This is a genomic window from Agrobacterium sp. lyk4-40-TYG-31, assembly GCF_030209855.1.
GTDB classification, from domain to species: domain Bacteria; phylum Pseudomonadota; class Alphaproteobacteria; order Rhizobiales; family Rhizobiaceae; genus Agrobacterium; species Agrobacterium vaccinii.
Genome location: NZ_JARVRE010000012.1, coordinates 1 through 56,622, shown reverse-complemented (window position 1 = coordinate 56,622; position 56,622 = coordinate 1). Strand labels below are relative to the sequence as shown.

The 56,622-nt window shown below is 57.7% G+C and carries 52 protein-coding genes and 3 pseudogenes (1 of these 55 only partly in view); 16 read left to right on the top strand and 39 right to left on the bottom strand.

What is annotated here, in order from left to right; all coding sequences use genetic code 11:
- The 10 genes from QRN55_RS20790 to pcaD form a co-directional block, all read right to left on the bottom strand.
- Nucleotides 1-1,109 carry the 5' portion of an O-antigen ligase family protein gene (locus tag QRN55_RS20790; RefSeq protein ID WP_284778140.1) on the bottom strand. 163 nt of this gene lie to the left of the window's left edge, so 1,109 of the gene's 1,272 nt are visible here — the first part of the coding sequence; the start codon lies at nt 1,107-1,109; the stop codon falls past the left edge of the window.
- A 7-nt stretch (nt 1,110-1,116) separates the two neighbouring features.
- Nucleotides 1,117-2,388, bottom strand: coding sequence for a polysaccharide biosynthesis/export family protein (locus QRN55_RS20785; RefSeq protein ID WP_284778139.1), 1,272 nt, complete (start codon nt 2,386-2,388; stop codon nt 1,117-1,119).
- A gap of 128 nt (nt 2,389-2,516) precedes the next feature.
- Nucleotides 2,517-3,197: a sugar transferase gene (locus tag QRN55_RS20780; RefSeq protein ID WP_111841418.1), complete on the bottom strand. Its 681-nt coding sequence runs from the start codon at nt 3,195-3,197 to the stop codon at nt 2,517-2,519.
- Between the two features lie 907 nt (nt 3,198-4,104).
- Nucleotides 4,105-4,665 (bottom strand): DJ-1/PfpI/YhbO family deglycase/protease, encoded by a 561-nt coding sequence (locus QRN55_RS20775; protein WP_112501530.1) that lies wholly within the window; start codon nt 4,663-4,665, stop codon nt 4,105-4,107.
- A gap of 37 nt (nt 4,666-4,702) precedes the next feature.
- Nucleotides 4,703-4,924 (bottom strand): hypothetical protein, encoded by a 222-nt coding sequence (locus tag QRN55_RS20770; RefSeq protein WP_111841420.1) that lies wholly within the window; start codon nt 4,922-4,924, stop codon nt 4,703-4,705.
- A gap of 213 nt (nt 4,925-5,137) precedes the next feature.
- Complete coding sequence (locus tag QRN55_RS20765) at nt 5,138-6,190, bottom strand: 3-carboxy-cis,cis-muconate cycloisomerase (RefSeq protein ID WP_284778138.1); 1,053 nt, start codon at nt 6,188-6,190, stop codon at nt 5,138-5,140.
- A 9-nt stretch (nt 6,191-6,199) separates the two neighbouring features.
- A complete protein-coding gene (gene pcaG / locus QRN55_RS20760; RefSeq protein WP_284778137.1) occupies nt 6,200-6,820 on the bottom strand; it encodes a protocatechuate 3,4-dioxygenase subunit alpha in 621 nt (206 codons plus the stop codon).
- Nucleotide 6,821: 1 nt separating this feature from the next.
- Entirely contained in the window at nt 6,822-7,562 is a 741-nt protein-coding gene (pcaH, locus tag QRN55_RS20755; RefSeq protein ID WP_112501533.1) for a protocatechuate 3,4-dioxygenase subunit beta, read from the bottom strand.
- Complete coding sequence (gene pcaC / locus QRN55_RS20750; protein ID WP_284778136.1) at nt 7,559-7,975, bottom strand: 4-carboxymuconolactone decarboxylase; 417 nt, start codon at nt 7,973-7,975, stop codon at nt 7,559-7,561. Before pcaC ends, pcaH begins: the two co-directional genes overlap by 4 nt.
- 2 nt (nt 7,976-7,977) lie before the next feature.
- Nucleotides 7,978-8,775, bottom strand: a complete 798-nt coding sequence (pcaD, locus tag QRN55_RS20745) for a 3-oxoadipate enol-lactonase (protein WP_284778135.1) — start codon at nt 8,773-8,775, stop codon at nt 7,978-7,980.
- A 94-nt stretch (nt 8,776-8,869) separates the two neighbouring features.
- On the opposite strand from pcaD, the gene pcaQ reads away from it, so the two are divergent.
- On the top strand, nt 8,870-9,799 hold the full coding sequence (pcaQ, locus tag QRN55_RS20740) for a pca operon transcription factor PcaQ (RefSeq protein WP_284778134.1): 930 nt from the start codon (nt 8,870-8,872) through the stop codon (nt 9,797-9,799).
- Nucleotides 9,800-9,813: 14 nt separating this feature from the next.
- Here the strand turns inward: pcaQ and pobA are convergent, their stop codons facing one another.
- Nucleotides 9,814-10,986: a 4-hydroxybenzoate 3-monooxygenase gene (pobA, locus tag QRN55_RS20735; protein WP_284778133.1), complete on the bottom strand. Its 1,173-nt coding sequence runs from the start codon at nt 10,984-10,986 to the stop codon at nt 9,814-9,816.
- A 117-nt stretch (nt 10,987-11,103) separates the two neighbouring features.
- On the opposite strand from pobA, the gene QRN55_RS20730 reads away from it, so the two are divergent.
- Entirely contained in the window at nt 11,104-11,985 is an 882-nt protein-coding gene (locus QRN55_RS20730; protein ID WP_284778132.1) for a helix-turn-helix domain-containing protein, read from the top strand.
- Here QRN55_RS20730 and QRN55_RS20725 read toward each other — a convergent pair.
- Nucleotides 11,982-12,719, bottom strand: a complete 738-nt coding sequence (locus tag QRN55_RS20725) for an IclR family transcriptional regulator domain-containing protein (RefSeq protein ID WP_233125004.1) — start codon at nt 12,717-12,719, stop codon at nt 11,982-11,984. The two genes, QRN55_RS20730 and QRN55_RS20725, sit on opposite strands and share 4 nt — an antisense overlap.
- Before the next feature lie 152 nt (nt 12,720-12,871).
- On the opposite strand from QRN55_RS20725, the gene QRN55_RS20720 reads away from it, so the two are divergent.
- The 3 genes from QRN55_RS20720 to pcaF are packed head-to-tail and all read left to right on the top strand — an operon-like array spanning nt 12,872 to nt 15,493.
- Nucleotides 12,872-13,579: a 3-oxoacid CoA-transferase subunit A gene (locus QRN55_RS20720; protein WP_284778131.1), complete on the top strand. Its 708-nt coding sequence runs from the start codon at nt 12,872-12,874 to the stop codon at nt 13,577-13,579.
- Nucleotides 13,576-14,277 carry a CoA transferase subunit B gene (locus QRN55_RS20715; RefSeq protein WP_111841431.1) on the top strand — a complete coding sequence of 234 codons (702 nt, stop codon included), beginning with the start codon at nt 13,576-13,578 and terminating at the stop codon, nt 14,275-14,277. The genes QRN55_RS20720 and QRN55_RS20715 overlap by 4 nt, the downstream gene beginning before the upstream one ends.
- Nucleotides 14,278-14,287: 10 nt before the next feature.
- The gene (gene pcaF / locus QRN55_RS20710; RefSeq protein WP_284778130.1) at nt 14,288-15,493 is read left to right on the top strand and encodes a 3-oxoadipyl-CoA thiolase; all 1,206 of its coding nucleotides are present in this window, start codon (nt 14,288-14,290) and stop codon (nt 15,491-15,493) included.
- Between the two features lie 38 nt (nt 15,494-15,531).
- On the opposite strand, the gene QRN55_RS20705 is transcribed toward pcaF, so the two are convergent.
- The 5 genes and pseudogenes from QRN55_RS20705 to QRN55_RS20685 all read right to left on the bottom strand — a co-directional run bounded on the left by QRN55_RS20705 (nt 15,532) and on the right by QRN55_RS20685 (nt 22,075).
- Entirely contained in the window at nt 15,532-16,431 is a 900-nt protein-coding gene (locus QRN55_RS20705; RefSeq protein ID WP_284778129.1) for an amino acid ABC transporter substrate-binding protein, read from the bottom strand.
- Nucleotides 16,428-17,369 carry an amino acid ABC transporter substrate-binding protein gene (locus QRN55_RS20700; protein WP_284778128.1) on the bottom strand — a complete coding sequence of 314 codons (942 nt, stop codon included), beginning with the start codon at nt 17,367-17,369 and terminating at the stop codon, nt 16,428-16,430. The genes QRN55_RS20705 and QRN55_RS20700 overlap by 4 nt, the downstream gene beginning before the upstream one ends.
- 4 nt (nt 17,370-17,373) lie before the next feature.
- Nucleotides 17,374-19,515, bottom strand: coding sequence for an EAL domain-containing protein (locus QRN55_RS20695; protein WP_284778127.1), 2,142 nt, complete (start codon nt 19,513-19,515; stop codon nt 17,374-17,376).
- A gap of 317 nt (nt 19,516-19,832) precedes the next feature.
- Nucleotides 19,833-21,250, bottom strand: a pseudogene (gene ligM / locus QRN55_RS20690) (vanillate/3-O-methylgallate O-demethylase).
- Nucleotides 21,251-21,340: 90 nt separating this feature from the next.
- Complete coding sequence (locus QRN55_RS20685; protein ID WP_284778126.1) at nt 21,341-22,075, bottom strand: GntR family transcriptional regulator; 735 nt, start codon at nt 22,073-22,075, stop codon at nt 21,341-21,343.
- A 174-nt stretch (nt 22,076-22,249) separates the two neighbouring features.
- Here QRN55_RS20685 and QRN55_RS20680 point away from each other — a divergent pair, with 174 nt between their 5' ends.
- Complete coding sequence (locus tag QRN55_RS20680) at nt 22,250-23,176, top strand: methylenetetrahydrofolate reductase (protein WP_284778125.1); 927 nt, start codon at nt 22,250-22,252, stop codon at nt 23,174-23,176.
- An 11-nt stretch (nt 23,177-23,187) separates the two neighbouring features.
- Here the strand turns inward: QRN55_RS20680 and QRN55_RS20675 are convergent, their stop codons facing one another.
- The 7 genes from QRN55_RS20675 to QRN55_RS20645 all read right to left on the bottom strand — a co-directional run bounded on the left by QRN55_RS20675 (nt 23,188) and on the right by QRN55_RS20645 (nt 32,199).
- Nucleotides 23,188-23,904, bottom strand: coding sequence for an ABC transporter ATP-binding protein (locus QRN55_RS20675; protein WP_284778124.1), 717 nt, complete (start codon nt 23,902-23,904; stop codon nt 23,188-23,190).
- Complete coding sequence (locus tag QRN55_RS20670; protein WP_284778123.1) at nt 23,901-25,679, bottom strand: branched-chain amino acid ABC transporter ATP-binding protein/permease; 1,779 nt, start codon at nt 25,677-25,679, stop codon at nt 23,901-23,903. Before QRN55_RS20670 ends, QRN55_RS20675 begins: the two co-directional genes overlap by 4 nt.
- Before the next feature lie 2 nt (nt 25,680-25,681).
- Complete coding sequence (locus QRN55_RS20665) at nt 25,682-26,716, bottom strand: branched-chain amino acid ABC transporter permease (RefSeq protein ID WP_284778122.1); 1,035 nt, start codon at nt 26,714-26,716, stop codon at nt 25,682-25,684.
- Between the two features lie 96 nt (nt 26,717-26,812).
- Nucleotides 26,813-27,955: an ABC transporter substrate-binding protein gene (locus tag QRN55_RS20660; RefSeq protein WP_284778121.1), complete on the bottom strand. Its 1,143-nt coding sequence runs from the start codon at nt 27,953-27,955 to the stop codon at nt 26,813-26,815.
- A 13-nt stretch (nt 27,956-27,968) separates the two neighbouring features.
- Nucleotides 27,969-29,579: an acyl-CoA dehydrogenase family protein gene (locus QRN55_RS20655; protein ID WP_284778120.1), complete on the bottom strand. Its 1,611-nt coding sequence runs from the start codon at nt 29,577-29,579 to the stop codon at nt 27,969-27,971.
- Nucleotides 29,580-29,584: 5 nt separating this feature from the next.
- Nucleotides 29,585-30,346: an SDR family NAD(P)-dependent oxidoreductase gene (locus QRN55_RS20650; protein ID WP_284778119.1), complete on the bottom strand. Its 762-nt coding sequence runs from the start codon at nt 30,344-30,346 to the stop codon at nt 29,585-29,587.
- A complete protein-coding gene (locus QRN55_RS20645) occupies nt 30,343-32,199 on the bottom strand; it encodes a feruloyl-CoA synthase (RefSeq protein WP_284778118.1) in 1,857 nt (618 codons plus the stop codon). The genes QRN55_RS20650 and QRN55_RS20645 overlap by 4 nt, the downstream gene beginning before the upstream one ends.
- A gap of 143 nt (nt 32,200-32,342) precedes the next feature.
- Here QRN55_RS20645 and QRN55_RS20640 point away from each other — a divergent pair, with 143 nt between their 5' ends.
- From QRN55_RS20640 to QRN55_RS20630, 3 genes are read left to right on the top strand one after another with little or no spacing between them, the layout of a single operon-like run.
- Nucleotides 32,343-33,137, top strand: a complete 795-nt coding sequence (locus QRN55_RS20640; RefSeq protein WP_284778117.1) for a crotonase/enoyl-CoA hydratase family protein — start codon at nt 32,343-32,345, stop codon at nt 33,135-33,137.
- Nucleotides 33,138-33,167: 30 nt separating this feature from the next.
- Complete coding sequence (locus QRN55_RS20635) at nt 33,168-33,620, top strand: MarR family winged helix-turn-helix transcriptional regulator (RefSeq protein WP_284778116.1); 453 nt, start codon at nt 33,168-33,170, stop codon at nt 33,618-33,620.
- A gap of 25 nt (nt 33,621-33,645) precedes the next feature.
- A complete protein-coding gene (locus tag QRN55_RS20630; RefSeq protein ID WP_112501553.1) occupies nt 33,646-34,521 on the top strand; it encodes an amidohydrolase family protein in 876 nt (291 codons plus the stop codon).
- On the opposite strand, the pseudogene QRN55_RS20625 reads toward QRN55_RS20630, so the two are convergent.
- A pseudogene (locus QRN55_RS20625) lies at nt 34,518-34,859 on the bottom strand (citrate/2-methylcitrate synthase); the annotation flags it as partial. The gene QRN55_RS20630 and the pseudogene QRN55_RS20625 overlap by 4 nt on opposite strands.
- Between QRN55_RS20625 and QRN55_RS20620 the strand changes: the two are divergent.
- The 5 genes and pseudogenes from QRN55_RS20620 to QRN55_RS20600 form a co-directional block, all read left to right on the top strand.
- A pseudogene (locus tag QRN55_RS20620) lies at nt 34,849-35,073 on the top strand (nitrile hydratase subunit alpha); the annotation flags it as partial. The pseudogenes QRN55_RS20625 and QRN55_RS20620 sit on opposite strands and share 11 nt — an antisense overlap.
- A complete protein-coding gene (locus QRN55_RS20615) occupies nt 35,070-35,402 on the top strand; it encodes an SH3-like domain-containing protein (protein WP_284778115.1) in 333 nt (110 codons plus the stop codon). The pseudogene QRN55_RS20620 and the gene QRN55_RS20615, both read left to right, overlap by 4 nt.
- Nucleotides 35,384-36,175 (top strand): aquaporin, encoded by a 792-nt coding sequence (locus QRN55_RS20610; protein WP_284778114.1) that lies wholly within the window; start codon nt 35,384-35,386, stop codon nt 36,173-36,175. The genes QRN55_RS20615 and QRN55_RS20610 overlap by 19 nt, the downstream gene beginning before the upstream one ends.
- On the top strand, nt 36,088-36,948 hold the full coding sequence (locus QRN55_RS20605) for a DNA polymerase III subunit epsilon (protein ID WP_284778113.1): 861 nt from the start codon (nt 36,088-36,090) through the stop codon (nt 36,946-36,948). Before QRN55_RS20610 ends, QRN55_RS20605 begins: the two co-directional genes overlap by 88 nt.
- Nucleotides 36,945-37,265 carry a hypothetical protein gene (locus QRN55_RS20600; RefSeq protein WP_284778112.1) on the top strand — a complete coding sequence of 107 codons (321 nt, stop codon included), beginning with the start codon at nt 36,945-36,947 and terminating at the stop codon, nt 37,263-37,265. The genes QRN55_RS20605 and QRN55_RS20600 overlap by 4 nt, the downstream gene beginning before the upstream one ends.
- A 64-nt stretch (nt 37,266-37,329) precedes the next feature.
- Here QRN55_RS20600 and QRN55_RS20595 read toward each other — a convergent pair whose 3' ends face one another.
- From QRN55_RS20595 to QRN55_RS20535, 13 genes are all read right to left on the bottom strand, one after another.
- Nucleotides 37,330-39,402, bottom strand: a complete 2,073-nt coding sequence (locus QRN55_RS20595; RefSeq protein WP_284778200.1) for an FAD-dependent oxidoreductase — start codon at nt 39,400-39,402, stop codon at nt 37,330-37,332.
- A gap of 72 nt (nt 39,403-39,474) precedes the next feature.
- Nucleotides 39,475-40,644: a Gfo/Idh/MocA family protein gene (locus QRN55_RS20590; RefSeq protein ID WP_284778111.1), complete on the bottom strand. Its 1,170-nt coding sequence runs from the start codon at nt 40,642-40,644 to the stop codon at nt 39,475-39,477.
- An 80-nt stretch (nt 40,645-40,724) separates the two neighbouring features.
- Entirely contained in the window at nt 40,725-42,380 is a 1,656-nt protein-coding gene (locus tag QRN55_RS20585) for a GMC family oxidoreductase (protein WP_112499782.1), read from the bottom strand.
- A 110-nt stretch (nt 42,381-42,490) separates the two neighbouring features.
- Nucleotides 42,491-43,996 carry a GMC oxidoreductase gene (locus QRN55_RS20580; protein ID WP_284778110.1) on the bottom strand — a complete coding sequence of 502 codons (1,506 nt, stop codon included), beginning with the start codon at nt 43,994-43,996 and terminating at the stop codon, nt 42,491-42,493.
- 16 nt (nt 43,997-44,012) lie between these two features.
- Entirely contained in the window at nt 44,013-45,128 is a 1,116-nt protein-coding gene (locus QRN55_RS20575; protein ID WP_284778109.1) for an ABC transporter ATP-binding protein, read from the bottom strand.
- Between the two features lie 4 nt (nt 45,129-45,132).
- A complete protein-coding gene (locus QRN55_RS20570; RefSeq protein WP_284778108.1) occupies nt 45,133-46,077 on the bottom strand; it encodes a carbohydrate ABC transporter permease in 945 nt (314 codons plus the stop codon).
- Nucleotides 46,074-47,027 (bottom strand): carbohydrate ABC transporter permease, encoded by a 954-nt coding sequence (locus tag QRN55_RS20565; RefSeq protein ID WP_284778107.1) that lies wholly within the window; start codon nt 47,025-47,027, stop codon nt 46,074-46,076. The genes QRN55_RS20570 and QRN55_RS20565 overlap by 4 nt, the downstream gene beginning before the upstream one ends.
- Before the next feature lie 74 nt (nt 47,028-47,101).
- Nucleotides 47,102-48,364: an ABC transporter substrate-binding protein gene (locus QRN55_RS20560; RefSeq protein WP_284778106.1), complete on the bottom strand. Its 1,263-nt coding sequence runs from the start codon at nt 48,362-48,364 to the stop codon at nt 47,102-47,104.
- Nucleotides 48,365-48,447: 83 nt separating this feature from the next.
- Nucleotides 48,448-49,968 carry an aldehyde dehydrogenase family protein gene (locus tag QRN55_RS20555; RefSeq protein ID WP_284778105.1) on the bottom strand — a complete coding sequence of 507 codons (1,521 nt, stop codon included), beginning with the start codon at nt 49,966-49,968 and terminating at the stop codon, nt 48,448-48,450.
- Nucleotides 49,968-50,747: an enoyl-CoA hydratase/isomerase family protein gene (locus QRN55_RS20550; protein WP_284778104.1), complete on the bottom strand. Its 780-nt coding sequence runs from the start codon at nt 50,745-50,747 to the stop codon at nt 49,968-49,970. Before QRN55_RS20550 ends, QRN55_RS20555 begins: the two co-directional genes overlap by 1 nt.
- A complete protein-coding gene (locus tag QRN55_RS20545; protein ID WP_284778103.1) occupies nt 50,740-52,353 on the bottom strand; it encodes an acyl CoA:acetate/3-ketoacid CoA transferase in 1,614 nt (537 codons plus the stop codon). Before QRN55_RS20545 ends, QRN55_RS20550 begins: the two co-directional genes overlap by 8 nt.
- 5 nt (nt 52,354-52,358) lie before the next feature.
- A complete protein-coding gene (locus tag QRN55_RS20540) occupies nt 52,359-53,363 on the bottom strand; it encodes a Gfo/Idh/MocA family protein (RefSeq protein ID WP_284778102.1) in 1,005 nt (334 codons plus the stop codon).
- Nucleotides 53,360-54,406, bottom strand: coding sequence for a LacI family DNA-binding transcriptional regulator (locus QRN55_RS20535; protein ID WP_112499773.1), 1,047 nt, complete (start codon nt 54,404-54,406; stop codon nt 53,360-53,362). The genes QRN55_RS20540 and QRN55_RS20535 overlap by 4 nt, the downstream gene beginning before the upstream one ends.
- Before the next feature lie 508 nt (nt 54,407-54,914).
- Here QRN55_RS20535 and QRN55_RS24530 point away from each other — a divergent pair.
- Both QRN55_RS24530 and QRN55_RS20530 read left to right on the top strand, forming a co-directional pair.
- On the top strand, nt 54,915-55,244 hold the full coding sequence (locus QRN55_RS24530; RefSeq protein ID WP_112499772.1) for a GCG_CRPN prefix-to-repeats domain-containing protein: 330 nt from the start codon (nt 54,915-54,917) through the stop codon (nt 55,242-55,244).
- A gap of 144 nt (nt 55,245-55,388) precedes the next feature.
- Entirely contained in the window at nt 55,389-55,682 is a 294-nt protein-coding gene (locus QRN55_RS20530) for a PRC-barrel domain-containing protein (RefSeq protein ID WP_112499771.1), read from the top strand.
- A 101-nt stretch (nt 55,683-55,783) separates the two neighbouring features.
- Here QRN55_RS20530 and QRN55_RS20525 read toward each other — a convergent pair.
- Nucleotides 55,784-56,622, bottom strand: an 839-nt coding sequence (locus tag QRN55_RS20525; protein WP_284778101.1) for an alpha/beta hydrolase, incomplete at its 5' end; no start/stop codon positions are given.

Here is a 56,622-nt window from a genome sequence, read left to right as displayed (position 1 = left end):
AGCGCGCAGAGCGCAAAGAGAATAAGACCTTGCGGATCGTGCTTGCGCACCAGAACAGACCGCAGATGCCCCAGCAGCGTGCCATAGAGAACGATGACCAGCAGCAAAAGTCCGACAAAGCCGTTCTCCACCACAGTCTCGATATAGGTGTTATGGAAGTGGAAGCCGGTTCGGGTGGTGATGAAGAAGTCGTTCCACAGGCGCTCCGCATCGAAAAAGCCCATGACCCAGAAGCCTTGATAGCCAACACCCAGAATGGGTGCTGCCTTGGCCGCTTCTATGCCTTGCTGCCACAGATAGGTACGGCCCGTCAGCGTCGAATCCTTGCCGAAAATGCCAAGGATGGCATCGAGCAGACCGAATTGAAGAGCGGCGACGATAACCAGACCGCCCATTCCTACCAGCGCGAGGAAAATCATCTTGCGGTTGGCGGGAGACAGCATGCCCATTGGCAAGAAGCCGATGACGAGTGCAACAACTGCAGCAGCTGTGATGACCGAGGTCGCCGATTGCGATGCAAGCAGGCAATAGGCGGAAATAAGACCTGCAAAACCCGCAATGCCGAGCCAGACAATATCGCGCTGCCGCAGCACGAGCACGGAGCAAGCGGCAAAGATGACGCCGAGCGAGGCATAGAAACCCAGCTGGTTTTTGGAGGAGAAAGCGCCAACGAAGCTGAAGGTGCCGTCCAGCGCATCGAAAAGATAGATGCCGAACAACACCGAATAGAGCAGCACGACGATGATGCCGACCAGAGCGCCGCGTGTCAGCGTCGTTATGGAGATGACGCGCATGGCGATAAGCGCGCAAACGATGTGCGTCATATATTGAATGGAGGCGCGCAGCGTGACGGACATGGCATCCGACCAGAAGCTGGAAAGGATGGTCAGAATTCCAAACCCGAATATCCAGAGATAGCGGGTATAGTTGCCCAGGACGCGGCGGTAATCCACCACTACCAGAGGCAACCACACACCGTAGTAGGCAAGCACCGAGATCATGCCGAATTTGGACGAATAGGCAAAAACGAAGAACGACAGCGCCACCGCCGCCGTTCCGTAAAGTCCGTTTTTATCCGGGTCGATCAGAGCCGATTTGGCAATCCGCATGCGGACCTCACTGCATCAGAACTTCTGATGACACCTTTATCACATCACCCGGCTCGATGGTCGCGTTTTCATCGACCTTGATCTCCTTGGGCTGGCCATTGTCCTCACGCACGATGACGTAGGTAATGGATGCGGACTTGCCCGACGGATCGAACTTGATAGCCTCGGCAGACTGCGCCAGGGCCTCGGACATGAGCTGGTTGCTGGTGCCCAGTTGTAGGTTGAGCTTCTGGAGTTCGGCTTCCGTATCCTGCAATTCCTTGGAGCGCTGGGCCACCCAGTCATTGCGCAGGTTGATCTCGTCCTGCATTGCCTTGTTGATATCCTGCTTCGCGCGCAGCGAAGAGGTGTCGATGTCGAGAAGCGTGGATTCCACTTCGGCAGCACGCTCTTCAGCGGAGATGCGCCGCTGGGCAAGAGCCAGCCCCTGCTCGTTCAGGCGGTTGACCTTTTCCTTGTCCTCGTTGGCCAATTGTAGCTGACGATTCTGGGTTTCGGATTTCTTTTGCAAGGATTCCACCTCGGTTTCCAGAAGCTGCCGCAGATCGGTCAGCGCTTTCAACTGAAGCGTATAACGCTCGCTGCGAGATTTCATCAGAGCGTTTTCGCTCTCCAGCAGGGCGTCGATGTTGAGAATTTTCTCAAGCTCAGGTGTCTTGGCGATTTCCGCATCGCCCCTCACCTCTGCCTGAAGCCGTGCCTGGCGCGCCAACAGACGACCACGCTGGTCGTTGTAGACGGCGGCATCGCCCCGGGCATTGATGAAGTCACGCGCAAAACGCTGACCGGCATCCGAACGACGCAAGCCACCCGACAGGCTGACAGCCTTCAGGACGGTGAGGTTGGGAGCGTAAGGATATTCGCCGGGTGTCTGCACATCGCCGGTCAGGAAGACAGGACGGAACTGGGAGACCTCGACAGACGCAGATGGAAGATTGCGGAGCGCGAACTTGCTCTGCAATTGCGCGCCGATTTCCTCACCCACTTCGCCGGTGGTTTTACCGGCAACGTCAAGCTGGCCGATGAACGGCAGAGACAGAGAGCCGGAAGCACCGACGGAATAATCACCGTTGATGACTTCCCAATTGCGGATGGTACCATCGGCAGGCTGCCATTCGGCAACGCGAATGCGCAACTTGTCGGCGGTGCCAAGGCGATATTGATTGTCTTTCGCATCGGCGTGAAGCGGGCCTGCTGCAAGAAGCGAACCCGCAAGAAGAAGCGCAGGAACCCTGCGCCAGACAACATTCAAAGAAAATCCGGTGGCAGGGCCAACCATATGCAACTCCATAATTACGACCGCCGGGAGGCAGTCGGATTACGACCAGCGATTAAGCTGGCCGCAACTGCCACGTTTGAGTGGCCGCAATATTTTAATGCTGCAAAACGCCAGAGAACGAAATTGGTTCAATAGCTGCCGCGTGACATGCACACAGCGGGAATGGTTTTGAAGATAATGGAAACATCCTGCATCATCGACCAAGTGCGCACATACTGCGTGTCGTAATCAACGCGTTCCTTGTAGGACACGTCGTTGCGACCACTGATCTGCCACAGGCCAGTCAGACCTGGACGTGTGCTGAGATAATAGGAAGCTGCGCTTTCGTAGTAGTTCAGCTCCTCATCGACCACCGGACGGGGGCCAACGACACTCATCTCACCACGAATGATGTTGATCAGCTGTGGAAGCTCGTCGAGGCTGAGCTTGCGCAGAACGTTGCCGATCGCAGTGACGCGAGGGTCGTTCTTCAGCTTGCGTGTTGCTTTCCATTCCTCGGCAGCTTCAGGATTGGCAGCGAGGTACTGTCGCAGCACCTCATCACCATTCGTCACCATCGTGCGGAACTTCAGGCAATGGAACATACGTCCATTATGACCGACGCGGCGATGCCCGTAAAAGGCAGGGCCGCGGTCAGTAAATTTCACCAAAGCCATGATCATGAGAAAGATCGGGCTGAGGATGAGGATTGCTAGCAGGGCTGACGAAACGTCAAAGCTGCGTTTAGCGATTCCTCCGATCGGAAAACTCAAATCGGATTCATTTGAGCTACTAAGCGGCGAAACAGCCGATCGAGTCGCGGACTTCATAGAGAGGACTCCATTTATGTTTTGCGATGGTCGGTACCCGTTGGGCGCGTCAATTCGAGTTAGATCATTCCGTAAGGCTGTGACCAGAATTGGGTGCTTTTAGATTTTTTATGAGGCAGCGCGCCTTAGTCTTGCACTTCAGCAATCCCGAAAATACTCACAAAAGAACTGCGATGAATATTAAAGGGCTAATAAACAGCAAACCTACCCCCCGATATCAGCGGTATGCATGAAGGGGTGGTGTTTAGACATGTATTGAAGGCCGTAATACATTTGGTTTATTCTTATAGCTTGCTCAAATCCGGCAAATTTCAAGAACGAACCGTATTGAATACAAAGCTTAAAAAGCAAAAAAACCTATTGTGCAGCGCAATAAAATTGCGGCGGCGCACACTCAAAAAGACAAGGATTGTCTCAAAATTTGTGAAGAAAAATTCATCTCGTTTGCAAATGATCGTGATTCAAGCGTGAAAATGGACGCAATCATGACGCAAAAAAGGCAACATTGTGGCGATATGCGTTTGCATAGCTCTAATTTATGTTTGGCGAGTTCTCATAGGAATATATAATCGATTGAGCTAGTGACATTTGCGTGATTCTCTTCGGCATCATGCGGATTGATATTTGACGTTCAAGATTTCGGGCCGGTCTGCCGCAGCGCGACTTCACTCAAAGAGAAGAGTGGTGAGCGTCACGGCCCCCTACAGGCGGATGACTTGATAGTCCCGCCTCGGCGCCATCAATGAGCATCTCAAGCAAGCCAGATGCGGAGTGACCACACCTAATGCTGCGGGCATGAAAAAGCCCCGCCGCAAGGATGCGACGGGGCCAATGAGGGTGTTCGATATCCCCCAAATAAGAAAGCCGCCACTCACGTGACGGCCTTACTCATTATATATAGTGGAAATCAGGCTGCGCGGCGCTCGTGGCGGCCTTCTTCTACCTCCTCGACAATCTTGGCAACGAAGGCCTCAAGGTCGTCAGGCGAACGTGATGTAATGATACCCTTGTCAGTGACCACCTTCTCATCCTTCCAAATGCCACCGGCGTTCTTAACGTCAGTTTTAATCGAGGCATAGGACGTCACTTCCAGCCCCTTGACCGCATCTGCTTCCACCAGCAGCCACGGCGCGTGGCAGATGGCGGCAACGACCTTGCCGGATTTCACGAAGTCACGCACGACACGCATCGCGTCTTCATCGGCACGCAGGACATCCGGGTTGATCTGGCCGCCTGGCAGGACCAGCGCATCGAAATCATCGACGCGGACATTCTTGGCCAGTAGGTCGACGGCGATTGCGTCTCCCCAATTCTTCTCATCCCAGCTTTTGATCTCGCCTTCTTCCAGCGATGCGATCTTCACATCCGCGCCGTGGCGCTTCAGTTCTTCATAGGGAACCCGCAACTCTGAGCGCTCGTATCCGTCTGTTGCAAGAATAACGATTTTCGCAGCGTTGATAGCTGTCATGGCTTTCTCCTTTGATTGATGGTTTTGAGTCCGGAACTCAATCTTCCACGTCGGAATTGACCGAGGGCAGAAAGAATTCGACATCGTCACGACGTGCCTGTTCCAGCACTTCGATTTTCTCCTGCCAGAAGCGTTCTGCTTCCTCAGGTTCGTTGTCGTATTGACGGACGAAGGTCTTGTTATCGTCGATCATGACCTGGCGAGTACCGCCGAGAAGCATGTATTCTTCCGCAAGCTTTCGCGTTTCGGTCTTTTCCATATAACTTCTCCATCGGCGGGAGTTTCAAATGTCGGAGAGCACCGGATGGGTGAGAAGCTCGTCTGCCATTTCGTTGGCCACCAGAAGAAAACGGAAAAATCCTGGCGTTCTTCGGCACCATCATGTCCGTTTGACACGGTGGCTCTCCTGCCAAGTGAACGTGACCCCTGGACAATGGTTCCTGAAAAATAGATTTACGCGGACTTGGAACGATTACGTACCAAGAGACTGAATCTGGCCGATCAGCCGATGCGTCGAAGCGAGTGCGTTACCGGTCGCGGCAACCATTTGTGGCAGCACCAGCCACTCCAGCATCCAGGCCGCACCAGAGCGTTCTTGCTCATGCACCATGGATTGGTGGAGTGCTGAGACTTGAACCGCATTAAAGCGGGCAAGCGTCACCAGCGTTTCTGCCACCACGGGGTTTTGCTTGTGCGGCATCGCCGACGAACCGCCGCCGCCGGAAAGCCTGATCTCTTGGCCGCCTTGCGCCATAAGCGCGATATCCTGCCCGATTTTGCCGAGCGACCCGGTAATAAGCGCCAGTATATTGCCGAACTCGGCGATACCGTCTCTCTGGCTGTGCCACTGCGGCATGTCGCTCAGCCCCAGCCGCTTTGCCAGTTCAGCGCGCAACGCTGCACCCTTCTCGCCAAATTTCTCCAGGGAACCAGCCGCGCCACCGAATTGTAGAGCAAAACCATGAATGCCGAAATCTGCCAGTCGCTGGCTGTGCCTGACCAGCGGTTGCTGCCAGCTCGCCAGCCGGTCGGCAACCGTAATGGGGATGGCCGCCTGCATGCGGGTGTGGCCCATCAGTTGTCGTGCGCCGTCCCGCAGGGCGATATCCTCCAGCGCCGCCAGCGTGGCTGACAGGCGAGTGTCGAGAATATCAGCCGCAGCCTTCAGTCGCAGCATCAGGCTCGTATCGATGACGTCCTGGCTGGTCGCGCCGAAATGCACCTTGGCGGCGGCTTCTCCGCCGACAGCCGCGCGCAACTGCCTGATCAATTCGGGAATGACCACGCCATCCTTCGCCACACCCTGCCGCAAAGCTTCCATATCGACCTCAGCAGCTGCTATGCCTGCGGTGATACTGGTGGCAGCGTCGTTAGAGATCACGCCCGTTGCGGCTTGCGCCTCGGCCAGCGCCACTTCGAACCGCAGCATAGCTGCGACATCCGCCTGTGCGCTGAAAAGCACCGCGATATCGGCGTCCCCAAAGAGACCGCCGAGATAAGGATGTTCGAAGGGCGTCAGGCTCATGGTCTCATCTCAGATATCGAAGAAGACGGTTTCGCTTTCACCCTGAAGATGGATGTCGAAACGATAGGTGTTTCCCTCCTCCTTCTTGGCGATCAGCGTTGCCAGACGCGGCTTGTGTTCCACGCGGGCAAGGACCGGGTCTGCGGAATTCGCCGCTTCTTCCTCGGGAAAATACATGCGCGTGTGCAAACCGATATTGATGCCACGCGCGACGATCCAGAAGGTAATGTGCGGCGCCATGGGGCGGCCATCGTTGAACGGCACTTTGCCGGGCTTGATGGTTTCGAAGACGAACTCGCCGCTATCCATATCGCCGGGAGAACGGCCCCAGCCGGAAAAATTAGGGTCTGCCGTGCCACGGGTTTCGCTGGGGCTATTATAAAGTCCCTGCGCGTCCGCCTGCCATATCTCGATCAACGCATCCTTCAACGGATTGCCACCGCCATCATAGACCGTGCCACGAATGGTAATGCGCTCGCCCTGTGCGCGCTCATTATAAAGAGCGCCGGAGCCGAGATCTTCGGAGAAGACACCCTTGATGCCAACAAAATTGGGCGTGCAGCCGATATGGACGTAGGGGCCTGCGGTCTGCGAGGCGCTTTCCTTGAAGTAAAACAGCGGCTGAACCATCTCAATTGCCCTCCATGCGGTTTTCGAACAGAGTGGAACGCCGACCGCGCAACACGATATCGAACTTGTAGGCCCGCATGTCCATGGGGATTGCGGAGGTCATATCGAGTGCGGCCACCAACTGTTCGATGGCGGCTTTGTCCGGGATGGTCTTGACGATGGGACATTGCCAGATCATCGGGTCACCTTCGAAATACATCTGCGTGATCAAACGCTGCGAAAAGCCATGACCGAAAATGGAGAAGTGGATGTGCGCCGGGCGCCAGTCATTGACGCCGTTCGGCCATGGATAGGCACCGGGCTGGATGGTCTTGAACCAGTAATAGCCATCAGCATCGGTAATCGTGCGTCCAACACCTCCGAAATTCGGATCGATCGGCGCAAGGTAGGTTTCTTTCTTGTGAAGATAGCGACCACCGGCATTGGCCTGCCAGAACTCTACCAAAGCGCCTTCCACACCGCGACCACGCTCATCGAGAACACGGCCATGCACCAGAATGCGTGGCCCGATGGGCATTTCGCCCGGGCGCGCATAGTTGAGAATGAGGTCGTTATCGAGCGGGTTAAGCATGCCGTGGCCGAAGACGGGGCCAGTGATCTCGCTTCTGGTGCCATCCAGCGATATCAGGGCGCGCTGAGGCGAGCGCAGAACCGATGTCTTATACCCCGGCGCATAGGCAGGCGGATGAATACTGCGGTCTCTGGCAAAAAACGGTCCGGTTTCTGGCGGTGTGTTGGTCATTTCTGGTCCTCCTCACGCAAAGACGCAGCCTGCATATCGGCAAGCGTGGTCTTGGCAATCTTGAAAGCATGGTTGGCGGCAGGTACGCCAGCGTAAACAGCGACATGCATCAGCGCTTCGCGAATATCCTCCTGCGTCGCGCCTGTATTGGCTGTGGCCCGCACATGCATGGCAACCTCGTCATCGTGCCCGAGCGCCGCCAGCAACGCAATCGTCACCATGGACCGCTCCCGCTTGGTCCAGTGAGAACCCGACCAAACGGTACCCCAGGCTGATTCCGTGATCAGCCGCTGAAACGGTTCGTCGAGTGGCGTGGCCGCTGCACTTGCGCGGTCCACATGGGCATCGCCCAACACATTGCGGCGGGTTTTCATGCCGTCTTCGAACCGGCTAGTCTTGTCTATATCGGCCATGGTCAAAACTCCGGCAGGGATGTGAGAAAATCACCGACAGTCCGAGCATAGGCCGCCGGTTGTTCAAGGCACGGTATGTGCCCGCAGTTTTCGATGACTGCCAAACGGCTGCCCCCAATAAGCGCCGAGAGAGAGCCGACCAGGTCCGGCGGCGTGGACGCATCGCCATCACCCGCAACGCACAGCGTTGGCACAGCAATCGCGTTTGCTGCCTCGGTAAAATCCGCATCGCGAATGGCGGCGCAGGTTGCGGCGTAGCCGTGCCTGTCCTGACGCGCCAGCATGGTGCGCGCACCGAGATAGGCGGCATTGTCGGGCTTTCGGAATGCGGGCGTGAACCAGCGCTCCATCACACCATCCACGAGCGGTTCGATTCCATCCCGCTCGATCTGCGCGATACGGTCGTTCCACATCTCGGCGTTGCCGATTTTGTGGGCGGTGTTGCTGAGAACAAGCACCTGAACCAAATCCGGGCGGCGGCGATAAAGCCCCTGCGCAATTAGCCCACCAACGGACAGGCCCCAGATAATGGCCTTCTCAACCGACAGATGATCGAGCAGTGCTATGAGGTCATCAACATGATCATCGATGGAATAGGGTGTGGAGCCGACATCAGATAGTCCGTGCCCACGCTTGTCATGCAGCACATAGGCGTAGCGGTCACCAAGCGCGACCATCACCTCGTCCCAGATACGGAAATCGGTGCCGAGCGAGTTGATAAAGACGATGACGGGCTTTGACGCCTTGATACCCTCTGCGCGGTAATGGATCGCCGACTGGCCTGACAACAAAAACTGCATGGCGCATTTCCTCCTGCCCTGGATATTGCAAGATCGGAATGGTTAAGTAAAATAAGTTTATTGGCAGTAATTCATAACCTATAGATTATTCATCATGGTAGACGCCCGCATCAAATTCCGGCACATCCAGACCTTCGTGGAAATCGCACGCCAGAAAAGCGTGGTTCGGGCGGCCGCGACTTTGCGGATCAGCCAGCCAGCCGTCACGAAAACCGTCCGTGAACTGGAAGAGGTGCTTGGTGTGACCCTGTTCGAGCGTGACGGACGTGGCATAAAGCTCAGCCGCTCCGGCGAGATTTTCCTCAAACATGCGGGTGCGACCATGACGGCGCTGCGGCAGGCAGTGGATTCCGTTTCGCCGGATGCGGCCAGAATAGGCACGCCCCTGCGCATAGGCGCCCTGCCCACGGTGTCCGTCAGCATCATGCCGCAGGCGATGGTCAGCTTTCTGGCGGAAGATACCGGCAGCACAGTAAAAATCGTGACGGGTGAAAACGCCGTTCTCCTGGAGCAGTTGCGGGTCGGAGACCTCGACCTCGTTGTGGGGCGGCTTGCGACGCCGGATAAGATGACGGGGTTTTCGTTCGAACACCTCTACTCGGAAAAAGTTCGCTTTGTCGTTCAGGCCGGTCATCCACTGCTTGCAGAGAACATCAGCATTTTCGAGCGGCTGCACGAGTTTCCCGTTCTGACACCAACGCGCAATTCCGTCATCGGCCCCGTGGTCGATCAGTTCCTACTGGCCCACGGCGTTGCGCCATTGCCCACCCGCATCGAGACGGTCTCGGATGCTTTCGGGCGTGCATTTCTGCGCAAAAGCGATGCCGTATGGATCATCTCCGAAGGCGTTGTCGCTGCCGATATCGCTGACGGGACGCTTGTGGTTCTTCCACTCGATACCACAGATACGAGCGGCCCGGTGGGGCTGACCATGCGTGCCGATACGCAGCCATCGCTACCGCTTTCGCTGCTGATGCAGACAATCCGCGAGACGGCAGCGGCGCTATCATCTTCTCGCGGCTGAAACCCGCCAAGGCCTCAGTAAGGTAGGCCGACGTAATTTTCTGCGAGCGCCGTGGATGCCGCGCGGGACTGGACGAGGTAGTCCAGTTCCGCCTCCTGAATTTTCTGGCCGAAATCACCGGTGTCTGGAAAGCGGTGCATCATGGTGGTCATCCACCACGAGAAGCGAACGGCCTTCCAGACCCTTGCAAGCGCCCGCGCTGAATATCCATCCAGACCAGCCTGCGAATGCTCATTGTAATATTCGATCAGGGCTTCGCTGAGGTAACAGACATCGCTTGCTGCGAGGTTGAGCCCCTTTGCGCCCGTTGGCGGTACGATGTGAGCAGCATCTCCGGCTAGGAACAGCCGACCGAAACGCATCGGCTCGGCAACGAAAGACCGCAGCGGCGCAATCGATTTCTCGAAGGAAGGACCCGTCACCATCGCCTCCGCATGGTGCGCTGGAAGACGGCGTCTAAGTTCGTCCCAGAAGCGGTCGTCGCTCCACGCCTCGACCTTTTCGTCCAAGCCGCATTGAACGTAATAACGGCTGCGTGTGGCAGACCGCATGGAGCAAAGTGCAAAGCCCCGGGGATGGTTTGCGTAGATCAACTCATGATCAACAGGCGGCACGTCGGCCAGAATGCCGAGCCAGCCGAAGGGATAGACGCGTTCGAATTCCTTGATCGCACCCTGTGGCACGGCCTTTCGGCTGGCGCCATGGAAGCCATCGCAACCGGCAATAAAATCACAGTCGATCCGGTGGCTTGCGTCGTCTTTCTCATAGGTCACGTACGGCGTGGCGCTGTCGAAGGCATGCGGCTGGACGTTATGCGCGTCGTATATCGTGAGCGCGCCGATCTTCTCGCGGGCATCCATCAGGTCATGCGTGACTTCTGTCTGGCCATAGACCATGACCCGCTTGCCGCCCGTCAAGTCATGCAGGTCTACACGGTGGTCGCGGCCATCGAAAGCGAGCGAGAAGCCATCATGCGGCAATCCTTCCCGATGCAGCCTGCTGGCAACGCGCACCTGTTCCAGAAGGTTTACCGTGCCCTCTTCCAGCACACCGGCGCGCACGCGACCCAGAATGTAATCCTTGCCGACGCGGTCGAGGATGATGTTGTCGATACCGGCATTGGACAATATCTGCCCGAGCAAGAGCCCAGCTGGACCTGAACCGATGATGACGACCTGCGTGCGCATTGTGTTCTCCCGAATGCTTTCTCCCATGTCGAAACTGACGCTTCGCAGGTTTGCGTTCAATGGACTTTTCGAGAGAGATATTGCACTATCCGACCATCACGACTGCGGATGATCTCTATGACAGTACCGGCAAAAGACCAGCTCTATGGCGAAGGTGCGCCAGCGCAGACACCGTTCCGCTTCCACTGCGAAACTCTTTTTTCGCGCAGCAGTCTTCACCGGTTTGAAATAAACCTGCACCGGCACGAGAGTTTTCTGCAAATCCTCTTCTTCACCGGCGGTGAAGGCGACACGACCCTGGAAAGTGAAGTTATGGCGATCAGGCCACCCGCCGTGGTGATTGCGCCGCCGGGTTTCGAACATGGGTTTCGCTTCTCCCGGGACATTGCCGGGATGATCCTGACACTGATCCCCGCAGCCTTGTCCCCGGCAGCGCAGGCCGTGGCACGGCAGCATCTGAAACGCCCTATGTTGCTCTCTCTCGAGGAAGAACCGGCCCGGCAGAACATCATGGAATGCTTCACGGCGATCTGGAATGAGTATTCTAGCAGCCATTCCGGTCGGGACGCGATGATGGAGGGGCAGATCACGACGCTGATCGTCCAACTATCACGCATCGTGCAACAGACCGTGCCCGACAAAAGCAGCGGTCGATTTGACCTTTTGCTAGGGCTCATCGCCCGGCATCTTCGCGACAACAGAACTGCAGAATTCTACGCGGATCAGCTTGGGATATCGCAGACCCACTTGAACCGTCTGGTACGCCAGCAATGCGGCACCAGCCTTCAGCGGCTGATCGCACAACGGCAATTGGAGATCGCCAAACAGGAGCTCCTGTTTACATCATCGACGGTGCAGATGGTCGCGAGCGGACTGGGCTTTAGCGATCCCGCTTACTTCTCCCGATTTTTTACGCGAGAAACCGGCACGACGCCAAGGACGTGGCGAGTGGCGGAACAGCAAAGGCTGGCTACCGCGTCATCCCAAGACACCGTTTAGACAAGCATTCTGCGAAGCTCTAATTGAACGGCGAGAAGCGGTGACAGGTAGCGCGCCACGAGATCGTCCATGGACGCTGCCGAGGCGGGCAGCCCGACATTCAACGCCGCGACCGTCTGCCCACGCATATTGACCAGCGGCACAGCGATGGAGCGCAGGCCCATCTCCACTTCCTGATCGATCAGCGCGTAACCACGCTCGCTGGTCGCGGCCAGTTCCGCCATCAATGACGTGATATCGACCATAGTGAGCGGCGTTCTGGGCCTTCGGTCGGACATCTCAAGGGCGGATTGCCTGGCCGAAATATCCAGCGCCGCCAGAAGGACACGTCCCATGGAGGTGCAATAGGCAGGCAGGCGGGAGCCCGGCATCAGCGATATGGACATGACGCGACGCTGCGCCGCCCGCGCGACGTAGACGATTTCCGTGTCATCCAGAATGGAAACCGATGTGCTCTGACCGATCTTTTCGGACAACGTGTCCAGCACCGGCTGCACGATGCGCGGCAGCGGCATGGCGGCGAGACAACCGGTGCCAAGACGCAGCACCTTGGGCGTTACCGTGAAATATTTGCCGTCATAGGCGGCATAGCCCAACTCGGCCAGCGTCAACAGGCATCGGCGCGTCGTGGCGCGGTCGAGACCGGCGATCTCGGCCGCTTGCGATATCGACAGACGCGGATGCTCGGCGCTGAAAGCCTCAATGACCCTTAGCCCCTTGGCAAGCCCGCCCATCAGGTCCCTTTCATTCGCCAAGCTGCAAACCTCATCTGTGCGATATACGAACAAAAATCATATAACGCACAAATCAGTTGCAGTCGAGCGTGGTTCGGTTTTACCTCACACCACGGTTTGAACGATGTCATTGCCGTCGAGGAGGTATCTGCATGGACAAGACGATCAACAGCGCAGCCGAAGCGGTTTCCGGTATCGGGGACGGTGCGACGGTTATGATTGGCGGATTTGGCGGCTCCGGTGCGCCGATCGAACTGATCCATGCCTTGATCGACAAAGGCTCGAAGAACCTCACCGTTATCAACAACAATGCCGGGAACGGTCGTATCGGCATCGCAGCGATGATCGACGCGGGCCTGGTGCGCAAGATGATCTGCTCATTTCCCCGTTCGTCGGACCCGCGCGCATTCACCGACCGATATCTGGCTGGCGAAATCGAGCTTGAACTCGTGCCGCAGGGAACGCTGGCAGAGCGTATCCGCGCAGGCGGCGCGGGCATTCCGGCTTTCTATACGCCGACCGCCTATGGCACCGAGCTTGCCGATGGCAAGCCAATCGCGGAATTCGATGGACGCCCCTATGTGCAGGAGCGCTGGCTGAAGGCGGATTTCGCTATCGTCAAAGCGCATCTGGGCGATACCCATGGCAACCTGACCTACAGCAAGGCCGGTCGCAACTTTAATCCAATGATGTGCATGGCAGCGACGCGGACGATTGCACAAGTTTCCAGCCTTGTGCCTGCCGGTCAGATCGACCCGGAACAGGTGGTAACGCCCGGCATATTCGTCGACGGCGTCGTCCAGATCGACAATCCACAACAGGAAGAAATCCTGATCCGCGCAGGAGTGGCATACGCATGACCGAAGCTCACGCTCTGAACACCTTCGAAGACATCAAGCTTTCCAACGCACAGATCGCGTGGCGGGCCGCGCAGGACATCGTCGATGGCGCCTATGTCAATCTCGGCATCGGCTTTCCCGAAATGGTCGCGCGCTACCAGCCACCGGGCCGCGAGGCAATTTTCCATACCGAGAACGGCATTCTGAATTTCGGCGAAGCGCCTGCCGAAGGTGAGGAGGACTGGGACCTGATCAATGCTGGCAAGAAAGCGGTAACGCTTAAGCCGGGCGCAGCGTTCTTTCACCATGCGGACAGCTTTGCCATGGTGCGCGGGGGGCATCTGGATGTGGCCATTCTCGGCGCCTACCAAGTTGCGCAGAATGGTGACCTCGCTAACTGGCGCGTTGGTTCCAAGGGCGTGCCTGCCGTTGGTGGCGCGATGGATCTCGTGCATGGTGCAAAGCAGGTTTTCGTCATCACCGAGCATGTGACCAAGAAGGGCGAACCCAAGCTCGTTGAAAAATGCGCCTTCCCACTGACCGGAGTTGGCTGCATTACCCGCATCTATACCAGCCACGCCGTGGTGGACGTGAAAGATGGCCACTTCGTTCTGCGCGAAAAGCTTGATGGTATGAGTTTCGACGATTTGCAGGCCATGACCGGCGCAAAATTGCACACAGACGGCCCCGTTGCCGATCTTGTTGCTCCCGAACTGTGAGGCACCAGACATGACCGACGTTTTTATCTGCGATTATATCCGTACCCCCATTGGCCGTTTCGGCGGGGCACTTTCCTCCGTCCGCGCCGATGACCTTGGCGCAGTGCCACTGAAAGCGCTTATGGAACGCAACCCGAAGGTGGATTGGGAAGCCGTCGAGGACGTGATTTTCGGCTGCGCCAACCAGGCCGGTGAAGACAACCGCAACGTAGCCCGCATGTCCCTGCTGCTGGCAGGGCTTCCCGTTTCCGTGACGGGCACGACGATGAACCGCCTGTGCGGTTCGGGCATGGATGCGGTCATCACAGCGGCGCGCGCCATCAAATCCGGCGAAGCTGAGTTGATGATTGCTGGCGGCGTGGAAAGCATGAGCCGTGCGCCCTTCGTTATGCCAAAGGCCGAGACAGCCTTTTCCCGCAATGCCGAAATCTACGATACGACTATTGGCTGGCGCTTCGTCAACCCGGTGATGAAATCACTCTATGGCGTTGATTCCATGCCTGAAACCGGCGACAATGTTGCAATCGACTACAAGGTTGAGCGCGAAGCGCAGGACGCATTTGCAGTCCGCAGCCAGCAAAAGGCGGCACAGGCGCAGTCCAGTGGCAGACTTGGCAAGGAAATCACACCTGTCACCATTCCCCAGCGCAAGGGCGATCCTGTCTTGGTTGCCCGAGACGAGCATCCGCGCGAAACGAGCCTTGAGGCCTTGGCCAAGTTGAAGCCTGTTAACCGCATGGAAGGTGCCACCGTCACGGCTGGAAACGCTTCTGGCGTCAACGATGGTGCCGCTGCCCTCATCATCGCATCAGAAGAAGCGGTGAAGAAATACGGACTGACGCCGCTCGCCCGCATTTGCGGCGGGGCAACAGCTGGCGTTCCACCGCGCGTGATGGGGATTGGCCCGGCACCGGCATCGCAGAAACTGTTGGCTCGACTGGGCTGGACGCAGGAGATGCTCGATGTGATCGAGCTCAACGAAGCCTTTGCATCGCAGGGATTGGCAACGTTGCGCCAGCTTGGCATCGCCGATGACGATCCGCGTGCCAACATCAATGGCGGCGCGATTGCGCTGGGTCATCCGTTGGGTATGAGCGGCGCACGCATTGCAGGAACGGCGGCTTTGGAGCTTTCAATGACCTCCAAGAGCAAGGCGCTTGCAACGATGTGCATAGGTGTTGGCCAAGGCATCGCGATTGGGCTGGAACGGGTCTGAAAGAAACAGGGCCCGCACAAGGGCCCTGCCACTGCCGGTTATTCGACCGGCACGGGGTTGGCCAAGGCTTGCCGCAAGAGATCGCTCATCGGCAGATTGACGGTGATACCAATCTCGGGAATGGGGCTCTCGAACCAGCGGCTGTAGAGCGCTGGCATTTCGGGGCTTTTGTAGATCTGCGCCAACTCCTCGTTGACGGCAGTGGCAAACGCCCTGTCGTCCAGCCGCATCATGAAGCCGAACGGTTGCGGATCGGTCAGCTTTTCGGTGGAAATGCTGTATTCAGCTGGGTCTTTTGACCGCGCAATCATGGTGCCGAGCAACACCTCATCCATGGCGAAGGCCGAGACGCGCCCATCGGTCACCATATCGAACGCGGCCTGCAACGTATCGACGGGCACGACGGAAACATTGAGTTTCTTCGTACGGTTGGCCTCATTGATGTCGTTGACATTCACGGTGCCCAGCGCGACGCTGACGGAACGTCCCTTCAGGTCAGAGACAGTGTGGAGACTGTTTTTCGCGAGCGACACATAGCGCGTTGCCCCGTAGAAATGGCTGATGGCGAACCTGACGCTTTTCCGGCGCTCTGCCGTGTTCGTGCTGGCATTGCACTCGATATCCATGTCGCCATTGTTGAGCAACTGCACCCGGTTGCTGGGCGTTCGCGGCACCAGTACCACCTCGATTGCAGGCATCTGGAGCCGTTCCTTGAGCCTGTCCGCAAGGCGACGACAGATATCTATGGAGTAACCGATGACTTTGCCGTCCGGTGTCGTAAACGAAAAAGGTGCCGTCACACCGTATCCGACACGGATTTTGCCCGTCTCTTTGATGCGCTCAAGCGTGGGCTGCGTGAAATCATGAGCTGCGACGCTGGATACTGTCAAAAGCAGTGCGGCAGGTAGCGCAAAAAGGGCTTTAATCGCGCGTCTCATTGCAGGTACTCCTGCGGATCGCGAAACGCGGCCTGTAATTCCGGCGACATCGGCAGATTGAAATTCCGGCCATCCGGCGGCAGCGGTGACATGAACCATTTGTCATAGATACGGTTGATATCTCCGCTGACGAAAACCTGACGCAGCGCGTCGTTCACGACTTTGCGGAAAGGCTCATCGCCCTTGCGCATCAAAATGCCATAGGGCTCAGGCGGACCGAAGGTTTCGGTCGACACCATATAATCTTCAGGTGACTTGGAAAACGCGACGTGGGCGGCCAGCAGGACGCCATCCATAACGAAGGCTGTCGCCTTGTTGTTTTCCACGAAGGAAAAACCATCGGAGTTCTGGCGCGCCAACATCACGGAGATATTAAGATTATTGGCGCGGTTCATGGTCTGCAACTGCTCTATATTGACCGTACCGGTAGTGGAAGCAACGGTCCTTCCGGCGAGATCCTTGATGTGTTTCACATCGCTGGATTTCTTCGCCACGAAGCGTGTCGCGGTAATGAAGTGCGGATAGGAGAAAGAGACCTGCTCACGCCGCTCTGCGTTGTTGGTCGTGGCGCTGCATTCCAGATCGATCTTGCCTGACTTGACGAGGAGAAACCGCGAAGCAGGCGTGGCGATGACGTAATTTATATTGATCGTATCGAGCTTGAGTACCTGGCGGACATGTTCGGCGATGTCGTTGCACAGTTCCACCGTGTAGCCTGTCGCCGTGCCATCGGTCGCTTTGTAGGCGAAGGGAACCTCATCCTCGCGGTAGCCGATCGATATGGTCTTGGTGCGCGCAATCGTGTCGAGCGTACCGGCATCCTGCGCCTGCGCTACTCCATGACACGCGAGCGGAGCCGTGATGGCAACATACATAACACTGCGGCGCAGAGCCTTTGAAAATGTCTTATTCACATAATTGCACTGGGAATATCGCATTTCTTCACGCTCCTAGCGATGACACCTTCCGGGGGTACACATTGTAATGATTGCGTTGAATGTCTTCGATGCGCGCCGGGCGCCCGAGGTGGTAACCCTGACTGAGCGTGCAGCCAGCCAGGCGCACGAACTCCATCTGGTATTCGTTCTCGATGCCCTCGGCTGTCGTTTCCAGTTGCAAGCTCTTGGCCATTTGCAGCAGGCTGGTGACCACGGCGCGGCTATCGGCGCGGTCCTGAACATGCATGATGAAGCTGCGGTCGATCTTGATCTTGGTGATCGGCAACGTCAGCAGGTAGCTGATGCCGGAGTAACCGGTGCCGAAATCATCAAGCGCGATGCTGATGCCCAGAGCGCGCAGCTCTTCCAGCATTTCCCGACATTCGAGCGAGCATATCTGGGCGCTTTCCGTCAATTCGATCTCCAGCCGTCGGGCTGGCAGACCATGATTGAACAGGGCGGACTTGACCTTGTCGGCGAAATTTCCCTGAAGCAATTGCAGAGGTGAAACGTTGACGGCGATGAAGGTGTCTTCCGGCAGGGTCGCGGCCCCTGCGCAGGCGGTTTTCATCACCCAATCGCCGATGGCAACGATCTGCCCCGTCTTTTCCGCAACCGGAATGAAGTCCGCTGGCGATACCCAGCCAAGCCTTGGATGCTTCCACCGCAGCAGCGCCTCGAAACCGACAGGTTCGGAACCGTGGACAGAGAAAATCGGCTGATAATGAAGCTCGAATTCATTGTTGCGGAGCGCGGCGTCAAGATCGTGCTGAAGCACATGCCCCCGGTCACCAGACATTTCCATGCCCTGTTTAAAGAAACGGAAGGTGCCACGCCCTTCGGATTTGGCAGCGTAAAGCGCAATATCTGCCTTCTTCAAAAGCTCCGAAATCTCCGTACCAGCCGAAGTCTCGGTACAGATGCCGATACTGGTGCCGACGGTAACCTCTTTACCCAACAGAATGAATGGACGGGCCAGTGAGCGGATGATGTTGGACGAAAGCTTGCTGGCTTCACCCAGAGCATTCTTGCGCACGACCTGCAAAATGGCGAATTCATCTCCACCGAACCGCGCGGCGATATCACCCGGTCGCATGAGGAGCTGCAAGCGCTCGGCAAAAGACGTCAACAGCGCATCGCCGCTGGCGTGGCCAAGGCCATCATTGATGGATTTGAAGCGATCCAGGTCCAACAGCATGATGTTGAAGCGAGCACCGCCCTCGCCTAACCCTGCGATCATTTCTTCGAGCTTTTTGCCGAAGAATGTGCGGTTGGGCAGGCCCGTCAACGAATCGTGGTGGGCAAGATGCTCCATGTGTTTCGCCACATCGCGCACCTGGCGCAGATGCTCGCGCTCGACGACGGCCTCGCGCAGGGTTTCGATGGCGGTAGCCAGACGACCGATCTCATCGTGGCGATCCTGAAACGGGGTGACGGAACGCGTATCGTCGCGGGCAATACGGCTGAGGGCGCTGACGAGGTCAGGCACAGGCTTGAAAACCTTGCGCATGATCAACGTCACGGCAGCGCCGGTCAAAACCAAGATGGTCACCAGCAGCAGGAAAGAGTTCCGCAAAAGCCGGTTCTGGCTTTCCTGCAAGGCATCGGCTTCGCCTATGGTGGTGACCAGAGCACCCTGAAGCTCACCCTTCAGATCGACAATCGGAACATAGGCAACGAAGTGTTTGATATCGCCGATATCTGCAAAGCCGACGAAAAACTTGCTGGCATTGCCGTAATCCGGCAGCGTGAGGCCAATGCCATCGTCTGAACCAAACGCTTCGGCGGAACTGGCGAAGGGCTTTTCTCCCGGCGTTTTCTGAAAAAGCCAGATGTTGTTCTTCGTCTGCGCGGCGGCAAGGCCCAGCACATCGGCGGGATTGAAGCCCGTATCGAGGATCGACGCATCGTCGCCCAAGGGACGTTCGCTGATGATCTTGGTAATCTGGCCGTCATCGCTGCTCTCGATCGCGACGAAGGTGTAGATGCTGCGGATGACGGAGCTGGTCACCTGCGCATTCAACTCTGCCTGACGCCGCCACTGTTCCAGCGAATCCCGCTCGACCATGACCCAGCCGATGGCCGCGCCCATGACGTAGGCCAGCACGACGCTGGATACGAGAAAGACGTTTATTTTCCAGAACATGGAATGATACCATACAAGCCGCGTCTGGCCTGTCTGCGTATCGCCAACCTCCCGTTCAGCTTTATTCACGTAATCGACCATTCTGGCCTTGAGACCTTTTCCCCGAAGCTTCCGACCTTAGGGGAAGATGCCTTAACTCATGCTTTAATAGCGCCAGATAAATTGATGTTGATCACAACCATTCCGAGACATGGCAAACAAAACCTAAAAATCACCCTGTTGTTTTTATGGCTCCACAAGATTGAAAGCGATGGACGGCCTGAACACAAAAAACCCGCCAGGCATAAGCCAGGCGGGTTGGGCAAACATCGGTCTGCTCAGCTACGTTTGGAGCGCCAGCTGTCCGCGTAATTCTCACGCGCCTCACGTGCATAAGGTGTCGGTGAAACGCGAACGCGGATCTTGGCCTGTTTGTGAGGCGTTTCGATCGAAGTCTTTCCAGACCCGCCATCCGGCTCGCCCCAGACCAGAGTCAGGATATCACCCACCTCGACATCGGCATTGACGACGCCGAGAGACAGCATGCAGCGCTCGTTATAGGAATAGCCGTTGAACATCGACATGCCCACATGCTTACCAGACTCATCCAGAACAAGGTCTGCGCTGGTGGAGGCATAATTGGCGACGGGAAAATCGATCCACTTGTAATTGTCCTCGCCGGGACGGAAAGCGGAAGCGATGACGTCGATCACGTCCTCCGCATTCCATTCGAACGTCACCTTCTTGCGGTGTGGCTGCCCCCTTTGTTTTTCCAGCGCGGCCTTGCCGATGAAATCGTCCTTCTTCCAGCCGATATAGAAGTCATAACCGAGTTCGAACGGGGTGAGATAATAATCCTCGATATTGTCCGACACGAAGCTGCCGCCGATGGCGCCATTCGCCTCATAGGAATCGACGCCCAGCCACTCGCGATAGGCCTGCAACATGCCGTCGCCCGTATAGATTCCCGGCAGTGGCGAGGGAATCCAGCCGGATTCCAGCGTGTTGGTGGAATAGGCGCGGCTACCGCAGCGGACGAGGTCGACCTCAGCTTCCTTTGCCGCATCAAGTATGCAGGCCAGAACGTAACTCTTGTCCTCATAGGGACCCCAGATTTCCAGACCCGGCGCGCCCGACATGCCATGACGCAGAGCCTTGACCTTTTTGGAGCCGACATTGATCCAGTCAACATGGAAGAACTTGATATCCGGCACGGGACCACGGTTCAGCTTCTCGAAAATCTTCGGCGCATCGGGCCCCTGTATCTGGTAGCGATAATGCGTGCGCAGCACCCGTTCGCCTTCCGGGCGCGATGTCGAGCGCGGATCGTGCTTGAGGCGGACATTCCATTTTCCATAGGCAGCACAAAACATCAGCCAGTTGGATGTCGGTGCGCGCCCGACGAGATGAACTTGTCCTGCCGTTCACGAAAGATGATGTGATCGCCGATGACGTGCCCGTTCGGTGTGACCGGCACGAAATGCTTGGCGCGATTGAGATCGAAATTCGAGAAAGAGTTGATACCGTGGTGGCTCAGAAATTTCTCGGCATCCGGCCCTTCGACCGTCAGTTCATCCATGTGATGCGACTGATCGAACAACACCGCAGAGTGACGCCACGCCGCCTGCTCCGTTCGCCAGTTGCTGAATTCAGGGGTGACGACGGGGTATACATATATCCCGCTTTGGGAATTTCTCAAACGTCCGACGATATCGGGATTGTCGTTCAAGATATCATTCAGGCTGGTGTTGGGCATATCCTGTCCTCCTCAAGACATCAACGAGATGTATACATTAAGGACGATGAAGCGGCTGGATGCAAGCGCCGATTTGGCACCAGCAACGTATTAGCGATGGATGATGGCAAGGCCTGGAATTTTTGCGAGAAGGTCCGGCTCTTCATCGAAGATGTAGTCGAGATTGGAACGGGCGGTGCGGGCATGCTCACGCGCGATCGCTTCGGCGCGCGCCCCTTCTCGTGCCGCAATGGCGCGGACGAGTTCATGATGCTGCGACTGCGCAAACCGCAGGGAGCGCCAGAATGCGGAAATCCTCGAGCGGTTTGGCACGAAAGCCGAGGGTGAGGCAAAGGGGAGCGAGCTTGCCCGCTCAACCTCGCGACGGATGACATCGCTCGCTGCAAGGCCTGCAAGCTGCTGGTGAAACAGGGCGTTGAGTTCGGCGTAGGCATCGAAATCAACGTCCTCCTGCTCCTCTCCGAAGCAGGCATCAAGCTTTACGAGCGTAGCTTTGATGTGGTCGAGCGCCGCAGCCTCCACGCCCCGCTCCGCAGCCAACCGCACGGCGGTGCCTTCCATCACGCCACGCAACTCTATGGAGTCGATAACGTCGGCATAGACAAAGCGGCGCACCACGAAGCCACCATTCGGCAGGCGGTCCAGCAGGCCCTCCTCACAGAGCCGCGACAGGGCGTCTCGGATCGGGGTGCGGGAGATGTCGAGCTTTTCCGCAAGGGACACTTCGAACAACCGCATACCCCCGTGAAGCTCACCGCTGAAGATTTTCTCACGCAGTTCGATGACAGCCCGCCGCCCATGCGTTGCAGTATCGCTCGTTTTCATGTTGTAACCGCCTACACCCGGAATTGCTGCAAAAAGAATATCAGCAGGACCGGGAATATGCATGTCGAAATGTATTCATGGCAACGTCAAATTCCGGCTGCTCGCCAAACTGAAACTTCACTTGTGAGATATCGCGTTCATGTATACATTTTCAACATTCTTGGAGGAGCATCGATGGCCTTGCTGAGTTTTGGGAAGAAGGCGAGTGACCTGCCGGATCAAACGCGGTCTGGCACGGATTGTCCCTTTAACGCATGGTCCATCGAGGTCATGCCTCGAACGGCGGCCAAGATCGATGACTTCAAAGCGCTGCTTCCTGTGGGCACGCGCGTCTACATCGCCCACATCGCAGGAACAGCCATTGATGACATGGTGAAGACGGCACGACGCGTACAGGCCGATGGCTTCACGGCGATGCCGCATTTTCCCGCGCGCAGCATTCCCGATCTTGCCACGCTGGAAAACTGGATCAGGCGTTACCGCGACGAAGCGGGAGTGACGGAAGCGCTGCTTCTGGGCGGTGGCGAGGCCAGGCCTGCCGGTAATATGAGCAGTTCGATCGACCTTATCGAAAGCGGCCTGTTCGACCGGCACGGCTTCAAGCGTCTGCATGTGGCAGGTCACCCAGAGGGCAGCCGGGATATCGACAAGGACGGCACGACGACAGAGGTGGATGCCGCGCTGGCCTGGAAAAACGCGTTCTCCGAGCGGACCGATGCCAAGATGGCCATCGTCACGCAATTCGGATTCGACGCGAAAATCGTGACCGATTGGGCGGAGCGCATTCAACGTGCCGGGATAACCCTGCCGATCCATGTCGGCATTGCCGGTCCGGCCAAGTTGCAGACGCTGATCAAATTTGCGATCTCCTGCGGTGTTGGGCCATCTCTCAAAGTTTTGCAAAAACGCGCGATGGACATCAGCCGCCTGCTGACGCCGTACGAGCCGACGGAATTCGTTTCAGCACTGTCGCACTACAAGATGCAAAACCCTGGCACGCTGATCGAGCAACTGCATCTCTTTCCGCTCGGTGGGATCGCCACCGGGGCGGACTGGATGACCCGCAACCTCGGCAACCAGACCCAAAAACGTACGGGCTGACCACGCATCCGTCAGGCTGGCGCGGTGCCCAGATAGCTCTCCATCAGTGCCGGATTGTGCGCAAGTTCCGAGGCCGGGCCGGAGAGCTTCACCTCACCCAGCTCCATCAGGTAACCGAAATCGGCAATGTCTAGAGCGGCGCGTGCATTCTGCTCTACCAGCAGAACGGACACACCGCTGTCGCGCAGTTCCGAAACGATCTTCAAGATGTCCGCGACAATGCGCGGCGCAAGGCCAAGGCTTGGCTCATCCAGCAGCAGCAAGCGTGGCCTGCTCATCAGTGCGCGCGCCAAGGCCAGCATCTGACGCTCACCGCCGGATAGCGTTCCAGCCAGTTGCTTGCGGCGCTCGGCAAGCCGAGGGAATCGGTCGTAGAGTTGTGCACTGGTTTCAGCCCGCTCCTGACGTGACCGCAAGAAGCCGCCAAGCTCGATATTGTCTTCGACCGACATGGTGGAAAACAGTTCGCGACGTTCCGGCACGAGGCAAAAGCCAGCCGCGACCCGTGCTTCGACAGAGGGAGGCACTGGCTTACCATCGTAAAGCACCGTGCCTGTACTTGGAATGATGCCCATGGCCGCGTTGAGAAGTGTCGTCTTTCCTGCGCCATTGGCGCCGATGACCGTGACGATGCTGCCCGCCTGCATGGCCAGCGACACGCCCTGCACCACTTCCGCATGACCATAGGAGACGCGCAGATCTTTGATTTCCAGCAGATGTCCGCTCATGCTGTCCCTCCCAGATAGGCTGCGATGACAGCTGGATGATTGCGCACCTCCTGCGGCTTGCCATCGGCGATCAGCGTGCCGAAATCCAGAACGACCAATTGATCGACAAGCCCCATGACGAAGCCCATGTCGTGCTCGACAAGCAACACGCTGACGCCCTCTTCGCGCAATTTTTTCAGCAGTGCGGCCAGCTCCTGCTTTTCGGCATGGCGAAGCCCTGCCGCGGGTTCATCCAGCAAGAGAAGCGCTGGATCTGCCGCAAGCGCACGGGCGATTTCGAGAATGCGGATCTGACCGAGTGCCAGATCGCCCGCCGGGCGGTGCATGAGGCTGGCAAGGCCAACGCGCTCGACTTGCCGTGCGGCCTCAGCCAGCAATGTCGCCTCTTGCGCCCGTTCTGCCCGCAGGAAGCTGCGCAGCACGCCTGCCGATCCGCGCAGATGCGCGCCGAGCGCGACATTTTCCAACACCGACATATCTGGCAGCACCTTGGCATGCTGGAAGGTGCGGGCTATGCCGAAGCGAGCGATCTTGCGCGGGTTAAGGCCAGAGATGGACTGTCCGCGATAAGTGACAGTGCCCGACGTCAGACCCAAAATGCCGGTGATAAGGTTGAAAGTCGTGCTTTTACCCGCGCCGTTGGGACCGATCAGGCCGACGATTTCGCCCGCATTGATGCGGAAGCTGACATCATTGACGGCGACCAGGCCACCGAACTGCTTGCGCGCCTTCTCAACGCTCAGAAGCGGCGCTCCACGCTCTGGCATGGGGCGGCGATCAAGCTCGGTATCGGCCTGCGGCAGACGCCGCTCCCGTTTGCGCGAAGACGTCGCCCATTTGGACACGAGCGGCCAGAGCCCCTCGCGGGCGACCTGCAGGATGGCAACCAGCAGCAGGCCGAAGACCACCATTTCCACGTTGGTCGCAGTGCCGACGAGCCCAGGGAGAATCCGTTGCAAGACCTCTTTCAACACAAGGATCAGGGCCGAGCCGAAGATTGCGCCCCATACATGTCCGGCACCGCCGACAACGGCCATCAGCAGATATTCGATACCCATATTAAGGCCGAATGGTGTGGGGTTAACCGAGCGCTGCATGTGCGCGTAGAGCCAGCCGGAGAGAGCGGCCAGTACGCCCGCAAAGACGAACACCGTCAGCTTAGCGCGCACGATATTGACCCCAAAGGCTTCCGCCGCCTGCGCGCCCCCACGCAACGCTCGGATGCCACGACCGACACGGGAATCCAGCAGATTGACAGCCCCGATGGAGACGAGAATGACGAAGGTCCAGATGACGTAATAGATCGACTGACTGCTGAGAAAAGCATAACCGCCGACGGAAAGAGGCGGAATGGCCGTGATGCCGTCATAGCTTCCCAGCACTTCCATTTTGCCGAAGAGATAATAGAGCGCCAGCCCCCAGGCGATTGTGCCGAGCGGCAGAAAATGGCCGGAAAGGCGCACTGTGATGAAGCCTAGCAGGAGCGCCATAGCCGCACCCATCAACAGCGATAGCGGCAATGTCAGCCAAGGGGAAATGCCATAGGCCGTGGTCAGCACAGCCGTGGTATAGGCCCCAAAGCCGCAGAATGCCGCTTGTCCGAAGGACGTCAATCCGCCGACGCCAGTGAGGAGAACCAGACCGATGGCGACAAGCGATGCAAGGCCGATATTGTTCATCAGTGTCAGCCAAAACGGCGGCACCGGAAGCAGCGGAAACACGGCGAGAACGAGCAGGCCAATGAGCGGAAGTGCCGTTAGAGCGCGACGGTTCATCATCAATCCTCCTCATGGTGTCCGGCACCGAAGGACAGCCAGACCAGCACGGGTATGATCAGACCGAACACGATGACTTCCTTGTAGGCGCTGGCAAAAAACGAGGAGAAGGCCTCGACCAGCCCAACGCCGAGCGCGGCGATGGCCGTCAGCGGGAAATTACCGAGCCCGCCGAGAATGGCCGCCACGAAGCCCTTGAGGCCGATGAGGAAGCCGGTGTCGTAATAAATGGTGGTGACGGGCGCGATCAGCACGCCGGAGACCGCGCCGATAATAGCGGCCAGCACCAGCGCCGTGACCCCGGTCAACTGTGTCCTGACGCCCACGAGCCTTGCGCCCAGCCGGTTGACGGCGGTTGCGCGTAGGGCCTTTCCCAGCAGTGTTTTTTCGAAGAACAAATAGAGCCCGACGATGATCAGGATCGTGATGCCGTAAATCCACAGGCTCTGCGTGGTTATAACCAGCGACCCCAGCAGAAAACTGCCCTCTGCCAGCGGCTTGGCGCGCAACCCTTCAGGGCCGAAGAAGATCAGCCCGAGGCCCATCATAAACAGATGCACGCCAAGCGACGCGATCAGCAGCAGCAGCACCGATGCATCGACAAGCGGACGGTAGACGATACGATAGATATAATAGCCCATGGGCGCGATGATGATGACTGCGAGAGCAGCCCTTAGTATCGCGGGCAGCTGAAGCGGCGCCACCAGCGCAACGAGGCCATAGATGGCGACCGGCAGGGCGATATTGATGAGCAGCGCCTGCACGAGAGATGTCAGACGCATGGCGTGGCGCAGATCCCAAAGATCAAGCACCATGGCGGCAACGCCAAAGGCGATCAGCATGGGGGCGGTGCCAGGTATCTGGCCGTTATCGAGAAGTGCGAGAGACAGTGCGCCATAGGCCACGAACTCACCCTGCGGAATGAAGATGATGCGCGTCACCGCAAAGACCAGAACCAGCGCCAGCCCCAACAGCGCATAAATTGCGCCATTGGTGATGCCATCCTGAATCAGAAAGGTTGCAATCGTGGCGTCCACGGCATTTCCCCATTCCATTGATATTGACGGTCTGCCTGCGGCTTCCAGAGCGCTACGATCCCTGGTTGGGTCGCAGCACTCTGATATTCGGAAGCACTATTTCAGCAGGTTGAACTTGCCGTCCTTGACTGTCAGCAACACCACACCCCGATCATCGAGGCCGTAGTGATCGGTTGCCGAGAACTGAAAGACGCCGTGCGTGGCCGGAAACGGACCACTCGTTTCGATCGCGTCGCGCAACGCATCCCGGAACTCCTTGGTGCCGGGCTTTGCCTTAGCAAGCGCGACAGGCACGGCCTTCTTCAGGATGATCATGGCGTCCTGCATGTGGGAGCCAAACTGGGTGCGCGTACCCGCACCGTATTTGCCCTCATAGGCCTTCACATAGGCAAGGCCTTCCGCCTTGGTTTCCGATGTATCCGGCTGCTCCTCAGCCACCATGACGGGGCCGGAAGCGAAAACGGTGTTTTCAGCGCTTTTGCCTGCGATGCGCAGGAAATCGAAGGTGACGGCACCGATGGTCTGGTAGATGGGGCCGGTGAAGCCACGCTCACGCAGACCCAGTTGCGGAAGCGCTGCACCGGTGCCCGAAGCGCCGATCAGAACCGCATCCGGCCTTGCAGCCACGACCTTTAGAACCTGACCTGCTACGGAAGTGTCGGGACGCGCGTAGCGTTCATCCGCCACCATCTTCAGTCCATATTCGCCACCTAGCTTCTTGAACTGATCGACCCATTGATTGCCGTAGGAGTCTGAGAAACCGATATAGCCGAGCGTCTTGACGCCATCCGCCTTCATCTTCGCAAAGAGGTGGCGCGACACGAGTTCTGCACTTTGCGGCAGCACGAAGCTCCAGTTCTTGGCCACTGGCGGCGGCAGAGGTGATGGTGCAAGATGCGGTACACCTGCTTCGGCGGCCACTCCTGCGACAGCGATGGCACCCGGCACCAGCGCCGAGCCGATGATCACATCAGCCTTGTCGTCATTGGCGAAGCGGCGGGCATTGGTGGTGGCAAGAGACGGATCACCGGCATCGTCGAGCAGAATGACGCGGACTTTCTCGCCGCCGATTTCGGTCGGCCAAAGCTCGACGGAATTCTTCAATGGAATACCGAGTGCCGCACCCGGGCCGGTGGTGGGTATGGTGACGCCAATGGTTATATCGGCAAAGGCCGGAAGCGTTGAAAGCGTAAACGCAACGCTCGCCAGGGCGGCAAGTCTGGTCAAAGAATGTCTCATGTCGTTCCTCCCGTTAACATGCTGATATGAATGGTTTTGATGCGTAGGCTGGGCGTTGATCGCCATCTTCCGGCAAGCGCAGGGAAAGCCAGGCGTCGACCGCCTCCCATGCCGTGCGCATATAGCGGTCCGCATGATAAAAAGCGGTCTCGGGCTCTGCCGAGAGCGCAGTCATCTTCGCGCTCATCGCCAGAAATTTTTCGAGCGCTTTTTCTGCCGCTTGTGTGGCAGATGTCGCAGCGGCCTGCTGGATATCTCGCCGCACCAGTGTTTCGAAGGCGGCAAGACCGCGTCCTTCATCACGCCACAGCCTGCGGGTAAGAAAATCGAGCGCCTGCATGCCTGTCGTTCCCTCGTAGATCGACATGATACGGCTGTCGCGCAGATACTGCTCCAGCGGCCACTCACGCGTATAGCCAGCACCGCCCAGAACCTGAATGGCGCGGCTGGCGGTATCGAAACCAATCTCCGCACCGAAATTCTTCACGAGTGGCAAAAACCAGGCAGCGAAATCCGCGAAGAAGGCACGCGTCTGCGCGGTGTCGGAGAGCCTGGCCAAATCCATCGCGGCAGCCTGTTCCAGAACGGCAGCGCGCAGGATTTCCGTCTGATGACCGAGAACGACAAGCTGTCGCTTCACATCGGGATGGGTAGCGATGGCGACAGGCTTTTCATTCGCCGCGCCGCCCTGCCGCCGCTCCAGCGCATAGGCGTGGGCGATATCCGATGCGGCTGATGCGATGCCCAACCCCTGACAACCGGTGGAAAGCCGCATGCGCTCGATCATGGTGAAAAGCTGTTGCAGGCCATGGCCTTCCTGACCCAGAAGAACGGCATTCGAACCATCGAACCGTAGCACGCAGGTGGGTGAGCCGTGCAGGCCCATCTTCTCTTCGATCCGCTCCACGGTGATGCCGTTGCGCAGATCGTTCAGATGATCGGGCACCAGAAACAGGCTGAGCCCCTTCGTTCCCGGCTGGTCGCCGGTTCGGGCCAGAAGGCAGTGACCGATGCGAGATGTGATGTCGTGATCACCGAAGGATATCCAGCATTTGGTGCCGGTAACCTGCCAGCCTTCATCCGTGAGAACGGCGCGCGTACGGATACGCCCGACATCAGAGCCCGCATCGGGTTCTGAAATGCAGATGGTAGCGGACCAGTCTCCGGCAATCAGGTGTCCGATCCATTCTGCTGCCGTTTCTTCGTCCGCGACCTGCGCCAAGAGAAAGGCGGCGGCGCGCGACGAGCCAACCAGCATCATTAGCGATACGCAGGCACGCTCGAATAGCGAAGCGCATGCCGCTTGCAACGTTTGCGGAAGGCCTTGCCCGCCGAAAGCTTCCGGTAGGTCCATGCCCAACCAGCCTGCTTCGCAAAAACGACGATAGGCGTCCGCAAAGCCCGATGGCGTTTTCACTCGTCCATCGATCAGCCTGCACCCTTCCCGGTCGCCGAGACTGTTCAGCGGCGCGAGAACGGTCTGGGCAAAGCTAGCCGCTTCAAAGAGAATGGCGGAGACGGTGCTATCGTCAAGCTCAGCGGAAACCGCACGAATGTCCTGCCAGCCGGGCGTCTTGCCCAGCAGCGTCATCGTTCTTTCCACCTGCTGTTCGAAGCCCGCCATCTCGCCTACCTCGGCTGCATACGAATGGCGCCGTCCAGCCGGATGACCTCGCCGTTCACATAGCGGTTTTCGATGAGATAGCGCACCGTATCGGCAAATTCCGCCGGGTCCCCCAGCCGGGCCGGATAGGGAATGGCTGCGGCGAGGCTGTCCTGCGTTTCCTGCGGCAGACCGTGCAGCAGAGGGGTCAGAAACAATCCAGGCGCGATGGTGTTGACGCGAATACCGAAACGGGAAAGCTCGCGTGCGGCAGGCAGCGCCAAGGAGACGATGCCACCTTTCGACGCCGCATAGGCAACCTGCCCGATTTGCCCTTCGAAAGCGGCAACAGAGGCCGTGTTGACGATGACGCCCCGCGCCTTGTCGTCACGCTCCGGCGCCTTTGCCATATGGGCGGATGCCAGCCGCATCATGTTAAAGGTGCCGATCAGGTTCACGTTGATGACACTTTGAAAGGCTGCAAGCGGCATCGGCCCCTCGCGGCCCAGAATGCGGGCGGCGGGACCGATACCGGCGCAATTCACCAGAATACGCAGGCCATCACCAGCCTGCGCGGCCTGCGCGAAAAGATTTTCCGCGTCGGTCTCGCTCGTCACATCACCGGCAACCGCCACGCCGCCAATCTCGCCTGCCACCTTGGCGGCGGCATCCGCGTTGCGATCAAACACATGGACGATCGCGCCTCTGGAAGCGAGAAGACGGGCCACCGCCTCTCCCAGACCGGAACCACCGCCTGTGACGACGGCGCTTGAGCCTTCGATCTTCATGCTGCCATGTCCTTTCCAACCGTGATCACGTCAGGCGAAGCGAGGTAAAGCTGCTCCACAAGATCCTTGCGCAGCGACAGCATGGCGCGCTGGTTGAGAGAGCCCTTGTCGGTGATCTCCCCCTTGTCGAGACGTGGTGCTTCCCGGATGACGAGCAGCCGCGCAACCCGTGTTGCCGAGCCTGTGGCGCGCCTCTGGTGGCGCTGCAAGGCAGCGGCCAGTGAATCGCGAACCAACGGATGCGCCAGAACATCGTCATCCGTCATGTCTGTATTGGCGGCGCCGACCAGCTCCCGCAACGGCGGCATCGACGCGATGACCAGAGCACCGAGTTCTTCGCGATTTTCCCCTGTGATGACGGCATCGCGGATCAAGCCGCCGAAATCGTCCACCAGTGTCGCGCGCAGCTTGCCCACCGAGACCCACGTGCCGGTCTGGAGCTTGAAGTTCTCTGCGGTGCGGCCATCGAAGTAAAAGCCATGTGAGGGATCATCCTGCTGGGCGAAACGCACGGCGTCACCAATCTGGTAGAAGCCTTCCTCATCGAACGCTTTAGCCGTCAGCTCCGGGCTGCGCCAGTAACCGGGGGTGATGTTGGGGCCCTTCAGACGCAGCTCGTATTTCTCGTCGAAGGGCACAAGCTTCATTTCCATGCCCTGCGCGGGAATGCCGATATTGCCCGGCTGCTCCTGCGGATCCGTGCAATAAAGCGAGAACGGACCAGTTTCCGTGGCACCGAGGCCCGTGCCGAGTGGGACGCGGGTGCCTATGGTCTGCTCGGCAAGAACATTGAGTGCATCCCAGGTATGTTGGGCCATTCCGGCTCCGGCATACATCATCAGCTTCATGTTTATGAAAAAGCTTTCGCGCAAGGCGACGTCGTTGCGCATGGCCTGCACCAGCATTTCGTAACCCGCCGGTACGTTGAAGTACCAAGTGGGCGAGATCTCACGGAGATTGGCAATGGTTTTACCGATCATCTGGGGAGATGGTTTGCCGTGATCCACGTAATAGGTGCCGCCATTATAGATGGCGTTGTTGAACAGCTTGTTGCCGCCCGCCGTGTGGTTCCACGGACTCCAGTTGACGATGACAGGCGGCTCATCGCGCAGGAAGGCGTAACAATCAGCAATCATTTCCTGATTGGAACACAACATGCGTTGCGTCTGGATGACCGCTTTCGGGGAGCCAGTGGTACCGGAGGTGAACAAAAACTTCGCGATCGTATCGGGACCGGTCGCCGCAAAGGCTTCGTCCACCGAAGCAGTTGCGACGGTCTCCAGAAAATCTGCGAAGACATATGTATTGGCGCGGCCTGATGGCGGGTTACGCAGCACCACGACGGGCATATCCTGCCCGAAAGCATAGTCGACCGCATCCATGAACCGATTGCCATCTTCCACGAAAACAAGGCCGGGCGTGACCTGTTCTGCAATCTCCCGCAGCTTCTCGAACTGACCGGCGAAGGCCGCGTAGCTGGGCGACACCGCCGCTGAGGGAATACCAACATGCTGGGCACCCAGCGCCAGAAGACCATGTGTCACGGAGTTTTCGGCCAGAATGACTAGTGGACGTTCGACGCTCAAGCCGATGTCCAGAAGCGATTGGCCGATGCGCCTGACGCTATCGACCGCATCGTGATAGGTCACCCGGCGCCAGCCATCGCCATCGCGCTCTGCCATCCACACCCGATCAGGCGCGACGGCTGCCCAATGAAGCAGCTTCTCATTCATCTTGTCCGGGTACAGGTCAAGCGGATCGTCCCGCCAGACCTTAATCGAGCCGTCGCCATCCTTGCGCCAGCTGATCTCTGGCGTCCAGAATTTTACGCGTCGAATTGCGCTCTCGTTCATGACTCCTCCCAGACGTCAGTCGCGTGATGTGGGGAGTTGAGCTTTGTCATCTTCCCCTGAATTTTGTTTACAAGGAAACAATCTATCTGTAAACAATCAAATCACAACTATCTGGATTTGTAGCGTGCGGGAGGCTTCTACCGATGAGCGATCATCAGCAACCGGATTTCGTGACCTATGAGCTGCGCGACAACATAGCGCTGGTTGGCCTGAACCGACCCGCAAAGCGCAACGCCATCAGCGATGCATTCGTAGAGACGATCGCACGCGCTGTGGAGCGCGCACAGAACGAGGCTAAAGCCGCCGTTCTGTTCGGGCACGGCGATCATTTCTGCGCCGGTCTCGATCTGGCCGAACATGTGAAGAAGACACCGATAGAAGGCGTCCGTGGCTCCCGCCGCTGGCATGCGGTGTTTGCCGGTATCGAGCATGGCACGATCCCCTGGTTTTCAGCGCTGCACGGCGCCGTCATAGGCGGTGGTCTGGAGCTTGCTGCATCGACCCATGTGCGGGTCGCGGACAAGACTGCCTTCTTTGCCCTGCCGGAAGGGCAGCGCGGCATTTTCGTTGGCGGCGGCGGCTCGGTGCGTGTGGCGCGCCTGACCGGCGTTGCCCGTATGACCGACATGATGCTGACGGGCCGCGTGGCGGCAGCGGACGAAGCGGAGCGCTGGAACCTCGCGCAATACGTGGTTGACGCAGGCACGGCGGTCGAAAAGGCCGTTGAGCTTGCCCAAAAAGCGGCGAGCAATGCAGAAATTTCCAATTACGCCGTCATAAACGCCTTGCCGCGCATTCAGGATATGGCAAAGGAAGATGGCCTTTTCGTCGAATCCTTCATTTCTTCGTTTACGGCAACAAGCCCGGAAGCAGAGGAACGGCTGCGGGCATTTCTGGAAAAGCGGGTCGCCAAGGTAAAAGCACCCGGCGCGGCCTAGTTCTCGCGGCGCAGACCCCAAGGATGAGAGATGGACACGCTGGTTCGCACCCCTGAAAACGTCAATCTGGAGCGGTTGAACGCAGCGCCGGGCTTCATGCTACGGTTGGCCCAGTTGCGGGTCTATGAGCAGTTCTTCTCCGAGGTCGGCGAGCGCGGGCTGAAACCGGGGGAGTTTTCGGTTCTCTGGGTTATCAGAAACAATCCGGGAATACGGCAAAGTATTCTGGGTCAGAGCCTGATGATCAAGCGCGCCCATATGACCAAGCTCATTCGTGCGCTGGAAGACCAGGGGCTGCTGTCGCGCCGGGTACCGGACGAGGACCGCCGCGCCGTGGAACTGACGCTGACGGAAAAGGGCGAAAGGGAAGCGGAGACCGCATCCGAGTGGTTCTTTGCCTATGAGGAGGGCGTCGGTGCTGCCTTAAGCGACACGGAACGGCAGCAACTGCTGGTACTTCTGCGGAAATTTATCGGTATCTGAAAGAGTTTTTCACGGGAGGAAAATCATGAACATCGATGAGCTTGTCGCCATCGACGTGCACACGCACGCCGAAGAGCCATGCGGTTGCCAGCGCGACGACGGATATCATGAGTTTCAGGCAGGCATGGCGCGCTATTTCAGAAATCCGGCTGGCGCGCAGGGCATGTTACCAACGGTTCAGGAAACCGCGACCTATTATCGGGAACGTAAGATCGGCTGCGTGATCTTTCCCGTGGATGCCGAACGCGAAACCGGCTTCCGACGCTACGACAATGAAGAGGTTGCCAAGATAGCTGCCGAAAACAGCGACATCATGATCCCCTTCGCCTCCATCGACCCTGCCAAGGGCAAGACCGGGGCGCGGGAGGCACGGCGGCTGGTGCGGGAATTCGGCGTGAAGGGCTTCAAATTTCACCCGACGATGCAGGGTTTTTACCCCAATGACCGCATGGCCTACCCGCTTTACGAAGCCATTCAAGAGGAAGGAGCGATAGCCCTGTTCCATACGGGGCAAACGGGTGTCGGCGCTGGTCTTCGTGGTGGCATGAGCATGCGGCTGAAATATTCGAACCCCATTCATCTCGATGATGTGGCGGTGGACTTTCCCGACATGCCGATCATCATGGCGCATCCCTCTTTTCCATGGCAGGAAGAGGCGCTGGCCGTGGCGACCCACAAGCCGAATGTCTACATAGACATGTCCGGCTGGTCTCCGAAATACTTCCCGCCTATTCTGGTGCAGTACGCCAACACGTTGCTGAAACATAAGATGCTGTTCGGCTCCGACTGGCCAGCGATCACGCCGGATCGCTGGTTGGCCGATTTCGAAAAGATCGAAATCCGTGACGAGGTGCGCCCGCTGATCCTCAAGGAAAACGCGCGCAAGCTGTTCAAGCTTTAAGCGTCCGGCATAGGGCCGACATAACGGGATTGGGGGCGGATCAGTTTGCCGACCTCATCCTGCTCTAGCACATGCGCGGTCCACCCCGCCATGCGGCCTGCTGCAAACACATTGGTGAAGCTTTCGCGCGGGAAACCGACCGCTTCCAGAACCAGCGCGGTGTAGAATTCGACATTGGTTTGCAGCGGCCGCAGCGGCTTCTTTTCCGCCAGCAGCGCCAGTGCCTCCTCCTCGACGGCCTCGGCAAAACCGATGCGTCCGCCGCTGTCACGCAGGGCGGCAACCGCCTTCTTCAACACATTGGCACGCGGATCGCGAACGCGATAGATATACGAGCCCCGTAAAGTTCTCGAAGAGTTTGGCACAATCATCCCTGATGACGTCGAAATTCGCGTCAGCGACTCGACCGCCATCCAGCGTTACCTAGTTCTTCCGATGCGCCCTACGGGCGCAGACGACCTCGACGAGGAGAAGCTCGCCGACCTCGTCACTCGGGACGCGATGATCGGAGTCATTCAGATCAAGCCCCAACTCCAGGAACCAGTGACATGACAGGTAGCGAACAGCTTTTAACGCGCCTCCCAAACGATATCGGTGGCCTCGAAGCTCCCAAGATCGAACAGGTCGACCACGAGCTTCTACCTTGGGAGAAACGCTGCCATGCGTTGGCGGACGTGTTGGACTTCCACAAGATCATAAACACAGAAGAGAAACGCCGCGGCGTTGAATCCTTAGGCGCAGAAATGGTGGGTAGGCTCACCTACTACGAGCGTTGGATCGCGGCTTTTGCGAACATCGCATTTCAGAAAAAATTACTCACTCCAGAAAAACTCGCAGTGAGGATGGCCGAAGTGGAGGCGAGATGGAGGGAACACATCTGAGGCTGGTCGGGACGAATGTGCCTCGCTGCTTCGTCGAGAGCGACAAAGGCGCTTCGCTTGCCCGTCGAGCGATTGCAGAGTTCCTCGGCACCGCCCTACTGATGTTGGCGGTAGTGGGATCCACCCTCCATGAAAGCTCTTCTGCCTTGTCTTCGGGTATGGCCGTCTCGGCCAGCCTTATAGGGCTGATCCTGGCATTTGGAACCGTTTCCGGTGGGCATTTCAATCCGACGATTACAATTATGCAGTGGTCGCAAGGCATTCGTGGAACGGACTGCACAGTCTGGTATGTGATAGCTCAGGTCGGGGGCGCGCTCACAGGAGCTATTCTCACAGACCTGATCTTCGAAATACCTATCGACTGGCCTAGGTTCGACGCTCCCACTTTGCCTTATCTGGCGAGTGAAGCAGTCGCCTCGTTCGCTCTGATGACCATTGTGTTCTGCTGTACGCGGAGTGCTAGCAAGCTCATTGGACCTTTCGCGGTTGGACTTTGGCTTCTCGCTGCCATCGTCTCGACGCCCACGGGATCTATCGCCAACCCGGCCGTCGCGATCGCACTGCTTGCATCACCTGCCGAGCAGTCGGTTTTCGCAGTTATTACGTTTGTAGTTGTGCAACTCGCGGCAGGCCGCCTCGCAATACAAGCGGTTTCGTTTATCTACCCTGACGAGGGCGCTCGCCAGTGTCGGTGCATGCAAGCTCCGCGGATCGTAGGCCTCATATTAAGGAACCATCCTACGCCGATCGCGCTTACCAATGCTGGAGTTTGAAGGAAGGTAGCACCGAATTGGTCGAAGCTAGGGTACGCGTCATCGATCTCGAAACAGGAGGCAATGGCCCGAACGACGTTTGCGAGATCGGCTGGCAGGATGTCGTCATCGACCCAACTGGAAAGTGGAAGGTTACCGATGAACGCGGGGCGCTCTTCGTCAACCCTGGCCGCCCAATTTCACCCGACACGATGGCAATTCATCATATCCTGGATGTCCAAGTCGCGGATGCTCCCTTCTGGAAGGAAATCGCATCAACGGTTCTTCGTCCACCCGGCCGAATCGACGCCTTGGCAGCTCATCGAGCCGCTTTCGAACAACGGTACTGTACGCCTCGGTTTACAGGCGGAACGCCCTGGATCTGTACCTGGAAGTGTGTGCTGCGTGTCTGGCCGGAGCTTCCGCGGTTTTCCAACCAGATGCTGCGTTATCAACGAATGCCCACCGGACTGGTGCATGAAATCGGCCTCCCAGCGCATAGGGCGATGCCCGACGCCTACGTTACGGCTCATCACCTCCGAGACATGTTGAACCAAACCTCGCTTGACGACTGCCTGACGTGGAGCAACGAACCGGGACTTCTACCGCGCATACCTGCCGGACCAGATCGGGGAAAACCCTGGGGTCGCATCAGCATCGAGGCGCTGAACGCGTTCATCGCAGATCGGGATGTGGACGTGCGCTTCAGCGCAAAGACAGAACTGGCTCGGCGGATTGAGGACAAGCCGTCTCAGGATGAGAAACCGGTACAAGGGATGCTTGGATTCGAATGAGCAAGACGTATCTGGACACGCCCGATGGTCGTTACTTCGTCGTAAAAGGACGGCTGTGGCGGCGCAGTAATCCTGCACTCGATGAACTCACCCGTGCGGCACTGGTCAAGGATTTGATGGCGGCACGCCGGGCAGTTCGCGACGCATCGGCAGGCTCACCAGCGATGGTCGAAGCTCGAGAGAAAGTGGATGCGGCCAAGGTTGGGCTTGGTGAACGCGGCCCCGTCTGGTGGGATGACGGGGCACCGGATTTCAACCGATATCTGGCTAGAAACACTCCATACGCAGCGTGGTTTGCAAAGTTGGAAATGGAATGAGATGTTATGGCGACCTTTAAACATCCTGCATGACGCAGCAGTTTGGAAAAAGAAAACACCCTTTCTAGGAATGATGAATTTCGTTGGTCAGCCACGCAGGCCAGTCGCGCTCAAAGAAGGATTTGGCGCTTTCATCGAAAACGCGGTTGGATTTCGTGGTCACCACAAAGTCTGAACCACGTTTTTTGACCACGATCTGCTCGTTCTTTTGGTGATCGCGCTCATTTCGAAAGCGATATTCGTTGAGAGGACCATGGCGAGTTGTCGGCAGTGCCTCGCCATTCGCATCACATATGGCGCGCGCCCCCCGACTCCCTCCACCATGGCTGATAAAGAAATCAAGCGCCGCCAGAACGGCCTCCGAGGCGGTTGCCATCTGCTGCCACTGGATTGCCCGTGACGCCTCGCCCGGTCGGTCGATAGAAATACCGTGCGTGCGGATCCGGGCATTCAGAATTTTTGCGTCGGCCAATGCCGCCCGCACGCTTTGTGCATCGCAGATGATCCCTGCTTTGTCGCTCATGCGCGCCTGGACCTCCGCTCGGATTGCCGCCATGTCCAGAGACCCTTGTGCCACCAGGGCACGCAGCAAATGCCCGACTGCCTCACCGACATTTGCGTCGATTTTGACGTCGTTATTTCCTTTCGCCCACCCAGTCGCAGCAATGTGTTCGGCAGCCCTTGTTCCAAACACCTGACCTGCGTTGAGAGCCGCGCCGCCGGGTCTCGTCACGCCATGCGTTCCAGCCGCCTCACCTATGGCGTAGCAACCCTTCAGATTGGTTTGCCCCCAGATATCGACCATCACACCGCCGTTCATGTGCTGATTGTTGACGGCGAACTCCAACGGAGCGGTTGCGATGTCGATCTTGTAGCGTCGGTAAAGTTCGATCGCGAGCGGGTTCATGCGCTGCAGGCGCGCGATGGGAAGGTCCTGCGAAGCCCCTGCCTTGCCAAGATAGTGGCGGACGTCGTCATCAAGCCTTTCAAGATGGAAGGGTTCGTCGCCGGGCACCGGAAGCGGATTCCGGTTGAAATCCATGAAGACTCGACGTCCGGCCATGGTCTCGCGATACACCGCCAGATCGACGAGGCTCGACGCGAAATCCAGCATCCGTGTGGAATGAAAAGGCCATTGATAGCCCTTGCGGAATATGTTGGACGCCAGCTCCTGCGTCGTCCGGTAGTATTCCCCCAGGAAATGGTGTTCATAGCCGTCAGAATCGACGGAATAGATATGCGGCATGCTCTGGACATATGTGCCGGAAAGGTTCCACGGAAACCCTTCGCGGCGCGTTCCGATACCGAACTGGCTTTCCGTCAGATTGACAAGTTCGATGCCAGCCTCAAGGGCAAGACCCAACGAGCCAAAGCATCCATTTGGATAGACACTGTCGCGATAGAGTTCACCGGGGCCGCCAGCCGCCAGCACCACCACCGGACACACAAACAAGGCCATACCCATCGGGTTGCTGTCCGTCCTTTCACCAGCGCGCATTGTAAGGAGGCCAGCCACCGTCTCGTGGCCATCTTGTTCGCTTTTCAGAATTCGCACGGCGGTCGTCTGGTTGAAGATGGGAACGCCGAGCCGTATCGCTTCATCCGCCAGAACCTTGACCATAAGCCGGGAGGTTCGCGGGCCGCAACTGGTGGCGCGGCCAACCTCATCGTGATCCGTCTGATATCTCAACGTTCCGCCAAACCGGTCCTGCGGAAGAGGAAGACCAAGATATTGCAACGACGCCATCATGCGCGATGAACCCACAGCCTCGATATAGGCGGTATCCTCATCCATGGCTCCGCCGCTGCGGATGGCATGTGCCATGGCCTTGTAATTGTCACCCTGATCGGAGGTGTTGGCGGTGTGGAGAGTTTGCTTGTCGGAGCCTGAGCAGGCAGACGTTCCTCCCCATGCGCTTTGACTGATAACGACGACATCGTCACCACGCCTCTTGAGCTCGACGGCAGACCGCAACCCGGCAGCGCCGGAACCGACGATGACACACCCTGCCCTATAAACAGGAACATCGATCCCCGAAAGGCTGACAGTCTCCAACGACCTCGTCTCCGGAGGAAGGCGCGGCATGTCGACGTCGGTGAGTGCATCGAGTATAGGCTGTGGAATATCGAGCTTCATTGCCGTATCAAATCCCATGGGCATGTCGGTTGCAGGATCTCCGCCGCCACGTATGGCAACAGGCTTCGGGTGTCAGGCGAGCGGAATGTCCACCCAGCGCTTCAATCGAGACGATTCCATGCAGGCATCGACGATCTGGCAGATGTGGTGTCCCGTTTCGAAGGTCGGCCACATCTGCGTGCCAGTCGTTATGGAACGGATAACTTCGGCAACTTCGATAATCTTGCTCTCGTTGTAGCCAAGCCCGAAGTTTGGCAGAGGGAGGAAAGCTTTAAAGTTCGCGCTCTCTGGGCCGACGTCTATTTCACGGAAACCACTGCGTCCGATGCGATCGTCGTTGGAATAGAACCGCAGGCGGTTTATCTCGTCGTAGGTATAGGCGAGGCTGCCCTTCGTGCCGTAGATTTCATAGGTCTGCTTGAACTTTCTTCCGGTCGCGACCCGGCTGAAATCCACGATACCACTTGCGCCATTCGCGAAGCGGCAGAGCAGATTGGTGGCGTCGGCGTTGGTAACCTCTGCCCATTCCTCGTTCCCGGAAAGTTCGATCTGTTCACCATAGGCCAAGCCGCGGACAACCGGCCGTCGTGGTGTAACGATGATGTTGTCGGCGATCAGCGAACTGACGCGTCCAATCAGAAAATCCATGAAACTGAAAACATGGGACCCGGTGTCGCCGATGATACCCGTTGGTGCAAGGTCCCCGTCCGCGCGCCACATAAAGGGAGCAAGCGGGTCGCCATACATGTCGACGTGCTGACACGCTCGAAACATCGTGATCTCGCCGATCTCGCCACCCTCGATGATGTCCTTGGCAAGATCATGGACCGGATTTCGGGGGAAAGCGTGCCCCACCCGCGTGATCACTCCTTTTTCCCGAGCAATGTCGGCGAGTTCACGGGCTTGCGTCGCGGTGTTGGCCAAAGGCTTTTCGCAATAGACATGTTTGCCAGCCAGCAGCGCCGCCTTCCCGACCTCGTAATGAAGGTTATCGGGCAGGCAGATATCGATCAGATCGATATCCGGGTCTGAAACCGCAAGCTTCCAGTCTTGTAGAATCTTCGCACCCGGCGCCCGGTTTGTCAGGTCTTCCGCAGCGAGCGGATTGCCTTCGACGAGCGCGACGATCTTCGCAGTTCCGCCCGAAACACCAAAGAAATGAGGGAATGTCTGATAGGCCATGGTATGCACCTTGCCCATCCAGCCAGACGCTCCCAGAACCGCCACCTTGATTTCGGTCATCTAAAAACTCTCCTCCCTGCTTTCGCCGTGTCTGAAACGGCAAAAGAAAATTTCATTGCTGTATCTGCTTGTCATCCGGGTCAGTGAACGTTTGTACGCGCGCGAGGTCGCGCATCGTTGCGTTCGTACGAGAAGACTGCGGAGGGCAGAGCCGGCAGGCCTCGAACGAGGTCAGCACCTTTCTCTCCGACCATTATTGTGGGTGCATTGGTGTTGCAGGAGGGCACCCGCGGCATGATGGAGGAGTCGCATACTCTCAGCCCCTCCAGCCCGTGCACCTTGAGATCCAACCCGACGACCGCTTCCGGTCCCTTCCCCATCTTGCATGTGCCGACGGGATGGTGATCGGTCTTGGCGTTGGCACAGCCATAGTCGAACAGTTCATCGTCGGTCATGACCTTCGGACCAGGTAGCCGTTCAGCCATGACAAATGGCTTGAGAGCAGCCTGCTGCATGATCTCGCGAGCGAGTTTCAGACCCTCGATAGACATTTTTCTGTCATGTGGATCGGACCAGTAATTGGGGTCTATCAGCGGCGACGCGCTCGGATCAGAGGAGGACAGACGCACGGTGCCTCTGGACCGTGGGTGAAGATAGGCCGAATTAAGCGTGACCCCTGCGTTTTTCAGCTTCTCGACGCCAGCCTCGATCCCCGATCCAAGACCAAGATGGAATTGGATGTCGGGCGAGCGGGCATCGGGATCGGCATACCAGAAGCCCCCTGTCTCGAAGAGCGAAGACGCAACCGGACCGGACCTAAAAAGAAGATACTCCAGACCTGCCCAAGCTGTCCTGTGAAGCTTTGCCACGCCATCATAGGTGTGATCCCCCGTACATTCCGAAATTACGAACAGATCCAGATGATCTTGCATGTTTCCGCCGACACCCGGCAGATCATGCAACACCTTGACCCCGACCGAAGTAAGGTGATCCGCAGGGCCGATCCCCGACTGGAGAAGGAGTTTGGGAGACCCGATCGCCCCGGATGTCACAAGTACTTCACGCTCAGCGCGGACAACCTCCGTGCCGCTTTTTGTCGCCACCTCGACGCCTACCGCGCGGCTACCTTCGAGCACGATCCGTGAAACCCGTGCTCCTGTTCTGATAGTTAGGTTCTTTCTGCTCTTAATGGGATTGAGGTAGGCCAGAGATGCCGAAGACCTTTTCCGATCTCGCTGTGTGAGCTGATAAAAGCCCACTCCGGCTTGCTGCTTTCCATTGAAGTCGTGGTTGTAGGGTATGCCGAGCTCTTGCCCGGCACGGATATAGGCGTCGCAGATCGGAAGCGCAGATACGGGCATGGAGACGCCGAGCGGCCCACCATAGGAATGATAGTCATCAGCGAAGCGCTGATTGTCTTCTGCTCGCTTGAAATAGGGAAGAATTGAACGATAGTCCCAACCATCGCATCCGTCCTCATGGGACCAGAGGTCGTAATCCGCCGCATTTCCGCGAGTGTAGAGCTGCGCATTGATCGACGATCCACCACCGATGACCTTCGCTTGCGTATATCTGAGGACCCTGCCCTTCATGTGCTTCTGCGGTACGGTTTCCCAGCCCCAGCTTGCTACGCCCTTGGTCATCTTGGCAAAGCCAGCCGGCATCTGAAAGAGCGGGTTCCAGTCACCCCCGCCCGCTTCAAGAAGCAGCACCTTAACGGATGGATCTTCGCTTAAACGGTTGGCCAGCACGCAACCCGCAGGACCTGCCCCGGTAATGATATAGTCAAAACGCATCTTGCTGTCCTATCGAAGGCTTCTGACGGGCGCGCCGCCGGATGAATAGACCACCGCGAGCATGAGCTCACACGAGGCGAACGAAGTGGGGCGATACAAAATCACGTTCATCATGCCCGCAAATCCTCTGTCGCAATGTGATCCGCAACGCGCAGCGCCTGACTGGCAACGGTCAGCGCCGGATTGACTGCCGCAGAGGTCGGCAAGAAGCTTGCGTCCACGACGAACAGATTTTCATGGTCATAGGCCCGGCAGAACGGATCGAGTGGCGCTGCCGACGGATCATTGCCGATACGAACTGTGCCGCACTGATGGGAGGGAGTCCGCTTGTCGAAAGGTCTCGCCAGAACGATGGGAAAGCCTATCGATTTCAGCACGGCCTTCAGCTTGGCAACGAGTGCCAGATGGGCGTCCCAGTTCGAGCGCTTCCATTGCAGAACGATCCTGTCGCCATCCACCATGACACGACTTTCCGGGTTGGGAACGTCCTCGCTCATCGCGTAGAAATCGATTGCATGACCGGTGATGAAACGGAGGAGAGCCTCCGGCACGTTCGGCAGTGAACCTTTCAGGACCCGTTCGGAAATCCTTCCCAGCAATTGGATGTTTCCAAGTGGGGGACCACCGTCTCCGTCCGACAGGTAGAAGTCGTTGAATGCCAGGGTCTTCTGATAGACAGATGTGTTTCGGAACCAGGGCGAAACGCCAATCACAGCAGACGAATTGTGATTCATGAAGTTTCTGCCAACCTGGTCGGATGAATTCGCCAGTCCGTTGGGATTGCGGTCATCGGCAGATCGAAGAAGAAGTACGGCCGATTGCACGGCGCCCGCAGACAGGATCACAAGTTTCGGCGAGACGGAAAACGTTTCACCTGCCCTTGTGTAGACAACGGTGGCAATCCTGCCGTTTGATCCAGCCTCAAGTTTTGTTACCCTTGAACCTGTCTGAAGGCGGACGTTCGGGTGCCCGAGCGCGACGGAGAGCGCGGCTGTCTCGGCGTCCATCTTGCCGTCGTTGGAGTTGGGGTGCGCATCCCAAGGCGTCTTGGCCTTCGAAAGCCATTTTTCGATATCGATGCCAAGAGGAAGTGAGAACGGGTGAAGGCCCTTCTTCTTGAGCCGCTCACGCACGTCAGCGATGGAGTGCTCTTCTGGCACAGGCGGGAAATCATATCCCGTGGAGTGGTGAGGCTCCGTCGGGTCTTCACCGACCTGGCCCCTGACTCGGTAGAGCTTTTCCGCTCTTCCATACCACGGCTCCAGCACCTCGTATGGAAATGGCCAGGCAGGAGAAACACCCTCCTGATGTTTCATCTCCTCGAAATCCTCGCGACGGTACCGGGAAAGTACCGCTCCGTAGAACTTCGAGTTCCCGCCGACATTGTAGTAATTGCCCGGATTGAACGCAGTTCCATCGGCCTCATACCAGAGCTCTTTCGGTCGGAAGTGACCACGTTGGAAAATCGCCCGCTGGTCGCGGTTCTCCGGGCGATCTTCGATGTGGCCGCCTGCTTCCAGTATGAGAATATCCGCGCCCGTCGCGGCAAGGCTCGAGGCGACTGTCGATCCGCCTACGCCTGACCCGATGATGACGATGTCCGGTGATTTGGTCATGTCGGTTGCTCGTCTTTCACGCAATTCGGGCTTGGCTTGTCGGGTCGAAGAAGACCACTTTGTCGAGGTTGAAAGCCAGTCGTGCGTTCTGACCTGGCTGTATGCGCGCGTCGGCCCGCAACCGGGCAACGACCTCCTTGCCGCCAAGCTGGGTAACAGCGAAGGTGTCGGAGCCCGCAGGCTCAACCACTTCGATCAGGCAATCGTCTTCGGCCAGATTTCGGGCATTGCGATCAGCACCATCCGGATCGGTCAGGGCTTCGGGACGAATACCAAAGACGACCTTTCGTCCCGCGTGGGCCTGAAGTGACGCCATGGCTGGCGAAACCGGAAGCTTCATCGGTTGCTGGTTGGGACGATCGAGCGATACCACAAGTCCAGAGGTGCCGTTTTCGATTGTGGCTGACAGAAGGTTCATGGCGGGGGAGCCCATGAAGTCTGCAACAAACATGTTGGCGGGGTTGTTATAGATTTCTGCTGGCGTGCCGAACTGCTGGACCTCTCCGTCCCTCATCACCGCGATTTTGGTCGCAAGTGTCATCGCCTCGATCTGATCGTGCGTCACGTAGACGATTGTCTTTCCCGTTGCCTGATGCAGCCTCTTGATTTCGATACGCATATCGACGCGCAGCTTGGCGTCGAGATTGGACAGCGGCTCATCGAACAGGAAAAGCTTCGGGTCGCGGACAAGGGCACGACCCATGGCAACACGCTGCCGCTGACCACCCGAAAGTTGGCTCGGCTTGCGGTCAAGAAGGTGCGTGATCTGCAAAACCTTGGCGACCTTGTCGATGGCAGCCTTGCGCTCGGCAGCCGGTACACCCCTCATTTCCATGCCGAACGAGATATTGCCGGCGACCGTCATATTCGGGTAGAGCGCGTAGCTCTGGAACACCATGGCGATATCGCGCTTGGACGGATGCAGGTCGGAAATGCTGCTGCCGTCCACCCGAATGTCTCCCTCCGTGATGGCTTCGAGACCAGCTATGGTGTTCAACAGGGTCGACTTGCCACAGCCGGATGGACCGACCAGGACGAGGAAGCCCCCCTTTTCGAGCTCGATGTCGATACCCTTGAGGATTTCCAGTGCGCCGAAGCGCTTCTTCAGTCCGGATATTTCAAGAAAGGCCATGGTCTTATCCTTTGACAGCTCCCGCCATCAGACCACGCACGAAGTAGCGGCCGGCGAGAACGTAAACGAGGAGCGTAGGGAGGGCGGCGATCATGGCTGCGGCCATGTTGACGTTGTATTCGACGACGCCGGTGGACGTGTTGACGACGTTGTTGAGCGCCACAGTCATCGGCATCGAGTCGCCCGATCCGGCGTATGCGGAAGCAAACAGAAAGTCGTTCCAGATATTGGTAAATTGGTAGATGACCGCGACCACGATAATCGGCAGCGAGTTCGGCAACATGATCCGATAGAAAATCTGGAAGAAGCCCGCACCGTCCACCTGCGCCGCCTTGACAAGTTCCGTTGGAAACGCCTCGTAGTAGTTGCGGAAGAACAGCGTCGTGAATCCGAGACCGTAGATGACGTGGACGAGGACCAGATTGACCGTCGGATCGCCGAAGCCGAGCGAGACGCCGATTTCATTGCGAAGCGTGTTGCCAAATCTGCCGAGCGTGCCGAGAACGGTCGCCATTGGCAGCAGAACCGATTGGAACGGGATGAAGCAGGCAAACAGCATCAGGCCGAAGACGAATGTGTGCCCCGGAAACCGCCACTTCGTCAGCACATACCCATTGAGTGAGCCGAGGATGGTCGAAATGGCGACTGCCGGAACGACCATTTTGATCGAATTCCAGAAATATCCCTTTATGCCATTACAGGTCAGTCCGACGCATGTTTCTCCCCAGGCCTTGATCCATGGCTGAAAGGTCGGCGATTGCGGCACGGACAGCATGTTGCCGCCCTGGATTTCATCCATCGTCTTGAACGACGTCACGAGCATGACGAAGAGCGGCATCAGATAGATGATCGCGAAGAAGATCAGGAGACCATAGATGAAGAAACGATGGATATGTCTGGTGCGGGCGCTTCTCGGCGCGGCAGGATAGGTGGACGATGCGATACTCATCGGGCCTTCTCCTTCAGCTCGGAATAGAGATAGGGAACGATGATGGCTGAGATGGTCATCAGCATGATTACCGCGCTGGCCGAACCAACAGCCATTTCGTTGCGCTTGAATGTATATTCGTACATGAAATTGGACGGCAGCCACGCAGAGCCGCCCGGACCGCCGGATGTCAGCGCCACGACAAGGTCATAAGACTTGATCGCCAGATGGGCCAGCACGATGAAAGCCGACAGGAAAACGGGCCGAAGCTGCGGAATGATGATGCGTCGGTAGAGCTGAAAAGTGGAGGCGCCATCGATCTGGGCGGCTTTCATCATCTCGCTGTCGATACCGCGAAGGCCCGCAAGGAACATCGCCATGACAAAGCCCGACGCCTGCCAGACGCCTGCGATAACGACGGTGTAGATCACGAAGTCCTTGTTCTTGATCCAGTCAAAATGAAAGCTCGTCCAGCCGAAATTGTGCAGGGTCTGCTCAAGGCCAAGGCCCGGATCAAGGAACCACTTCCAGGCAACGCCGGTGACGATGAACGAGAGTGCCATCGGGTAGAGGAAGATCGGGCGAAGCATTCCCTCTCCTCGGATCTTCTGATCGAGCAGGATAGCAAGAAAGAGACCAAGCGCGAGGCAGATACCGATATACAGAACTGCAAAGATTCCCATATTCGTGATCGAGGTATACCAGCTCGATGGGGGATCGCTTTCGAAGGTCCATGTCCATAAGCGCTGGTAGGCGCGTCCGCCTGTGATGGCGTAGTTGGGAAAGGTCTTGGAGTTCGTGAACGAAAGATAGACCGTCCAGAGGATAAACCCATAGACGAAGACGATCGTGATCAGGAAGCTGGGTGCAAGAACGATCTTGGGCAGGGCGTCCTGCAAACGCTCTCGCATTGTGTAGGTCGATGCGCGGCGCTTCGTCAGAACGGGTTCGGGTGTTGCAACGGTGCTCATAGAGATTTCCCCCTCCCAGGAATACGGGTTTTGAAAGCCTCCCCCGCCTGTTGCCGGGGGAGGCTAACGTCCGATTACCGTGCGTCGTCGATGGCCTTGACCAGTTCGGTAACAGCCTGATCCGATGTCTTGATCTGACCGTGAACGAACTTGGTGACGACGTCCTTGTAGGCGTTGGCAATGGCGGGTGCCGCGCCGTAGCCTTGAGCAAACGAGCCGAACAGCTTGCCGCTGTCATTGGCTGCCTTCAGGTCGGCGATGCCCTTCTTGCCGCAGGCGTCGAAGTCCGTATCGGGAACGTCCGTACGGGCTGGAACGGAACCCTTCACGACGTTGAAGGCGGACTGGAAGCTCTTGGAGAGTGTCGCCGTTGCCAGCGCAATCTGGGCAGCCTTCTGATTATCGGGCACGTTGAACATGCCGAACATGTCGGAGTTGTAGATTACGCTGCCTTCGGTGCCTGGGAAGCGATAGCAGAGGAAGTCATTGTTCGGGGTTTTCTTCGCTGCCACGAATTCGCCCTTTGCCCAGTCACCCATGACCTGCACAAGTGCGTCGCCCTTGATGACCATTGCCGTCGCCAGATTCCAGTCGCGACCCGAATAGTTGGGATCGACGTAGGTAATCATCTTGGCAAGGTTATCGAACGACTTTTTCATCGTATCGGACTTCAGAGAAGCCTCGTCGAGGTCGTTGAATGCCTTCTTGTAGAAGTCTGGGCCACCTGTCGATGCGACGATGGAGTCGAACATGGTGGCTTCCTGCCAGCTCTGTCCACCCAGCGCGAGCGGTGTGACACCCGCTGCCTTGGCCTTGTCCAGGAGTGCTATGAGATCGTCGAACGTCTTCGGCTGCGTCCCGCCGATCTTGTCCATCACCGCCTTGTTGATCCACAGCCAGTTGACCGAGTGGACGTTTACAGGAACGGCGACCCACTTGCCGTCATAGACCGAAAACTTCTGCAGAGCAGCCGGAACAGCCTTGTCCCATCCTTCTTTCTTGGCCGTTTCGGTCAGGTCCCCCATCACTCCGGCCTGCGCATAGTCGAGCACGGTGTAACCCAGCATCTGGGAGGCCGTCGGGTAGTTTCCTGCAGCAACCATGGCTTTCAAAGCCGTCATGGCGGCGTCACCACCACCACCAGCGACTGGCACGTCTTTCCAGGAATAGCCGTCTTTAGAAAGGTCGCCCTTCAGCACCTGAAGCGCTGCCGCCTCGCCGCCCGATGTCCACCAGTGGAGCATCTGGACTTCCTTCACATCAGCGGCGCGGGCCAAACCGCCAACAGCTCCCACCATCAGTGCCGCAATCGCGGTCATCGTCATGAACTTGCGCATATATTCCTCCCAGTTTGCAAGTTGGCACGGAACCATTCCCGTGCCGATCACCCACCCTCCTCGGGCGTAGTTCTGTCAGTCGGCTAAGCCAGCTTCTCGCTTTGCGGCATCCACCAGCTCGTGCGTGCGCCGATATGCATGTTGAGTGTCTTGGTCTCGGTGTAGTCCTCGACGGCGTGACGTCCGAGTTCACGACCAAGCCCGGACTGCTTGTAGCCGCCGAACGGCAGTTCAGACGCACCATCCATGAAGGTGTTCATCCAGACTGTCCCTGCCCGCACCCGTCGGCCAATCGTCAGGCATGTGTCGAAGTCCTTGCTCCAGACGCCCGCTGACAGGCCGTAGTCGATGGAATTGGCGATCTCGATGGCTTCCTGCGTCGTCTCGAACGTCAGCACCGAGAGGACCGGGCCGAACACTTCTTCACGGGCAACGGCCATCTCTGGTGTGACCCCGGAAAGGATCGTCGGAGACATGTACTGCCCCATCCCCAGATCGAGCCTCTCGCCGCCGAAGGCAACGTTTGCGCCGCTATCCTTCGCGCCTGAAACATATTTGTTGATCTTGTCCAGGTGCTGCGGGGTGATGATCGCGCCGACCTGCGTCGTCGGATCGAGCGGATCACCAACCCTTACCGATTTTGCGAGGTCTCCGACACGCTTGACCACCTCGTCGGCGATGCTTCTGTGCAGAATAAGACGAGAGCCCGCGTTACAGCACTCGCCGGCATTGAAGTAGGCACCGAACACGGCAGCGTCGATGAACGCGTCGATGTCGGCATCGGGGAACACGATCTGAGGGTTCTTACCGCCAAGTTCGAGCGAAACCTTTTTCAAGGTCTGGGCGGCGCTTGACATCGTTAGCCTGCCCACCCCGGTTGACCCCGTAAACGACACCATGTCGACATCGCGGTGTGCAGTCAGAACCGCCCCGACCTCCGGTCCCGTACCGGTGACAATGTTGACCACTCCGTCAGAAACGCCTGCTTCCTGGAGAATTTCACCCAGCACCAGCGTCGAACCGGAGGTCAACTCGGACGGCTTTACGACAGCCGTGCATCCGGCAGCCAATGCGAAAGGCAGCTTCTGTCCAACGATGAGAAACGGGAAATTCCAGGGAGTGATGATAGAAACGACGCCGATCGCCTCGCGTAGGACGACACCGAGCGTGCCATCACCCAATGTGTTGTAGCTTTCGCCATGCAGGTCCCGCGCCAGGGCCGCGGCGTAACGCCAGATATCCACAGAACCTGCGATCTCACCACGTACCTGGGAGATGGGTTTTCCCGCTTCAATGGCGTCAAGGTAGGCGAGTTCTTCTGAACGCGCCGCGATGAGGTCCGCCGCCTTGAGGAGGATGGCCGAGCGTTCGGATGCGGTCATGCGAGGCCATGGACCAGTGTCAAACGCTTTGCGCGCGACGGCAATCGCACTTTCTGCATCCGCCTTCGTTCCGCCCTGAAACCGACTGACCACGATACCGTGGCTGGGAGCTACCCGTTCAATAGGGGCGCCGCTGCCGGATACCCACTTGCCGTCAACGAGCATCTTGAACTCACGGACCTCCTGGTTGCTCATCGTTTTCGGATTGATCAGGACAGTCATCACCATTCTCCCTTGAAACTTGCCTGGCGTTTCTCGCTGAACGCAGCGACGCCTTCCTTGAGGTCTGCCGTCTTCGCGATCAGGATCGACCCCAACGCTTCGACGGCAGTTCCATTGTCTTCGCCGCTTGCGGACGCGATCATGAGCTTGGTGACTTCGAGAGCGGCAGGTCCGCGCATCACGAGACGTTGCGCATATTCTGTTGCAGTCAAAACGGAACTGCCCGTCGGCACGATAAGATCAACCATACCAAGCGATTGGGCCTGCTCTGCGGTGAAGATTTCCCCACCCAGCGCCATGCGCCGCACAACCTGCGCGCCGAAGCGTTTGACCAGCCGTTGCGTGCCCGACCATCCTGGCACCATCCCGAGCCCCGTTTCCGGCAGTCCAATCCTGATGTGCTCTTCGGCAATCCGTATGTCTGCCAGACCTGCCAGTTCCAGGCCGCCTCCCAACGCATGACCATTGATCGCTGCGATCAGTGGCACCCGTAGCGTCGCCACTCGTTCGAAGACCCTGTGTCCGAAGCGGACCCAGGCATGACCGAATTCCTGCGCGGTCATCTCGCTCCAGGCTTTGATATCACCGCCCGCCGAAAATCCCTTGCCCTCGCCAGTCAGGATAGCGGCTCGGACAGCAGAGTTGGCTTCGATCTCGTCGACAGCTGCCGCAAGAGCCTTCAGCATATCGAGATCCAGAGCGTTCAGCTTCTCAGGCCGCGATACCGTCAAAAGCGCGATATGATCCTGGATGTCGACCTTGACTGTACCGCTAGCCATTGTAGGTGCCCTCCAGAACGCGCTTGGGCTTCATCGGGAGCGTGAGCCCAATGTCGTTTTCCCCGAAGAGACTGGCTTCCATCACCTTGAGATCACTGGCGACACTCAAAGGAAATTCGGATTGATCCAGAATATCGGTTTGAAGATCGATGCCTGGAGCGATTTCGGTCAGCAGCAGCCCCTGCGCAGTCAGCTTCATAACGCAACGCTCGGTGACGTAGGTTACATCCTGCCCCTGCTCCACCGCCCTCTTTCCAGAGAAGGTGACGTGTTCGACTTCATTCACGAGCTTTTTGAGCTTACCTTCCTTGTCGATGACAAGCTTGCCGTCTGCGATCGACAGTTTGGCTCCGGCGTTGAACATGCCGGAAAAAACGATCTTCTTCGCACGAGAGGTGATATCGACGAACCCCCCAGCTCCAGCCGTTACGTGGGGGCGGAAGGTCAGGCGTGAGACGTTCACCGATCCATCCTTGCCGATTTCGAGAAAGGAAAGGAGTGAGGCGTCGAACCCCCCACCCTGAAAATACGTGAATTGGTAGGGCGATGGCATGTAGGCATCTGCATTCGAGGCACATCCGAATGCAAAATCAAGCAGCGGAACTCCACCGACTGCTCCCTGCTCGATGACCCAGGTTATACTGCCGTGCAAACCTTCTTCGAGAAGAATGCGCGGCACGTTCGCGGAAATCCCAAAACCCAGATTGACGCAGCTTCCTGCCTCCAGTTCCTGCGCAACGCGGCGAGCGATCACTTTCTGGATGTTGAATTCTGGCAACCGGAACGTATCGAGAGGGTGAAACACCTCACCCGATATTGCCGGATCATAGAGAGTCTGGGTCGTCTGCTTCTGATCTGGATCGACCACGATGTAATCGACGAGCATGCCAGGCACCCGGACATCATGGGGCTTGAGCGTTCCCTCTTTCGTAATCCGCTTCACTTGCGCGATCACGATGCCATCGTTGTTACGGGCGGCGAGAGCCTGGTCGAGGCCACCGAGATAAGCACCTTCATGCTCGTATGTCAGGTTGCCGCGCTCGTCTGCGGTCGTTGCACGGATGATCGTGACCTGTGGGATGATGGATGGGAAATACAGCCATTCATCTCCTTCGAAGGTCACACGCTTTACAACAGGATCTTCGGAAGCGCGTGCGTTCATCGCACAGCCCTGACGCTGTGGATCGACAAAGGTTTCCATACCGACCTTCGTCAAAACACCGGCGCGCTTGGAGGCAGCTTCACGGTGCATGTCGAACATGATCCCCGAGGGGATATTATAGGCCGGGATCTCATTGTTGGTGATCATCTGCCAGATCAGTGGCGGTTCCGACGTCGATGGCCCGGAGGGATACGAGCCACCAATGATCCGCTTCAGCAGGCCTTGCTTGGCGATGTGATCGACACCCTTGATACCGCTCATGTCGCCAGCCGCGATCGGATGCAGCGTTGTTATGTTCTTGGGGTGCCCTGTCGCGTCGAAGCGCTCACCAATGGCTTTAAGCATGAGATCGGGGCAGCCGAGACCGCTGGATGACGAGACAGAGACGGTGGCTCCGTCCGGAATCAAGGCGGCTGCTTCAGCCAGGGTGATGTGCTTGCTCATTTCGGTCAAAGTCCTGTTTCGATTTTTACGGCTGTGCCGTCGCGAGCTGACTGCGCTACGGCGAGAGCGGTTGCCAGAGACCACAATCCGTCTTCACCAGAAGCCAAAGGCAATTCGCCACCTGCGATCGCACGATGAAACGCACCTACGGTTGCCGCATAGAGATTTCGATCGTCGGTTGGGAGTTGCTGCTCACCCCGCTCATCTCGCAGCAGAACCTTGCCAATCGGGCGCTGTGCCATGACGTCGGTGCCAATCAGCGAGCCGCTGGTTCCGTGGATCTCAAGCCCGCTCTGTGCATACTTTGTGGTGAAGCCGTCATGAAACTGCGCGATCATGCCGTTCTGGAAATTGATGACGCCCATGACAGCGTCCTCCATGTCTTCACTCGTCATGCCGGAAAACTGAGAGACCGCTATGACCTCAACAGGGTCACAGCCGAGAACGAACCGCAGTGTATCGACGTCATGGACCGTCAGATCGAGGATCGCACCGCCGCCTGCAGAGGGTTTGTCCAGTCGCCATCCCTGAAGATGAATCGGGAGATACCCGGCATGGAAAACGCGTGCAGACAGCGGCTTGCCAATCCTTCCGTCTCGAACTGCATCGCGCATGGCTATGTGGACAGAGGCGCCGCGCAGATGGTGATTGGTGGCGAGCACCACCCTGTTTTCGTGGGCGGCACTGATCATCGCATGCGCGTCGGCAAGCGTCAGGGTCAGCGGCTTTTCACACAGGATATGCTTCCCGGCATTCGCTGCCGCTATCGCCTGTTCGCAATGGAGCTCGTTCGTGGTGGAGATATAGACGGCATCGACCCCATCGTCGGACAACAGGTCGGCAATACTGGTATAGTATCTTCCAATGGAATTTTCCGATGCGTAAGCGCTGGCACGGTCCGCACTTGAACTCATGACCGCCGCCACACAGCCGCCGGACGCGCGTATGGCATCGATGACCCATTCGCGCCCGATTGTACTCGCTCCAACAAGACCCCAACGAACCGTCATGCCCGCGCCCTCGCAACTGAAGCCTTGGACGCTCCGCAGCTATCTCTCACGATCAGACGGACCGACGACACGATGGACTCGGCTTCCGCCTTACCGGAATTGATCTGCTTGAGAAGGAGCTGCGCAGCACGCTGGCCCATACCCTGGGGATCGACAGCAATCGTGGTCAGCCCAGGAACTGCCGCTTTCGCTTCAATAACGTCGTCGAAACCCACCACGCCAAAATCCTGTCCGGGTTCAAGGCGCAAGGTCCGAAGGCCGTCGCAGACGCCGAATGCAGTAGCGTCGTTGAAGCACACTGCCGCAGTAGGCTTGTCGGTCGCCAGCATGGCGCGCCCGATCGCCTCCGCTCCGCCTGCGCGAGATGGTGGCGCGGAGAAAATCAAATTCTCGTCAAATCCAAGCCCTGCGCTCTCCATTGCATTGCGATACCCAACAAGTCGCTCGTCAAACACTGCCGTATCCGGGAAGCCGCCCACGAAAGCGATGCGCAGATGTCCCAGCGACGCAAGATGAGCTACCGAAGCATGAATCCCCGCTTCATTATCGGATACGAGCGACGACACCTTTGCTCCGGGCACGTTGCGCACGACCATGACGACGGGAATTCCGGCCTGAACGAGTGGTTTGAAATCAATCGCCTTCGTGGAGCGCGCAGGAGAGATGATAAGCCCTGAAACACCATGCTCACGCATGGAGGCGATGACCTCGCGCTGCCTCTCAGGACTTTCACCCGTGTTTGACAGGAACTGTACGAAACCTGCCGACTGCACGACGGTATCGATTCCCACAGCCAATTCGGCAAAGAACCCGTTAGTAAGATCGTTGACAACGACGCCGATGATCTTCGAATTTGAACCGGATTGGCGAAGGTTCGCAGCGCCGCGATTATAGACGTAACCGAGCTCCCGCATGACCGCATTCACCTTGGAGCGGGTCTGCTCATTGACCAATGTCGAGTTTTGCAGAACGAGCGACACCGTTGATTTGGAGACGCCTGCGGCCTTCGCAATATCGATGACGGTCACTCGCCCCTTGGTCATAAATCAAGCCTTCCCACCAAATTCACGTTAAATTAATTGGAACGTTCCAATAAAGTCAAGAGACGGAAATCTCAACGACAAAAAATCCTAAATATCGCGACTCTGGTTTATAATATTGATTTACAATAATATTTTTTATTTATGATGCGTCGCACAAAGTTTTTCCTTCGCTATTGCAGCGCATCATCGTTCAATTTTTGGAACGCTCCAAAAATTCTAACGACCATATCGTCACCGATATGATCACTAGCGCAGTGCGGCCAAGCAAGGCATCGGATTGGCTGAGGACAACGCCGCTCTGTTAATCATCGCACTTACTGGTTCAGGAGAGACCATATTTTGGCTCACCGCACGGCGCATGCCATCCTCTATGAAATGACAGACCGCCTCAGATTAAGAGCTTTAGAAATCCCGTTACTGCCAACGCCACGAAAACGTCAAAGTTCATTCAGGCATGGTTCACGGTGCAGGTCGCTAAATCACATCACCCTCAACGGAGTGATGAGAGATGCGCAAGGTAATTTTCAGCGCGGGAATAATTCTAGGTAGTCTGCTTGCCAACGTCGCCAACGCGATGCCGTCAGTTCATCCATCGGGTCCCTTGGCCTCAGACGTTCAGAAGGTCGACTACGCTTGCGGACGCGGCTTCCACCTTTCCCCACGTGGCTATTGCCGACCAAACGGCCCTCCACGCGAGTATCGCGATCGGTGGGATCGACGTGACCGCTGGGAAGCCAGACGAGAATGGCGCGAGAGACGCGAATGGCGAGAACGCCGCGATTACTATGACCAACGGGAATGGCGTGGGCGACATGAGTATCGCGACTACAGATGGTAATGCCCGGATCCTCTCGCGAATATAAACACATCCCGTGAGAGCGTCAGAAGAGCCGTTCGTCAGGGGTCAGTTAAAGCTTTTCCTAATTAAGGAACCAGAGCCCTGTGATGCCGTTACGTGATCATCCAACAAGGAGGAAAACCAATGGATCATACAAACCACGTTCGCCTATCGACGACAGAGCTGACCCCAGAAATTCTGGAAGGTGCAACCGTATACGGCGCAGATGACCATAAGGTTGGAAAGGTCGATCACGTGCATGGCGGAACAGGTGGCCAAGTCATCATCGATGTTGGCGGCTTTCTCGGAATCGGCGCCAAGCCGGTAGCCGTCGCGCTGAGCGATCTTGATTTCATGCGCGACGAGGATGGCGATGTTCATGCTGTGACGTCGTGGACGAAAGACCAATTGAAAGAGATGCCAGAACATCACCACTGATGTTGTCGGGGTCCGGTCTCAATCGGACCCCGTACCTGCCGCCTTTACCGTTGCCAGAACGAACCAATCAAGAAATAGCGACCCGACCTCCCGATTATGCGTTATTTGAAACCGTCGCGGAGGAAGATGACGGCATCCTTTGCCTCCTCCGACGATATAGTGTGGCCGACCCCAGGATAGATTTTAGACGTCACCGTGAAGCCTGCCGATCGCAGTTGGCCAGACGCGACAGTTGTCGCCGCCGGTGGGATTGTCTTATCCTCTGCACCATGCATCATCAGAATATCTGTTCGTGTCGAAGATGACGTCGGCGGCAGAGGCAACAGCCCTGCAAAAGTGACGAGAGCGCCTACCTTCCAACGACCCGATGCAACTCCATCCAGCGCCATAATGGCGCCTTGCGAGACCCCGACAAACGCCACTCGGTCCAGCGCGCCTTCGAACCCCTCACGTTTGACGATTTCAGAGACCACCCTGTCGAACGCTCGACGCGCGGCGTCTATCCGCTCGGGGCGCATGATCTGGTCATCGACTGCAAACCATTGACGACCACCTGACTTGTGCGCGAACGGCGCGTCCGGCGCAACGAACACTGTGTCCGGCAGCGTAGCCTGCCAAGAGTTCCCGAGCGCTTCCATCACCGCCCCTCTTCCCCGGATGCCGTGGAACAGGATCACCAGATGATCCGCACGCGTTCCTACTCGAGAAGCGGTCGATTTGGAGGCGCTCTCTGCCTGTACCATCTTCAAGGGTTTAGCAGCAGGGTCGACCTTAGGCGACACCATTTGGGGTCCTGTTTCCGCAGCCATCACAGCACCTGGACTTGCGGCGACATAGATTGCGCCAATAAATATGACGATTAGGGAGAAGATGGCGGCGAGATTGGAGGGCGTCATGGGACTTTCCTGTTGCATCCCCTCAACTTTCACCCGGAACGTTC

What these genes read in the sequence shown, in the direction of transcription:
- QRN55_RS20785 (WP_284778139.1), bottom strand. Translation starts at nt 2,388, where the DNA reads ATGGTTGGCCCTGCCACCGGATTTTCTTTGAATGTTGTCTGGCGCAGG.
- QRN55_RS20780 (WP_111841418.1), bottom strand. Translation starts at nt 3,197, where the DNA reads ATGAAGTCCGCGACTCGATCGGCTGTTTCGCCGCTTAGTAGCTCAAAT.
- QRN55_RS20775 (WP_112501530.1), bottom strand. Translation starts at nt 4,665, where the DNA reads ATGACAGCTATCAACGCTGCGAAAATCGTTATTCTTGCAACAGACGGA.
- QRN55_RS20770 (WP_111841420.1), bottom strand. Translation starts at nt 4,924, where the DNA reads ATGGAAAAGACCGAAACGCGAAAGCTTGCGGAAGAATACATGCTTCTC.
- QRN55_RS20765 (WP_284778138.1), bottom strand. Translation starts at nt 6,190, where the DNA reads ATGAGCCTGACGCCCTTCGAACATCCTTATCTCGGCGGTCTCTTTGGG.
- pcaG (WP_284778137.1), bottom strand. Translation starts at nt 6,820, where the DNA reads ATGGTTCAGCCGCTGTTTTACTTCAAGGAAAGCGCCTCGCAGACCGCA.
- pcaH (WP_112501533.1), bottom strand. Translation starts at nt 7,562, where the DNA reads ATGACCAACACACCGCCAGAAACCGGACCGTTTTTTGCCAGAGACCGC.
- pcaC (WP_284778136.1), bottom strand. Translation starts at nt 7,975, where the DNA reads ATGGCCGATATAGACAAGACTAGCCGGTTCGAAGACGGCATGAAAACC.
- pcaD (WP_284778135.1), bottom strand. Translation starts at nt 8,775, where the DNA reads ATGCAGTTTTTGTTGTCAGGCCAGTCGGCGATCCATTACCGCGCAGAG.
- pcaQ (WP_284778134.1), top strand. Translation starts at nt 8,870, where the DNA reads ATGGTAGACGCCCGCATCAAATTCCGGCACATCCAGACCTTCGTGGAA.
- pobA (WP_284778133.1), bottom strand. Translation starts at nt 10,986, where the DNA reads ATGCGCACGCAGGTCGTCATCATCGGTTCAGGTCCAGCTGGGCTCTTG.
- QRN55_RS20730 (WP_284778132.1), top strand. Translation starts at nt 11,104, where the DNA reads ATGACAGTACCGGCAAAAGACCAGCTCTATGGCGAAGGTGCGCCAGCG.
- QRN55_RS20725 (WP_233125004.1), bottom strand. Translation starts at nt 12,719, where the DNA reads ATGGGCGGGCTTGCCAAGGGGCTAAGGGTCATTGAGGCTTTCAGCGCC.
- QRN55_RS20720 (WP_284778131.1), top strand. Translation starts at nt 12,872, where the DNA reads ATGGACAAGACGATCAACAGCGCAGCCGAAGCGGTTTCCGGTATCGGG.
- QRN55_RS20715 (WP_111841431.1), top strand. Translation starts at nt 13,576, where the DNA reads ATGACCGAAGCTCACGCTCTGAACACCTTCGAAGACATCAAGCTTTCC.
- pcaF (WP_284778130.1), top strand. Translation starts at nt 14,288, where the DNA reads ATGACCGACGTTTTTATCTGCGATTATATCCGTACCCCCATTGGCCGT.
- QRN55_RS20705 (WP_284778129.1), bottom strand. Translation starts at nt 16,431, where the DNA reads ATGAGACGCGCGATTAAAGCCCTTTTTGCGCTACCTGCCGCACTGCTT.
- QRN55_RS20700 (WP_284778128.1), bottom strand. Translation starts at nt 17,369, where the DNA reads ATGCGATATTCCCAGTGCAATTATGTGAATAAGACATTTTCAAAGGCT.
- QRN55_RS20695 (WP_284778127.1), bottom strand. Translation starts at nt 19,515, where the DNA reads ATGTTCTGGAAAATAAACGTCTTTCTCGTATCCAGCGTCGTGCTGGCC.
- QRN55_RS20685 (WP_284778126.1), bottom strand. Translation starts at nt 22,075, where the DNA reads ATGAAAACGAGCGATACTGCAACGCATGGGCGGCGGGCTGTCATCGAA.
- QRN55_RS20680 (WP_284778125.1), top strand. Translation starts at nt 22,250, where the DNA reads ATGGCCTTGCTGAGTTTTGGGAAGAAGGCGAGTGACCTGCCGGATCAA.
- QRN55_RS20675 (WP_284778124.1), bottom strand. Translation starts at nt 23,904, where the DNA reads ATGAGCGGACATCTGCTGGAAATCAAAGATCTGCGCGTCTCCTATGGT.
- QRN55_RS20670 (WP_284778123.1), bottom strand. Translation starts at nt 25,679, where the DNA reads ATGAACCGTCGCGCTCTAACGGCACTTCCGCTCATTGGCCTGCTCGTT.
- QRN55_RS20660 (WP_284778121.1), bottom strand. Translation starts at nt 27,955, where the DNA reads ATGAGACATTCTTTGACCAGACTTGCCGCCCTGGCGAGCGTTGCGTTT.
- QRN55_RS20655 (WP_284778120.1), bottom strand. Translation starts at nt 29,579, where the DNA reads ATGGCGGGCTTCGAACAGCAGGTGGAAAGAACGATGACGCTGCTGGGC.
- QRN55_RS20650 (WP_284778119.1), bottom strand. Translation starts at nt 30,346, where the DNA reads ATGAAGATCGAAGGCTCAAGCGCCGTCGTCACAGGCGGTGGTTCCGGT.
- QRN55_RS20645 (WP_284778118.1), bottom strand. Translation starts at nt 32,199, where the DNA reads ATGAACGAGAGCGCAATTCGACGCGTAAAATTCTGGACGCCAGAGATC.
- QRN55_RS20640 (WP_284778117.1), top strand. Translation starts at nt 32,343, where the DNA reads ATGAGCGATCATCAGCAACCGGATTTCGTGACCTATGAGCTGCGCGAC.
- QRN55_RS20635 (WP_284778116.1), top strand. Translation starts at nt 33,168, where the DNA reads ATGGACACGCTGGTTCGCACCCCTGAAAACGTCAATCTGGAGCGGTTG.
- QRN55_RS20630 (WP_112501553.1), top strand. Translation starts at nt 33,646, where the DNA reads ATGAACATCGATGAGCTTGTCGCCATCGACGTGCACACGCACGCCGAA.
- QRN55_RS20615 (WP_284778115.1), top strand. Translation starts at nt 35,070, where the DNA reads ATGACAGGTAGCGAACAGCTTTTAACGCGCCTCCCAAACGATATCGGT.
- QRN55_RS20610 (WP_284778114.1), top strand. Translation starts at nt 35,384, where the DNA reads ATGGAGGGAACACATCTGAGGCTGGTCGGGACGAATGTGCCTCGCTGC.
- QRN55_RS20600 (WP_284778112.1), top strand. Translation starts at nt 36,945, where the DNA reads ATGAGCAAGACGTATCTGGACACGCCCGATGGTCGTTACTTCGTCGTA.
- QRN55_RS20595 (WP_284778200.1), bottom strand. Translation starts at nt 39,402, where the DNA reads ATGAAGCTCGATATTCCACAGCCTATACTCGATGCACTCACCGACGTC.
- QRN55_RS20590 (WP_284778111.1), bottom strand. Translation starts at nt 40,644, where the DNA reads ATGACCGAAATCAAGGTGGCGGTTCTGGGAGCGTCTGGCTGGATGGGC.
- QRN55_RS20585 (WP_112499782.1), bottom strand. Translation starts at nt 42,380, where the DNA reads ATGCGTTTTGACTATATCATTACCGGGGCAGGTCCTGCGGGTTGCGTG.
- QRN55_RS20580 (WP_284778110.1), bottom strand. Translation starts at nt 43,996, where the DNA reads ATGACCAAATCACCGGACATCGTCATCATCGGGTCAGGCGTAGGCGGA.
- QRN55_RS20575 (WP_284778109.1), bottom strand. Translation starts at nt 45,128, where the DNA reads ATGGCCTTTCTTGAAATATCCGGACTGAAGAAGCGCTTCGGCGCACTG.
- QRN55_RS20570 (WP_284778108.1), bottom strand. Translation starts at nt 46,077, where the DNA reads ATGAGTATCGCATCGTCCACCTATCCTGCCGCGCCGAGAAGCGCCCGC.
- QRN55_RS20565 (WP_284778107.1), bottom strand. Translation starts at nt 47,027, where the DNA reads ATGAGCACCGTTGCAACACCCGAACCCGTTCTGACGAAGCGCCGCGCA.
- QRN55_RS20560 (WP_284778106.1), bottom strand. Translation starts at nt 48,364, where the DNA reads ATGCGCAAGTTCATGACGATGACCGCGATTGCGGCACTGATGGTGGGA.
- QRN55_RS20555 (WP_284778105.1), bottom strand. Translation starts at nt 49,968, where the DNA reads ATGACTGTCCTGATCAATCCGAAAACGATGAGCAACCAGGAGGTCCGT.
- QRN55_RS20550 (WP_284778104.1), bottom strand. Translation starts at nt 50,747, where the DNA reads ATGGCTAGCGGTACAGTCAAGGTCGACATCCAGGATCATATCGCGCTT.
- QRN55_RS20545 (WP_284778103.1), bottom strand. Translation starts at nt 52,353, where the DNA reads ATGAGCAAGCACATCACCCTGGCTGAAGCAGCCGCCTTGATTCCGGAC.
- QRN55_RS20540 (WP_284778102.1), bottom strand. Translation starts at nt 53,363, where the DNA reads ATGACGGTTCGTTGGGGTCTTGTTGGAGCGAGTACAATCGGGCGCGAA.
- QRN55_RS20535 (WP_112499773.1), bottom strand. Translation starts at nt 54,406, where the DNA reads ATGACCAAGGGGCGAGTGACCGTCATCGATATTGCGAAGGCCGCAGGC.
- QRN55_RS24530 (WP_112499772.1), top strand. Translation starts at nt 54,915, where the DNA reads ATGCGCAAGGTAATTTTCAGCGCGGGAATAATTCTAGGTAGTCTGCTT.
- QRN55_RS20530 (WP_112499771.1), top strand. Translation starts at nt 55,389, where the DNA reads ATGGATCATACAAACCACGTTCGCCTATCGACGACAGAGCTGACCCCA.